The following is a 54,116-nucleotide window of genomic DNA, read 5'->3' as shown; positions in this document are numbered from 1 at the left end:
TGGGGCTATTTCCTTTGGTACAGCTACGCCTACCAGTTCTGCCGTATCAGGGCCGTGTTCCCAGCCCACCCGATATTTAAACCATTGACGGGCAATCATAAAGGGCGCTTTGACTTCGATAGTTACGGTAGCGTGTCTGTACGGGCTGGTGTGCGCTTCCCTGGCCAGGAAGTCCAGCAGCCTTATGTCCGCTTCATTCAGTTGCTGGCTGGCTTTCATAAAGGACGCCCTGGCTGCATTTACGGGGCTAAGGTCGCTACCCATTATGGGGCTGATTCCGATTGTCCCCAGGTTCGTTTCTGCCAGGCTCACGTAGCCCTTGTCCAATACGCTCACTTTCAATTTCCTTCATCCTTTCTTCCAGCAGGGCTAGTATGTTTTTGTGTACTTCCTCTATGCGCTTGGCCCCAATCCCCTTAACCTGTTGCATAGCCTTCGTTACCGTGTCCTGTAGTTCCATGCAAATTCGCATATTTGCGTAATGCGCCCCATCAGTCCAGCCGGTGTTGTATGCTTCCTGGGACACTTGCTGCGCTTGTTGCGGCGTAAGGTGGGTCTTTCTCGCCTGGCGTTCCGCAAGCCGCTTTTCATGGCGGCGCTGCTTACGGCTGCTACTCATGCTTTCACCCCCTCAAAATCGGTGTAATTGTGGCGAAACGCAACAATACGGGCCTGCTTTTACCACGGCATACTGCCTAGAAAATCCTCAATCATTTGCTTTTCGGTTTTGGGTTTACGTGGCAGCGTGATTCCCAGGCGCTTGTAGACGCTGCGGCGGCTTTGGTACTGCGACTGGAATACGCCTACGTTGTAGTCCACATAGTCAAACCATACGGCTTTTTTGTTCGGGTTGTTTGGGTCGGGCCGCATGATTCGGCCTATCTCCTGTTCAACGGCTGCCCCGTTCTTACTGTCGCTTGCGTCCCCACGTTTTGGCATGGCCATATGGCCTACGGTTAGGTGGGGCATGTCCAGGCCTTCACGGGCCAGCTGCGTTGCAAAAAGAATGTCAATCTGTTTCGCCTTTGCCTGGGCCATGATTTCGGCCCTCTGTGCGCTGGTTACTTGCCAGCCAGCCATTTCTTCATCCGTATACTGGGCTACTCGTACTTCCCAACGGCTTAGGCGGTTGTTATACCGGTATTCTTCTGCCAGGGCTTCCCTTACCAGGTGCTTTGCATTGGATTCCGTACCAGCAGCCCGCCAGGTGTATTGCGATATGCCCCCATGTACCACGGCCATTCGTGGCACTACGCCGTACCGTTCCTTGGCAAGCTTTTCTACCAAGTCACGCAGCACGTAGCAGTAGCGTACCGATTCGGTAATGACTATGCTGTGATTCCCTGCGGCGTTGTCCAGGATACTTTCAGCTACCAGCTTGGCCCTCTTTTCATCGGCTATTAGGTCTTTGATAAGGCCCGTGTAGTCCATATCTTCGCCACCGGCGTCTACGTTGTCGTTTTCGTTCCTGTCGCTGGCCGTGTCCTGTGAAAAGTCGGTATAGATAAACCTTACTTCTGGCTTCACCAGGCGGCCCGTTTCGTAAAGCCCGTCCCGCTTGATTTCGTACACCTTCGCCCCTACGCCTTTGTAAAGGTACATATCCATTTTGTCCTTACGGTCAGGCGTGGCCGTTACCCCCAGCATGTTCACTGCTGCAAAGCGTCCCGCTACATCAATGAACGCTGGCGCTGGGAAGTGGTGCGCTTCGTCTATCACTACCGTACCTATCAACGGGTTAAGCGTTTCTATCAGTCTTTCATTTCGCTGCAAGGTCTGAACGGTTGCTACAATCAGCTTACCGCTGCCCCATTCCTGTTTTCCGTCCCCCAGGATTCCGACACGGCCCACGCCTTGTAGCGTTTCGTAGGCCTTTTCTACGCTTTGGTTAAGCAAGTCCACAGTATGAGTCAGCCAAAGGGCCGGCTGCTTCATTTCGTAAATGTAGCGCATTCCCATTACCGTTTTACCGCTGCCCGCCGGTGCTACCAGTACACCGCTGCCGGCTTCTACCGCAGCTGCTACGGCTGGCAGCTGGTCGTCTTTCAACTGGTACTTTGCGTTCCACGGCCCAAAGTCTACCGGCGCTACTTCTGTCTGCCTAGTGACTGTTACCTTTTTCGGGTCGATTCCCAGGCCCCTTAGTATGCCGCTCAATTCGGGCAGGAAGCCCCTGGGCGTTACAATGTCGCCCCTGTCCAGTACGTATAGTTCCAGTTTACGGGGCAGGCCGTACACTGGCTGCCGGCGCTTAATCTTTTCTACCACGGCTGGGTTGTCAAAGGTCAGGGCCTTTGTTACCGCAGCTCGTAACGGGGTTGACGCCCCCCGTATGCGAATGTTGTGGGTTACAAACACTTGAAGCAATCCAGTACCCCCCTTAAATCGAATGTTCTTTCTGCGGCTTCCAGGCGGGGTACGGCTACGGCCCATTTCCCATTCCATGCCTGCCTACCTGGTAACTGCAATTCTCGCAGTTCGTCTAGGCTGATAGATACCCGCCCTTTTTTCTTCATGTATTCCAGGGCGTATACCAGGCGTATTGCGTAGCACTCGTCCAGGTCTTTGTTTGTGTCGTAAAAGCTTACGAATACCAGGCCCACGTTCCGCTTGATAACCTGGTCAAAATCTACCAGGCCCTGTATTTGGTTAGGCCGCAGAAAATCCAGTTGGAAACTACTCTTTTTCGTGCGCTTGTGTTCAGCCAGGATATTGACGCCTTCGGCTATCACCAGTTCGTCAGCTGCCACGCTGTTGCCGCCCCCGTCCTTTAGGCGTATACGCCATAGGTTCGGCAGCAGCCGCCAGCTGCGGCGCATTTCAGCCTGGAAGTCGTCCCCACGATGCTGCGCTTCCTTGTTTTTATTCCGTAGGGCCATCTGCTTCTTGTCCACTAGTAGGCCCACCCACTACCTGCATACTGGGCCTCGTATTTTGCACGACAAGCAGGGCATACTCGATTTGCAAATGCCAGCCCTACAGTAGGGCCTATCGTGGGACATTTCTCGCAGTGTTCCAGGCCGGACTTAATGTAGTCCCAGTCGTAAACCGTAGGTACTTTTACAGACAGGCGGTCTGGCCCCCAAACACATACACTCTGGTCGTATCGGTTGGCCCTGTTGCGAGCGTAAACCACGGCGGTAAAGCCCTCTTTTCCCAGCCTGGCGGCCGTTTCTACGCTTTCGGTTTCGTAAATCGGCTCTATATCCCAGCCATCGGCTACCGCAGCGTCCCGCCAGGCTTTTACTTCTGCCAGGTTCATATTTCCGGCCCCCCTTACCCCTGCTTCGCCATGAAGGTAAGCATGGCTGCCTGCAAATTCGCCTTTGCCTGAATTGCGTCAGATGCCGCCTTCACGGTCTGCCATTTATCGCTTGCCTGGTAGTAGATCACTTCCAATGCGTTAATGTCGGCTTCGACCAGGGCCAGGCTCTTACGCTGTTCCTGGCTGGCCATCTTGCGGTACGCTTCCCTGGCAGTTTCGTTGGTCAGGTACACTTTTTCGCCACCTGGCATTTCGGCGTAGGCGCTTTTTCCTTCGCCCTTGATGTTCATGATGGCCTCCGATTCGGTCAGGTCAACGTCCGTTTTCAGCGTTGTGCGTTGCTTCACCAGGTCGGCCTTGTTGCCGTAGGCTTCTTCACGGGCCTGGCCGGCGTTAATCACGTCCTGGGCCGCAGCGTCAAGCTGCTGTAGGGTCATTTGCAGTTCTTCGGGTTTAAGAATGTTGATATACATGGTCATTTTATTTGCCCCTTTCGGATTCGGTTGAATGGTTTCACTACCAGGAAGTGGCCGCCCGTGAAAGTGTCGTCAAAGGCCTGCTGTATCGTGTACGTGCCACAATTCGGGCAGCTTATCTTACTGGTGAAGTTTGAGTACCAGCGGAAGCCCATAGCTTCCAGCTGGTCGTCTGTTTCGGTTACGTGGCCACAATGCCCGCAAGTGTAGTGCTTCATATCGGCCGTTCTCCGTACCATTTCTCAAGCATTTCTAGCGTTACGCCTTTATCCACCAATGTTTGAATAGCTTTCATTACTTCTTCGTCTTTCAAAATATCGCTATTCATTGCAGCCCCCTCCTAAACTACTTGCTGTTCGATTTTTGCCAGGGCCAGCGCCACTACTTCGGGCGCTATGCTTTCCCGTTTGGCTATCATTTCTACCATCTGTTCCACGTTCACGGCTACCGCTTCGCCATCGTTCCCCTGTATCAAGGCGCTAAACTGTTCCATAGCGTATTGCCGCTTCTGTTCGGCTTCCAGGCCGCTGCGGTCAAGTATTTGGCTGCCAGGCTGGGCGCTTTCCAGGGTGATTGCTTCCAGGTCAAAGCCCTTCTCGTAGTTTTCGGGGTCTACTGTGATAAGGGCCGCCTGTATGGGCCGTTCCATTTCGGTTACACTGGCGCTTAATCGGGTCAGGCTGCCCAGGTTTACAAACGTCCTACCGTCCTGCCGGTGAAATATTCCAAAGCCGGTATGGTCATGGCCGCAGAATACTACGTCTGCTTCCGTTTCTACTTCTTGTACCAGCGTGTAACGGTCAAAGGGCGGCGTATGGTCAAGCAGCATACCGTGGCTTACGTGAATCTTGAATAAGTCGCTGCGTTCCGCTGCTTCCCCTTCGGGGCTGTACCCGTAGCCGGCTACGTCCATCTTGCCGCTGTACGGCGTAAAGGTCAGCTGTACCAGGTCTTTGATTACTACCGCTTCGCTAGGGTCATTGATTACCCGCAGCTGCGGTACGAGCATTTCCAACAAGTGAAGGCTGGTACGGTAGTACGTTTCCAGGTTGTAGCTTGGTAGGTCATGATTGCCGGCTGTCGTAAAAATCGGTACAGGGCTTTGTCTGAACAGGTTGACAAAATCCAATAGTACGGCAATTGATACTTGGTAGCTGTCGAACACATCCCCAGGGCAGATAATTGCGTCTACCTGGTGTACCTGGGCCAGCTTGAAAACTTCCTGCATCTTTCGTTTTAGGGCTAGCGTGTAATCGTCCAGGCGGTTGCGTGGGCTTGTCCCCCTGGCGTGAATGTCGCCTACTTCCAGCAGTTTCACTACCATGTTGCCGGCCCCCCTACGCTTCGTATGCGTAAATATCGCCGGTTTCCTGGTCGATGTTGTAGCCTGGTTCGTAGTCGGCGTCCAGGTTCAATTCCGCTTCAATCTTCGCCCAAAGCGCTTGCTTACGGTCATTTAGGGCCTGTTGCTTCGCTTCAAATTCTGCATCCACATTTTTGTGCGCCGCTTCGTGTGCTTCCGCAGTTTCGTCTACTTCCTGGCCCCATGCTTTGTATTCTTGCAGCAGCGCTTCGCTTACCTTACCTACGTGGCGCTTCTGTTTGTCTTTGCCGCACTTACCGCAAGCGCAGCCGGTTACTTCCACCGTAACCAGGCCAGTGATAGGGTCAATTTGGTGCTTTGCTTCCCTGTCCGTTACGCCCAGTTCGTCATAGGCTGCGTCCCAAAGTTGGCGCTTTTGGTTCATAATGTCGTCATGCTGCGCCTTAAATTCAGCGTCAAACTGCGCTTGCAGTTCGGCCATACGTGCGTCCATACGGGTTTTAAGGTCTTGCTTTGCTTGCTTCCAAGCTACGTAACGCTGGCGCAGCCCTTCGCTTACCGTGCCTACTTCCTTGCGGTCAGCGCCGCCAAAGATACCTTCCAAAATTCCAGCCAATGCTTTAACCATTTTCGTTTACCCCTTTCGTTATGGCCCATTCGGGCAGTTCTATATGATTCTTTTCTTCTTTGCACCTGTAGCAGTAAAGCTTTTTAAGATGGTTGGCAGGCCTTCCTTGGCCTTTTGGCCGCCAGATGGTAAACACGTTCCCACAATCGGGGCAAATAAGGCTGGAAGGCTCTACCCTGCTACTGTGCCGGCGTCTAAACATAAGCTACATGACTTTTTCCGTTCCGCTGGCTTACTTCTATGGACACGTCCCCAATTTCGGCCAGGTCTTTGTTATGCGTAATCAATACAATCTGTCGGCCCAGGTTTTGGCTGTACTGCTTCAAGAAGTACGCCACGTTTGGGGCATATTCAGCGCTTACGTGCTTCCCTACTTCATCCAGGAATAACGGGCCGGTTACGCCGGTCAGTTCCCCGATTGCAAGGCGTAGGGCCAGGCTTACCACGTCAGCTACCCCGCCGCCACGGTCATAGTCAGGCGGTTTCAGCTGCGTTTTTACGCCTTCTGATTCAAGCCAGTATTCTGCTACTGGCTGGCTGCCCTTCACGTCCAGGGCAATTGTAAAACGGTAATCCTTGCCGAATACCACGCTTAGGGCGCTGGTTACGATTTCTTCCATTCGCACTTTGGCCCGCTGCCTTGCGTAATCGCTAGTTTTCTGTAGCAAGATTTGCACTTTATCGTATAAGCCCAGCTGCTTTTCGGCTTCTGCCTTCCGTTCTTGGGCATCTTCCTGTTGTTGCTGCAACAAGTTCCGTTGCCCTTCCATAGCAGCCAGCTTATTTGCCAGCTGCCGCAGGTCAATTTTCACCTTTTGTAATTGGTACATCTTCTTCACCTTCCCCCGTGTCCTTCCAGTCCCAGGGCAGGGTTTTGCCGGTCGCTGTTTCCACCAGGTACAAATGCCCGCCGCCGTAGCCGGTGTGATGATAACGAATGTCTACCCCCGCTGCGTCCAAAAGGGCCGCAATCCTACCGTAGACGTATTTCAGCTTGTCCATTTACTTACACCTGGGGAATCAGCGCTTCGACACGGCCTAGGTCGGTTTCCACTTGGTTTTCCAGCTTCGCAATTTCCTGCTGGATAGTGTCAGGCGTTACCCCTTCGGCAGCCATTTGTTCAATGACTTCTGCCAGCTGCTTTTCCGCAGCAGCCTTTTGTGTTTCGGCCTGTACCTTTGCGTTTTCTGCTCTCCGCAGATTGATTTTCGCCACTTCGATACGGTTTTTAATGTCCATCTATGTTTACCCCTTTCGATTTCCAAAAGTCTAAAGCTTTCTGTTCAGCTACGGCCTGGTCTTTGTGATACCCCAGGCTGTGGTGCTGCCCCTGGTAGTACGGCCTTGCGTTCCACAGCTGGCTTGCCTTATGGAAGGTCACGCCTGGTACGGTGCTTTTCGGCTTGTCACCGGTTACGGTCAAGTCAACTTCTACATGGTGGGGTGTTTCGGGGATCTTCACGAATCGGGTCACGTTGCCTTCTTTGTCTACCAGCTGCAAGTTGCTTTTACGGCAATCTAGCTGGTTCCCGTTTATCCATTCCAGGCGGTTGCCTTTCGGGATTTCGCCCACAATAACCAGGTGAAGGTACTTCTGGCCGCTTGCTTTACCGCTGCGGGCTTTTCCGTTCGATAGCCCCAGGGTGCAAATGTCTTGCAGCTTGTCCAGGTCGTCATAGTCAATAAAAGCCGGTACTACGCCTTCCCTGGTGTTAAGCTGAATCATTACGCTATTTTCAGCTTGACGAATTTCGTAGTAGTTTTTCATCAGCAGCCACCCCCTGTATGCGGCTGGTCACATAACGGGCAAATACCGCCCGCTGCTTCCCAGGCTGCTGCTAGTTCCGCTTCTGCTGCACGTAGGCCGGTTTCCGTATTGTTCAGGTTGACGTTCGCCTGGGCTACCACAAGGTCACGGCTTATTTTGGACTGGCGCAGTTCTTTCAGCCTTGCAATACGGGCCAGCGTGTCGTCCATGCCGGCAAGTAGTTTAGCTGCTTCTTCCAGGCCTTCGGATTTCGCCAGGCGGCGGTTGCAGGCTTCCAGTACCAGCGTTTCGTTTTCGTAGGTGTTCTGCAAAAGGTCTAGCCTTGCCGCTTTTTCCTGCGCCTGTTCCACCTGTGCCAGAATCGTTACGGCTTGATCTACGCCGGCCAATAGCCTAAGCTGATTATCAGCAGTGTTTACTTCCTGTGTATAACGTGTGTATACTGTTGATAATGTTGTTAATTTTTCAACTCTGTTACTTTCCAGGCTGCATAGTTTTGTATCTGCTTCTTGCAGCCCGTGAAACTGTCTTGCATATTTTTCTAGTCTTTCAATTTGTGCGGAAGCCTCGCCTAGCTTTCCGTACAAGCCTAGCAGCGTGTCGTAGCGTTGCTGGGCTTTTTCTATGTTTTCAAGGTCTTTTACAAGGCTGGGTACTGCCGCCAGTTTATCTAATTGGTCGGCGTACTCTGCCAGGGCTGTGTTTGCAGCTGCCAGCTGTATTGTCAACTGTCGTAGTACCTGTTGCCGATTGATTACCTTTTCAATATCGCTTACCAGGTATTCGCAAGCGTCCAGCTGTTCACGCAGCTTGTCCAATCCAATGAACGCGCCCAGCTGTTGGTTGATTCTTTCAATGTCTTTTTCAGCATGGCTGCGTTCCTGTCGGGCGGCGTATGTGTCCTTCGCAATCGCTTTGGCTGCAAGGTCAAGCCGTTCAGTACCCGCCAGCTTCCCTAAAATCTTGGCCCCAGCGCTAGCCGTTTCACTTATCAAGAACGGCGCTTCTAGCTGGTAAGCAAAGTTTAGGGCCGTTTCAAAGTCCCCGAAGCGCTGCTTTACGATTTGCAGCGCTTCTTCCACTTCTACCGGCAATTCCGCTTTTTCAAACGCCTGTTCCATCGTGTTAAGCCGGTAAGACGTTTTGCCTTTTCTTCTATGCTTCGTAACGGCTACGCCGTTCGACAGTTCAATCGTTACTTCTGCTTCGCCTACGGCTTCATTTACGAAGGCTTCCCCTGTCGGTTCACCAAAGGCCACCCAGCGTACCGCCCGTATTACAGCGGTCTTACCGCTGTCGCTTGGGCCGGTGATTACTGTAAGCCCTGGGGAAAGTTCTACGCTGCTGTCGATATGGGACTGGAAGCCTTTCAGCCGTATTACTTGAATACCCGCCATTGTTAGGCCCCCTTACTGCCGTAGCGTTTAAGAGTTTCCCTTGCCAGTTCTTTTTGTGCTGCCTGGCGCACTTCCCAGCCTTTCATTAGCCGGCTTGCGTAAAACATCCTTACCCTCATTCTGTCTCACCCCCTTTCCAGGTGCTTTCAAACCGAAACATTACTTTGTGATTTTGTGGCGAAACGCCACATGTCAGACAAAAAAATACGTCCACTCAAATTTCAGCGTTTCGGCTATCTTCTTAGCAACGTCAGGGCTGGGCTTTCTGCTTCCGCTTTCCACCTGAGCATAGTAAGCCCTACTAATCTGTGCAATGTCTGCAACTTCTTGCTGGGTTAAATTCGCTTTGATTCTTGCATTAACCAGCCAACTACGTTGTGCCACCGTATCCCCCCCCCCAATAATTTTTTAAGTTTGTGTCAGTTAGCAACATCGACAAGTTTGATTATATTGTGACACTACGCCACAAGTCAATACGTGTTGTAACAATCCGAAACAATGAGTTTTTGTGCTATTTTGCCGTTTTTCCGTGAAACTTGTAGCATTTAGCAGCAATTTGCATGAACGTAATACTTGACTAAAATACAGCAAATACTATATTTTTATTACGATTTACCTGTTATAATTGTAGCGGAGAGCAACAACAAAAAGTGACTTCTAAGTGATTGCGCTATTAAATAAAAAAATTTTAAGAAGTGGTGATTTTTCAATGTTGGCTGATAAACTGACGGAATTGCGTAATAAGAGGAAATGGACGCAGCAGGAGATAGCGGACAAATTGGAAATTTCAAGAGCAACATATGCCCAGTATGAGACAGGGAGGAGGACTCCTGATATTGACACACTAAAGAGGGTTGCCAAACTTCATAAAATATCTTTGGATGAGTTACTTGGAAATGAAACTGAATTGACAGCAGACGAGAAAGCCTTTATTGAACACTCGCAAACTCTATCTTTCGAAGAATTGATAGAAAAATATGATCTGACAGTAGACGGAATAAAAGCATCAAAAGACGAAATTTTAGATATGGTTGCGTTTATTAAAGCGAAACGGATTCTTAACCAAAAGTAATAAGAATGGCACCTCTTTGACAACAAAGAAAAGTGCCATTCTTTTGTAAGCCTATTTGGGCTTTTCTTTTTCGTTCGCTTTGTTCGTATCGTTCGTATTGTTCGCTTTATATTCCAACTTTAGTTTCAGTAAGTTTAAGTTGATTTGAAGCCTTTTTCGGGACTCTGTGGTCATTCCCTCTCCCCCTAGAACCAAACGTGTGTTCTTATATTATCTATGCTTTTGCCAACAAATTCAAGTCTACTGTACTACAATATTTTGCCAACGAATTGAATTGGCAGTAAATCGGCCCATGCTGCTAGTTCATTGATGTACTCACCGCCTTTTTGAAAGGAGACTCATATGGCATTCCGACTTGGGGAATGCCTGTTGCTGACACTATTACACAAAAAAAACATAAGCCAAGCAGAATTTGCAAGACGCATGGGGGTATCAAGGCAATATGTAAACCAGCTAATCACTGGTGAAGCAACCATGTCCCTCATTTTTGCTATCAACGCTGCTCATGTGCTTGGTTGTCAGATTACCGATTTGTATAAAATCGTCAGCAACAGGAAAGAGTAGATTCTCTACTCCCTTCCCTGAGTTGGTTGTCAAGCTATAACTTGACACCGAACATTGTACTACTAAAACCCAGCAAATGTTGTCATATTTTGTCGACCCATTTACTGGGAATAAATTACATGCACGATATATAAACTTCAAAAAATTAAAGGGGGGATAAGCCCCCCTTACTTGAAGTCCCCAGCAAGTAAAAAGGCTTAGTACCCCCCAAAGAAAATAAGATACTTATATATTATTCAATTCATATACTTATTATTTATTACTACTACTAGTATTTATTATTAGTAATACTACTATTAGTAGTATTACTTGACCTGGCTGGAAGCCTTACCCCACTGGAAGTCCTCAGCTAGCCGTTCAGCAAGGAAACCAATTCGGCGTACTGCTTCCCGTTACACTTCAAATACAGCTTATGCTCTTTACCAGCATCATCAAGGTACGAAACAATAGCCCTGGAATCATCCTTTTTACGCCCACCAATAGCGCCCCCAACAAGAAGGCCAATCCCTCCCGTAAGCACCCCACCTACGATAGCGCCGGCTACCGCTTTCCCAGCGCTGCGGGTTGACTGTTCGCCAAAGGAAATATCCTCAATTTTCACTTCCAGCTTTGGTTTAAACGGGCTTGTCTGAAAGCATAAATGGTCGGGCGTACTCCCTTTCATAATTACCACGTTCTTGCTATTGATATGCGGGCTGCCTGCTACTACGTCAAGCGTCATCTTCTTGTCGAAAAATCCCACGATAATTCCCCCTCCCAGTGTTTAAGGAAAATTATAGTAAACTATCAAGTGCTTTGGTAGGGGGTAGAGAGAAATACAAATAGGAAAAAGGCCCCCAGGCCGTGTATGGCCCAGGGGCAAGGGATAGTAGGGAAAACAAAATGCCTGGCAGGAGGTACGCCCAACCCGCCAGGCTATTTATTTGGTGTGAAGGTGTTGTAAATACCTACGCCGATAGCAGCGTAAGAAACCAGGTCTACGCCCAGCTGCCATGTTCCCATGTCAGGCGCTACGCCGTACTTGCTCATTACCTGGTAAGCAAAACCCGCAGCTGCGGCCAGAAAATACGGGTTCTTAATACGATCTACGAATGTCGGTTTGTTGTTCATGGTCAGTCCCCCCTTATAGTTTCGTAGCCAGGTTGATAAGCAGCTGCGCTACGTATTTCGGTTCGGGTTTTTTCTGGCTGTTGGCCGCATTGGCCCAGTATTGCGGGCTGTTTATTACGCCCTTCGCCTGCATTACTGCCAGGGCGGTTTCCAGGCAATCTGTTGGCCGGCCAAGCGCTTTTGCCATGTTCTTATATAGGGTCGCCAGGTAAGCAGGATTCGCTTCTTCCTGGCCAGCCGCTACATTTCGCCAGTAGTCAGGTGACTTCATTACTCCCAAAGAAGCAAGCTTCTGCAAGGACGCTTCCAGCGTCATAGCCGGCGCTTGTTTCGGTTCCTTATTGAAGTAATCTACCAGGTACTCCGTTGGTTCAGTATCGCTACCATAGCCGCCGCAAGGCGCTGTACCTTTTCGGCGTACTTCGTAGTGAAGGTGTTCCCCTGTGCTTTTACCTGTACGTCCCTGGTGGCCGATCACCTGGCCCGCTTTTACTTGTTCGCCCAATTTCACAAGGGCATCATGTAAGTGGGCGTACATATGCAGCGCCCCGTACTTGTCCAGGATACCGACAACCAGGCCAAAGCCGCCAAAGCCCGTACCGCTTACGCCGGCGGGTACTTCCTTTGCCCAGGTTACTTTTCCCGCTACAAAGGCTTCAATAGGGGCATTAGGGCCTCCAATTTTCTTTACCAGGTCAATACCTGTATGCTTTTCGGGCTTTCCCGTTATCGGGCTTGTTCGTGGCCCGTAGGGGCTAGTGATCCGATAGGCGTCAAATACGCTCATGGTATCTAATTCCCTTCTTTCGGCGTAGGTTGTGGTTCTTGTGGCGGCTTATTTCTTCGGTGCGGCAACTTGTCCATTACGCTTCCCGCAGTGCGGTCTAAGAAGTACCCGCCCAGGATTGTGAGCATGGCCCAGCTGTATACCTCAAAGAAATTTACGTCTTGGTCGGTCAGGCTACCGTTTCGTAGTTTATCTATCAGAAACCAGGAAACTAGCATATAGGCAGCAGCGAATACTACCGCCAGAAAGTCCGTAATAGTAACGCCGTCCCTGTCGTTCCAGAATCCTTTGAGTTTTCCAGCCTTCAATGTGTAAATCAGCCGTACCAGGGCAGCCAGAATAATGATTCCTGCCAGGGCCGCCCCCAGCTGCCATAGTGTAATGGTCATTTAGCTAGCCCCCTTTTGTTACAATCACGCCGCCTACTACAGCCCCGATTACTAGCAGCAATACTGCCCGTGTTACCCAGGTCAAGTTACCTTCCACTTTTTCCAGGCGCTTGTCCTGGGCGGCTATTTTATCTTCCAGGTTCTTTAGCTGCTGTTCCCTGGCCATATTAAGAGCCTGGGATTCAGTACGTGGTAAGTAAACGGCGTTCAAGCTAGCCAAGGCTGCCATAAGCTGGTCGATACTCGTCTTGATGGCCGGTACTTGTTTCAGTTGTTCTTCCATCCGTGCCAGGCGTTCAATTACCTGGCTGTCGCTTTGTCTGCGGTCTTGTGCGTCCATTGGCTTCGGCCCCCTGCCCATAAAAAATAGCCCCCGCTAGGTACGGGGGCGTTGCTGTGGTCTATGCTGTCGTTTCGGCCTGGGCAGAAGTCAGTACAGGGTTTGGCCGGTAGCCGTAGGCTATCGTTTCGTCATACTCCTTTTGGTTAATCCATCCCTGTGCAAGTGCATCGTCAATTTCGTACAGGTAGAAGTTCGCAGCTGCATACTGTTCTACCGGCGTGTAGTAGTCAGCGGGTACGCCAGGGTAGCCATCACGGGCGGTCAGGCGATTACCGCCAGAAAGGTAAATCTGGCGGGCATATGTCGATGTTCGGAACGCTAATACTGCCATAGTCAATGTTCACCCCCAGGTCAACTTTAAGGCTGCTGTGAGAAATAGTAGTCCATGAACGCTGCCAGGTCGCTGTTCGTCTGCAAAATCAATTCTTCCTTGCGCTGGTTGTCAAATTCCAGTTGCTTAATACGGGCTTCCGCTTCCTGGTGGGCCTTACGTTCAGCTTCCAGGTCAGGCTTCTTGTACTCTTTCATGCCGGTATCCCCCTTGGTTTAATCGTAGCTTACGCCGAAAGCGTCAAATTCGATAGCGCCCAGTTGGTCATTGGCTTCGATTGTTACCCGTAAGTCCAACGCCCACTGTGCTGCTGTCTTGTTTGTATTTGTAAGGCGGTAATAATCCCCGCTAAGGAAGGCCGCCGTACAATCTTCCCAGGTTGGTGAAGCGTCCAGGCCGTTATTGCATACTTCAACTTTTAGAGTAGCCCCTGCTGGTACGGTCATAAATTTGCTGAATACCACACGGTTTACGGGGGCGCTTTGTACGAGTGGGTTTTTCAGTTTAAGGGCAAACACGTTACCGCAGCGTATGCGGGTGTTACCTGTCCAGGCGCTTGCTGTGCCGGTTGTACCATCTTTTGCAGACATTCGCCAGTAATAAGTTGTTCCTTCTACAAGGTCTTGCTGCAAGGTGTACCGTAGCTTCTTACCTTCGATATTCGCAGCAGATACTTTGCCGCCCGCAGGGAATGGCTGCCAGGCTGTACCGTCAAAGTATTCCCAGCCAGTAATATCTACAAGGCTGTCGAATGTAAGAAGGCCCTGGATAAATCCACTATCGGTTGCCAGCTGCAAGCAAAAACTTTGGCTATCGTTTTCCACATCGTCCCCAGCCGTGGCCACGAATACAGGCCGTTTACTTACCCGCAGCATGTCAGGTATCGGGTCAGGCGTAGGCGTTGGGGGTGGTACATTAGTTAGGAAGTACTGGGCCGTAGTGTAGCTGCCGTTATCCATCCCCGTAGCGTCTTGTACTTTCACTTGCCAGTAATACGTTACCCCTGCTACCAGGTTGCCGGCTGGAACATCCCAATAGGGGTTAGCGTTTGCCACTAGGCCGCTGTCGTAAACAGTCACGTTATCGCTAGCCCGTTTGACAAGTACCTGGCTTTTCGCTTGGGCGTGTCCTTCGGGGTCGCTATATGACCAGGATAGGCGTGGCGCTGTATTACTTCCTGCTGGTGCGTCGATTGTACCCAGCGGGCTTGTAGGTGTAGCCGTTGGTGCTTGTGTTGTCTTAAAGTACTGCGCTGCACTAACAGGGCTGGAAGCGTCAGCATTATCCCACACCTGTACCGTGTAGTAGTAATCCGTGTTAGGTTGTAACGTACTTACGGGTACGGCGTAAGTCGTGCTTCCGCTAAGTACTTTCCCTGTATCCTTTACTACGGTGTTATCAGATTTTTTCTTAATGATTACCTGGTAGGCGCTTTGTGTATTTCCTACATCGGGGTCACTAAATGACCACGCAATAGTAGGTGTTAAAGTCTCTACCATAGCTGGGGTAGCGCTTGTCCCTGCTGGTGATAAATTGCCAGGGGTCAGAGGGGCAGCGTTCAGAGCTTCAAGGACGGGACGCCAACCCACGCCCGTGTAGCGACCGGAAGCCGTATTGCCGTACCAGTAGCGGGCAGAATCGTACCCACGGCGCGCACGACTGGCGCTATTTCCCGTATAAGTCTCTTGCGCCCAAGAATACACGCCCATCCAGTTCCAAAACTGATTGTGGGCGCTCGTCTTGTCTGTGCTGTTTAGCGTAGAATCTAAATCCGACGCCGCTGGCGTCGGTATTCCAGCTATTGATTCTTCGTTAGTAATAAATCTGTCCCATTCATTTGCGGTAGGTGTACCGCCGCTGTAAGCGTCTGTACCAGAACGGTAGTTTGAGCCACCCGTTAAAAGCCTTAGTTTATACGGTTGCCCGTCAATCGTGATTGTTTTCCCAAAAACACGATTGTCCCCATTTAGGTCGTCCCAGCTTACGCCTACCAGGATTACACGGTCACATACCAGAAGGGTTTTTGCGCCATCCGTGATTTTGTGCCAGTATAACTGGTTCGCTTCCACTGCATCAGTGTCCCCGATATTCCAGTGGGTCATGGTTAAATCTTCTGAAAAATTTGGTATGTTACCAGTCCCAGCGCCTGTATAGGGTTCCGAATCAGGTCGCCAAGGCAATGTAGGTCTAGGTTTTATTGTAGTTCCCCTTCGTAGCGTTCCGAGTTTTACTAGTCCGTTGTAGGTCGCCAAACTTCCTTTCCCCTTCCACTTTTATATAGCTGTACTTATTGAATACCTTTTTCGCTAGATTATAGCTGTTAGAATGTCGTGCGTGTCCTAACCAGCTGTTGACGGCTTGTTGCACATCTTTCTTTTTAATGATTCCAGCCTTTAATTTCTTGTCCATAGCCTTAATACGGCGTTTCATGGCCCGTTTAGACTGATTTCGTACAAGTTTATGCGTTGTCCAGATTTTGAAACCGTAGGCATTAACCCCTTGTTCCAGGGGGAAGGTGTGTGTCTTTTTGTTCGTGTCTAAGCGTAAGTGTTTCTTTAAAAATTCCCGCATCCTTTTCAGCAGTTCCTGTGCTTCTGCTTTTGTTGGGACAATTGCTATCACATCATCCATGTATCGGATATACCACTTTATTCCTAAGTAGCGTTTGACGAATTGGTCTAACTCATTAAGATAAATGTTTGCAAAGTCTTGTGATGTAACATTACCCAGCGGTAAACCTACTTCTCCTTCTGGTGACGAATCAATGATTTGATCTAGTAGCCATAATGTTTTTGGGCAGTTAATCTTTTTTCGTAATAACCGCTTCAAAATTTTACGATCAATTGAATAGAAAAACTTTGCTACGTCTAGCTTTACTACCCAACCTGTGCCGTGCTTCCATTTGCATAAGCGCATGTAGTGTTGCACTTGTTTTACAGCTTTGTGCGTTCCTCTTCCTTCCAGGCAGGCATAACTATCAGAAATGAATACAGGTTTGTAAACACGTTGTAATACTACGTGTGCGGCAAATTGAACAATTTTATCTGTAATGTACGGGGCGCTTACCCACCGTTCTTTCGGTTCGTACACCTTGAAACGGATATATGGCCCGACACGATATGCACCTGTTTTCAATTTCTGCCACAATGTAACTAGGTTCATTTCTGCATACATCGAGAATAAGATAGCGTCCCGCCTAAACTTGCGAGAACCTTTCTGCGTTTGTTGGTAGCTTTTTTCTAACCCTTTAAAGTCAGTAATTTGGTCATAAAGTGTTGTCATTTCGGCATCCTTTCGGCTTGGCAAAATGGCATTGTTCATGTGTTTACGCTTTGAAAGCGAGGGATTTAGACTCCCTTGAACAAAACAAGGACATGTTGATGAATCCGTAGACGCATCAATCTAAGTAACAAGGCGGGACGCCAACCCACGTTCGTGTTGCGATTGGAAGCCGTATTGTTGTTCCAGTTGCGGGCAGAATTGTACCCACGGTTCGCACGATTGGCGCCCATACAGTCTAAACCCCAAAGATAGCTAGGAGGATTTCATCCATCCTCCTAGCATTCTTCCTATTTCCTCTAACTTTACTTGTAATTCGTAATGTTTACCTTTGCTGATATATTTTTGATTTTTCGCTACTGAAAACAATACAAGCAGTAGTTTAATTTCAGCATCAGCTTCCTCCTGGTGCAATCTTCGTCTACTTTTAATGTTGTTCGCTAAGACTATGTTTCGTAACAAGCGAAAAAATGCTTGTTTTACTTCCAAAGCAAGAGCGTACTTTTCCGCATTTGGAAAGTTGCGGATGATCGGGTACACGTTCTGTAAAAGTACTTCGGCTTTTTTGTACACAAGGAGTTCCTTCATGCTAAATAAACCTTCATATTCACGTTGTCATATTTTGTAGCCCCGTTTAACAGGGTTATATCGTCCAGGTTCAAGAAAGTTTCCGTAAACATACCTGAATTTACGCCGGTGGCCTCTGCTGCTTTATCTGTTTCGTACTGTATTTTCAGTTCCATGAGGTTTATACGTATGTCTTTGACTACTTTAGCGGTATCTTCGGCTATGGTTGTGTCGTTGTCCAAAAGCTGCTGCAAAATGTAGTTAAAGTAATCTGCATGGCCTGGGGTCTGTGTTGTGAAGCCCTTAATTTGCTTGTTTACAGCGTCTTGAATTACGCCGGTAAGAGTGGTTAATACATTTTGGTCAATGGCCATCTACTGTACCCCCTTAACATTCAGCGTCATAGTCAAAATCGAATACTACGCCGCTTTCCATCCCTTTGTTGGTGAAGGTCTTTATGGCTGCCAGTTCCCCGTCTGCGTCCACTATGGCCGCTTCGTTAATGTTTCTGCCCAGCAGCCCGTCTGCGTCAGCGTCTACGCTGATTGTCAACCGGCAAGTAGTTGGGGCTGGGAAGCTTACCACCGCCATCTTTTCAAGCACCTTGTTAAAAAGAGCCGTTTCCGTACCGGTCAGCTGCTTCGGCGTACCGTTTACGTCCGTACCACCAGTTCCCAGCTGGATTTTCACCAGCCTGGGTAAAGTCCCTGTGCCTGCCATAGCTTTTGCTTGCTTTTCCCTGTACTTGTTGGTTTTTACGCTTGCCATCTTGTTTCCCCCTTATTTCGGTCTATCTACTTCCACCCACCGGCCCAGCACTTCGCCAGTCGCCTTGCTGCGCTTTGTAATCGTCAGCGTTTCGGTCTGCCTAGTGTATAGCTTCATGCCATCGGGGTTTTGTCCGTCCATCTTGTAGTACCCGTTTGCATCCCACGCCCCATTCATGTAAAGCGTAGGCGGCGTATTCTTAACCCCATTGACGAAAGGGGCGTCATACTTGCTAAAGTGCGGCGCTTCGCCTGTCACGTTCAGCCGTAGCCCTGTTTTCGGTTTCATCCATTGGTCTTTATGGGTCAGGGTAAAGTGAAAACGGGTTTTGTATCCTGGGGCCATAGCCTGGCGAATCAGCAGCCCCACAATATGCCGCAAGTGGGCCGGCTTCATCACTTCAAAGCTAGAAATAAGGCTGGCCAGGTCTACCAGGTCGTCAATGTCGTGCTGCGTTTTGAAGGCGTAGCGCCCTGGTATGCTGATATATTTAGCGGTCTTGGCCCTGCTGTAAACATTGGCAAGGCCCAGGGCTGCATGTTTCGTGAACGTCCCCAGGCCTTGTATTTTTGCCAGTACCCTTGCCCGCCTGGTTTCCAGGTCGTCCGTTGCCAGGGGAGTTACGGCGTAGTCGTTTTCCCAAAGGTCTATGGCCCAGTCCACCAGCTGAATGTAAAACTGATTGACTAGACTTACCTGGTCGTCCTCTACTTTCTGCAAGTCCGTTGCCCAGGCGTCTTGTATGGCCAGAAAAATTTCCGATTCATGGTAGTATTCGGGTACGCTTGCTACCATGCTGGCCAGGCGTTCGTCTTTGGTCATGTAAACGTCACCGTTCCACGTACTGGGATTTCGTTAATTTCCAGGGTCACGTTGGCCGTACCGCCGTTCACCGTAAGCCCCGTATAGTCTGCCAGGTATGGATTGTTTGAAAGCAAGCCAGCTACCTTGCTGTAAATCACGTACCCGTCAGGCCCTTCTACAAAAGTAAGGCCGGCCAGGTACTTGTCCAGGTCGGCGTTGAATTGTTGTAGCACTTGGTCTACAGTATTGTTTTTGTTCGGCGTAACGTCAGCCGTTACGGTAATGTTTTTCACCACGGCGCTTTCCACCGTGACAATGGCCCCGATTGGCGCAGCGCCGTTACCTTCGCCCGTTTGGTCGGGGTCAATGTAATTTTGCACCGCAGCCACCAGCGCCGGCGTGGCCGGCAGGCCTTCCGTGTCGATGATAATTACCTTTACCGTGCCTTCGCCGTTCCAAAGGGGTACGCATTTTGCTTTCCCTACGCCGGTTACTTCCAGCGCCCAGCTTACGTAGTTTTGCTTGTTCCCGCTACGTATTGGCTTCTGCTTTTTTTCCTTCCACTTGGCCCGCAAGCTTTCATCATCTTCCAGGTCACGGCCCCCAGCCAGGTTTGCCAGCTGCTCGATTTTTTCCACGCCTGGAATCGGCGGGTTTAGAATCCATTCGCTGCCGGCTGGTACGTTCTTATCTGCGCCGGTATCCACACTGGTTACGGCCACGTCCAGCGTACTGTCAGTGGTGAAAGTCGCCTGGGCGTCTACCGTTACCCGTACTGGGTTTTTGTCTTTATCCAGCACAATACTGGTCAATTCGTAGCCCATTGGAATTTCAACGCCGGCCTGGGCCGTAATCCGCAAAATGCCTTTTGAAACGTCAGGCTGTGACCGGTACACGTTGGCTTCTTCACAAATGTAGTCCAGGTATTCTCCTTCGGCAAAAAGCGCAAAAGCGTTTTTTAGGCTGTAATCCTGGTTGATTTGTAGGGCCTTAATTTCGGGCGGTAGCAGCGTGGCCATATCGTAGGTGAAGTCCCCAGGGGCCTTTCGCCATTTCGCCGGTATCGTGCCTACTACCCTGTCCCGTATGCGGGCTTCTTCTTCCTCAAAACGTGGTTTCCAAACTGCGTCAGCCATTTGCTAAACTCACCCCCTGCACTTCTACAGCTAGGTCAAAAATTGTTCGTACCAGGAAATAGGCTACGTCTGCAATTTCTTCCTCACCTTTTTTGTTTGTTACTTTTTCTTTCTTGATTTCGATATTTTCAACGCTCACTATCCAGGGGTCGTATTCCAGGGCTTCTGTAATCGCCCTTTTGATTTCGCTTTTTCGGGTCTGTTCGCTCAGGTCTGCCCTGGTCATTACGTCCGTGATTTCGTGGCCGTAAACGTGATCGTTTTCACTGTATTCATTGTCGGCGTATATCAGGTAGACGCTGCGGGCCGTGTTCATAGCTTTTTGAATGACCATCTTTACGGCTTCGGCCCTAGTCACCGTAACTACTGCACCGTCCAAGTCGGTTACAAACTCGCCTTTATTAAAATCGAAAAGGGGTACATGCAGTTCGTTTTCGTCCATCTTCCCGCCCCCTTAGTACTTGGTCGTGATTGCGTATTTTATAGTCGTGCCTTCTAGGTACGGCACAATGCCCACCTGTATACCGTCTATCAGTGTTACGTGGGCCGGCGTCTTGAAGCCTTCTATGGGTTTAGGGAAGTTCGGTACAATGATTTTGCCGCCAGTGTATGTCCCCAGTACCAGGCCGCCGTTTATCTTTTGCAGTAGCCCCCAGCGCTGGCTTACTCCCTTGTCTACCATCGGGAAGGCTAGCAGTTGGTCGCCTATTCGTAGTGGGTAAAAATCTACCGGCACTTCAAATAGTTCCAGGTCTAGCGCTTTGTCGCTGCCTTCAAAGACGAACGTAATAGGACTGGGTTCGGTAGTTTTCACCGTGACAACCCGTAGCCCTGGCGCTTTCGGTTTCGGCCCACGCATTACAGACAGCAGGCTTACACTTACGTCATGCTTGGCCATCCTACCGTACCCCCTCTATTGTCCGTATCGTTCCATTACCTTTTTCATTTCGTCTGTATAGACGCCTGGCGTACTGGCTTCCTCTTTCTTCTTGCCGCTGCCGCCCTTGTTCTTTTTCTTGCCCTTGCTGCTTGGGTTTTCTGTAGCCTTTTCATACTGTACCTTCGGCACTTCTGGCGCTTCGGTTACGCTCATGCCGATTTGTACCAGGTTGTCTGATTCAAACGTATGGGTAATGTCTTTGATGAAGTAGCCGCCAATGATCTGCGTAAAATCTTCCTCTACGTAAATCACGTCACCGCTGAATAGCTGCGGCATTATGGCGTTAGGGTTTATCCCTTCTACGTTCATGGTTACGTCCAGCTTGGCCAGGTCTTTTAGCATTTGGGCGGCCAGGGCGTCCATCGTCTTTGCCTTGTCCTTGTCCACTTCCTGCATATCCTGGCGGTAGCCGTATTCTTTGCTGGATGCCGTGTCCGTTTTAAGTACAATTTTGCCGGTTTCACGGTTTACCAGCTTGATTCCCGTTACAGTAGCTTCGGCACTTTCGGCGTAGCTGGCTTTGGTCAGGTTAATGCCGGTTTGGAAAGCCCAAGCTTTTTGCGGCAGCTTTCTTTCAAAGAAAATCAATCCCTTTTCGGGGTCGAATCTGTACCAGTACTTTTTGCCAGTCAGCTGATAAAGCCGTGCCAGAATGTCTACGCCTACCTGGTCAGCAGGCGCAGCTTCATAGTGAAGCGTGGGCAGTACCGGCGTACTGTCCATCGGGCCGGCTGCAATTCCCACCTTACCGGCCAGAAATGAAAAAATCCCGTTGCCGGTCATGTTCTTAAACAGCCAGTCGTCTTTATGCCGCTTCATAAAAAATAACGGGTCATAAGCCAATATGCTTATAGTCCCGTCAGAATTAAATTCCCGCTTCATGGCAAAGCCCATAAACCAGCGTTTACCCCCGTACCATAGGTGTGCCTGCTTGCCCAGTGGGACGTTCAACCCGTCAGCCCCCACCAGCTTAATTTCCAGGGTTCGGCAAACTGCGTTCGCCTGGTCGTTAATCTTAGGGGGCGCAGCAAGCAGCTGTTTTAGGCTTTGCCCATTGATTTGTACGTCAAGCCCGTTACTCATACCTTCAATACCTGGCCTGGCTTAATCTTTGCAGGATTCGGGCCAATGGCCTCTTTATTCCTGGTGTAAATATCGTGCCAGTCGGCCACGTCCAGTTTCTTAGCAATTTTGCTAAGGCTGTCACCGGCAACTACCGTGTAGGTACTTGGCTTCGGTTTTGCCGGTGCTGGGGGCCGGCTGTTCGGCGGCTTTTTGCCTTTTGGCGGTACGGTTGGCTTGCCCATTGTGATTTGCTGCGGCTTCACTGTCTTGTATTCGGAAAACGTCACCTGGTAGACTATATCGCCTTCCCAGCCGCCAAAATCCCAATCAAAGCTTTCCAGGAACACGGTTTTGTTAAGCCCTGCTGCTGGGCATACCAGCTGCAAGCTTGTGCCGTTGTCCTTCCAGGTGCTTAATTGGTTACGATAGTCTACCGGTGCTTTCAGCTGTGGCGTTTGTACGTAGGCTTCGTCATACCTGGCAGGGAAGAAAGACGCCCAGCTGATAGAATCCAATTCTACCCCGCTGGGGAATTTCACCGTCCCCAGGTTCACAATGTCTACGCTCAGGCTCTTTTTCTGCCCGTCTTTGTAGTTGATCTTTTCGGGAAGTACAGGGATTTGTAAGTACGTCCCCTTTTCGTTATCCCGCAGCGTAATTTCTACTTTCGTGTTTTGAATCATAGCAGCGCCCCCATTTCAGCGTTGCCCAGTACTTCGTCAGCCTTTTGCAGCCTGTCATGTAGCTTGTGCATGATTTCTTCTACCAGGCTGTCAGCGTCTTTATTACCTACGTCATGCAGTTCTAGCTTGTCGAAAAGCTTCTGAATGGTCACTGTTTTTTGTACGCTGCCGCCCTGGGCCGGTGTTCCAGCAGGGTTAATGTTGGCCGCCCCACTTGCTGCTGGGACGCTTCCCGCTGCGTTTACGTCCGCCTGGAAGCTTGCGCTGCCGGTCAGCTTCGGCGCAGCTGCGAAACTATCAGCCATAGCGTTATGCAGCGTTCCTGCCTTGTTGCCTACGCCCGTGGCCAGGGTCGTCATAATCGCCCCACCGCTGTACGTCAATTCGGAAAGTGGCCCCCGTTTGGCGTCTGAAAATGGCAAGTACTCCCGTACCTTTTCCAGTACGCTTTTAATGGCTGCTACTGGGGCGTCCACCATGCTTTTAATCCCGTCTACCAGGGTTTGAATGATAGCCTTACCGCTATCCCAAAACAGGTTTTTCAAGCCACCAAAGAAGTTTACTATTCCGTCTTTTACGCCGGTAAGCATGTCCAGCATGGCCTGCCATGCGCCTGACCAGTTCCCACTTAACAGGTTAAGGCCAACGCTGAAAATACCAGTGATGATTGACCAGGCTGTTTGTATGATGCCGGCGATTACGCCCCATACACCTTGTACTACGGTCATAATGACGTTAAAGACGTTGACTATAAGCGTCCACAGCCCTTGTAGGGCTGCACCGGCGTAGCCTACAATACCCGCCCAAAGGATTGACCAAAAGGCCATGATGGTACTGCCCCAGGTGTTCCAAAAGCTTAGGATTGCGTTAAAGACGTTCTGTATGCCCGTCCATATTGTATTCAGTACCGGCAATACGGCAGCCAGGATAGCGTTCCAGGTTGCTACCATGTTAGCCCACATTTGCGCTAGGATAGGCTGCACTACGGCCCATATGTTATTCCAGGCTTGTACTGTGTAGCCCCATATTTCGGCTACCTTCGCTTTGAAGTTGTCAAAGCCGCCCAGCAAGTAAATAATGGCCCCAATCAATAGCCCGATACCCACGATGATAAGGCCCAGCGGGTTCAAGGCCATAGCCACGTTTACGGCCCATTGTGCGGCCTGCCACGCTAGGGTAACGGCCCTTACTGTTTTCGTGATTGCTACGTATGCACCCAGGGCGATAACGATACCCTGGATAAACGGCGCTATGGTTGACCAATTGGCGTCTACGTATTCAGCAAAGGCTTTCGCCCACTGGAATACCTGTTTAAGCCCTGCGCCCACCGCCGGAAGCCCCACGTTGGCCGCCCAATCAATTACCGGTTGCAATACCGGCTGGATGGTTTCGGCCAACGTGACTACCCAGCTATACGCATACATGAAGGTATCCCGCAGGATTTTACCGCCTTGCTGTACCTTCGTTACAAAGGCGTCTATACTGCCGTTGCTTTGTAGCCGGTTCAGCCAGTCAAGGAAGCTTCCCAGGCCTTCCTTAGCCTTATCGAAAAGCGGCTGGCCAAGCTTTCGGCCCATAGTCCCCATGAAGTCCGACACGTTGGAAAGCATACCCTTAAAGCTTTTGGATTGCATTTCCATACCGCCCTTAAACCGTTTTTCCATCAGGCTAAAAAGGGCGGCGTTAAATGCTTTTTGGTCGGTAATTTGTCCCTTCGAGTTTATGGGGTTGCTGCCTAAAAGCTTGGCCTGGTCTTGAATCATTTGCTTGGTTATCCCAAACTCTTTCAGCCGTTCCAGTTCACCCGTTTGGGCGTCTGCTACAGCTTCCACGGCTTGCATAAGGTCTTTACCCATGACACTTGCCATATCGCCCACAATGCCCAGGGTTTTGTCTGCCTGGATACCGTAGGCCTGCATACGGGTAGTGGCTTCCACAATCTGCGGAATTTCAAAGGGCGTCTGTGCTGCAAACTTCGTGGCCCATTCCAGCGTTTTTGTGGCCTTTTCCTGGCTGCCCATTACTACGGTCAGGGTGTTCTTGTACTGCTCCATTTGGGCGTTGGAATCTATCAACCAGTTATACGCCTGCTTAAATACAGCAGCGCCCGCTATCGCTGCCATAGCTCCCTGCAAGCTTATGAGTTTGTCCCGCCAGTTACTTGTTGCGTGGGCGTTGGCTTCTACCTGGTGTTCGGCTTCCCTGGCCCTGGCTACGTACTGCCCCAGGCTGTTACGCAGCCGCCCGTTAGCATCTACCCAGTGATCGGTAGCACCGTTGGCCCTTTCCACGCTGCCACGAAACATGTCCGTAGCTTCACGAATGGCCGACATAGGCCGGCTGAACACATCGGCCAATGTCAGCCTGGCCCCCATGACAAATTCCCGCATTTACCGCCTTCCCCCTTTCCTGCCTTTTCGTCTTGCCTTTTCAGCTTCTTTGTTTTCGGCGTCTATTTTCAGCTGCGTAGCTTGATAGATAAACTCTTTTTCCCAGTCAGGAAGGTTGTATATGTCACCAGGTATTACGCCTTTGGTGTTCCATATATAGGCTAGGTACTGCGCTTCCTTACTGGTTTTTAGGAGTTTTTTACCGCTTCTTTAACCTCTTTTTTCGCCTTGTCGGTAAAGCCGCTAGCGTCCTGTACCTTCATGGCAAAGCGGTAAATCTCACCTGGGGAAAGCAGCTTTTGTACGGCTTCGTCTGCCGTGGTTACGCCCAGGTGTGCCAGCAGCTCCTTATTTGCAAAAGTGAAGTCGCTACGGGGATCTTTGTCCACAGCAGCTACGATAATGCGAATCATCATTTTGTCATCGTCCAGGTCAGGGGTCATGCCACCGCTGCCGTTCGGAATCATTCGCATACAATCTTTTTTGATTTGCTTGTTTTCTTCAAAGTCGATAGAAGCAAACGGTACTACGCCCAGCTTTTCGGTTTCAAATTCGTCATACTTCACGCTGGTAAGTTCGTCCTTATTGCGGCCCAAAATGTCCTTCAAAGTCAGGTATGTCACTGTTTTTTGTTCGCTCATTTTGTTTTCCCCCTATGGAAAAGTGAATGGGCCAGCGCAACAACTGGCCCGTTTTTTGGTTGCGTTTCGCAACCATATAGGCATAAAAAATAGGCCTATTTCTATTAGCCAATGGACTTCTTGTATTCGTAGTCGTCAAAGGTAAAATCCAATTCGGTTTCTACCATTTCGCCCAGCTTGTAGTTCATCAAAGGTGCAGCGTCAAAGCTTACGCCTTTGAACATGATAGCTTCTTCCCCGCCGTTGTTCGGGTCTTTCAGCTGGCCTTGGAAGTTGTATTTGGCTGTCGGGTCGTCTGCAATCGCTTTGACCAGGCGGCTGTCCACTTTCAGCAGCGTCATTTTTCCGCTGCCGCTACCGCCAAGTACCCTGTGCTTTTTGAGAAACACGCCAGGTACTTTAATTTCTTCCTTTTCAAACTCTAACGTAGCTTCAAACTCTTGCGCCGTTTGCAGCTGCTTTCCGTCCCCGTCATACAGGAAGCCGTACAGCCCGTTAATGATTTTGCTGTCGTCAAATACGGTACTCATGCCGTTACCCCCTTCCCGTCATTAGAAATTGACGTTGATTTTTTGGTAAATCTTCTCCATGCTGTCCACCGGCTGTACGCCGCTGTCGAAAAAGGCTTCGTCAATTTTCGGATGGAATACCGCAGTGTCCCCGTGATATTGTGGGTCAGGGCGGTAGTAGTACCCAGGCTGGATAACTTCAAGGGCCGCCAACGGTTTGAAGTAGGTTTCTTCCACCGTAGTAGCGTAGGCTTCACGGGCCTGCTGGGTATTGGATTTCGTCTTTTTGTACTCATTCCCGAATTTTTCAAGGTCACGAGCGATTTGGTCAAGCGTGTTATTCACACGGATTTTGCCCATGTCCCTTACTTCATCCGTAGACGGGTTGGTCAAGGTGTTTACGCCTTCGTCAATTACTACAGCGTCCCCTTCCATCGTGAATACCAGCGTACCGGCTTCCTTCGCTGTGACACGTTCCCCAGGCGTAAGCTTCTTGTTCACGCCGGCGTAGTCTACAACTTCGTCTGTCACGGTACGGTTAAGGCCCACGCTTGCTACACGGGCTGCCACGAAAATAGCCATTTCTGCCGCCGTATACCCGTCACACCCATTCCCCACGTTCACAATGCCCCGATGGTTCAGGGCTTTGGATTTCGTGTTAGCTGCGTCCAGGTTTGCCCAGTTGCCACCACGTACCCACGTAATATACGTGCCTTCGGTTCGTACCCGCTTTGTCCAAGTTTCGGCCACGGTCAGAATGGCTTCGTCTGTCACTGCGTCTAGGGCAAAGCTATTAGCCCGTCCGTCAGCTTCCACTTCGGTAAGGAACGCCTGGTATTCATTCACGGTTACAGTGCTGCCGTTGTTCCCACCGGTGAAGTTTGCGCCGGCGTTGTTCGCAGGCAGCTGGTCGCCTTTCTTCACGGCGTCCACGTAGTCTGTTGCGGAAAGCTTGGCTACCAGGTCGGCTACGGTTGCCCCTTCCACGCTGGCCAGCTTCACGCTGTTTTCCACGATTTCGATTACCTTACCAGCTGTCAGGCTATCTTTTACCACGGCCTGGAATGGTCGGTCAGATTCGTATTTCGTGGTCAGTAGGATGGAATCAGCGTTGCTGCTGTCTTTCAGCGTCAGCGTACCTTTCGCAGCTGCGGAAGTTGCCATGCGGTACGCAAGCAGCATGGCCGGCTTGCCCTTAAATGCGTGGGTTGTAATTTTCTTCGCCGTAAGAGTTGTCTTATCGGCATTGTATTTCTTGTCAAACTCACTGCCGTACAATACCGGCTGCAAGCTATTTACAGGCCCCCAGTTGGACGTAAACGGGTACGCTACGATACCCCTAGCGCCCAGGCTTACGGCGTTAATAGCGCTGCGAATCAGCGTATATACGCCAGAAAGCACTTTACTGCTGCCTTCAATGTAAGTACCAGCCATTTACTTTACCCCCTTGTCTTGAAATTGTTTTAGCAGGGCTTCCGCTTCGTCCTTAGACGCTTCGGCTGTCCCATGCAAAGCGCCCGCCATCATTTCGGGGGATACCCCAAACACGGCGGGCGCTGCGTTAATCAATTCTTCTGCTGGGAATTTCTGCGCTTCGCTCTTTGGCTTACTAGCCATCAGCGCTACCCCCTTCCTGGTATGTTACCTTCGTGTATACTGCCGTTGGTGCTGGTGGCACTACCGGCTTCGTGCGGCTGTATGTTACCTGGTACTGTACTTCTATGGGTACGTCCAGGCCTTCTGCTTCCCTAAAGGTCAGCTGTACCGCTTCAAGCTTGCCTGTCTGCTGGCCCGCTTGGTCAAAGACAGGCAGTACGCCTACCCGTTCTTCCAGGTCGCTGAAAAGCTTGTCCTGGAAGTCTAGCAGCTGGCCCAGGTCGTTAGCGTACAGCTTGCCGTACTGCGTAACCTGGTTCACATACAGCCAACGGGTTATATTCCTATCCCTACTTCGGCTGGGTGCTTCCCATAGGATTACGGGGCGGGCTACCTTCGGCGGTGCTGTTTGCAGCCGCATGGAATTAAGGCCGGCAGTAGCCTTTACCCAGCGCTGTATTGCTTCAAGTTCTGCCAGGTAGTTACTTGCCATTGGCTACCCCTTTCTTAGAAAAGCTGCCTATACAGCCTTCTAAACTCAAATTCCACAATTTGCGGCATATCTTCGGCCACGTAGTCCATAGCCTTGTTGAACATATGCGCCCCAGGTATCACTTTGCCGGTCAGTACCATGCCTTCGTTGTGTCCAGGGATATAGTGAAACGTACCGCTTCGCCATTCCCCAGGCACAAAGCGCCCCGCCTCCTGGGTAAAGCCGTCATTTACAAACTGGGCGTAACTCACGGCTGTACCTACGAATACGTAGCTTGTCTGCCCTACCACCAGCTTGAATACGTTGTCTTTGCCGCCTATTTTCATGCTGTTTACCAGGTCGCCGGTACGCCTTGGCGTCAGGTCGTCCAGGTATTCGCTTATGCGGAAAGCTGCGGTTCGTAGGATTCGGTCTTTTGCCTTCTCTACTTCGCCGTTTTCAAGGTTGGCAAGCCAGCGCTGCCACTTTTTCAAGTCGGGTACGTCCAGGCTGCGGCGGCTCATAGGAATTTTACGCCCCGTTCAGCTTGGGCCGTATTCGCATTGTCAAAAGCCCGTTTTGCGGCTGCGAGCATATCCCGTACCGTTTGCAGTGGGTCGGCTTGTTTGTTGCGTACAAACGCCCCTTCTGGCGCTGCCGGTGTAATGTTACCCGTTACGGGGTCTACCTGGTCAGTTTCGGACTTGGCCAGGATTTCAAAGGCCAGGCCTACGGCTGCTTTTACCGTGTCGTCCACTGCCGGCGGTACGCCGCCGATTACCCCCAGGCAAAAGGCGTTAGCCCGCAGTAGGTACGTGTCCACTTCCCCAGCTTCCATATTGGCTGCCTTCGGGTAAAATCGGCCTGTCAGTTCGTCAGCGGTCAGCAGCATAGCCTACACCCCTATTCCTGGGAAGCCGCAGCTTTGCCCTTCTTGGCCGCTACTTCTTCGGCCAGGCCTTCCGCTACCAGGCTGTCAGCGTTCTTTTCGTGCAATTCCAATTCTTCGCCGGCTTCCACTGTCGCCCCATTGAAGGTAACAGGTGCAAGAAGCTTTACTTTTTTCGTATCAGCCATTTTCGTTTACCCCTTTCAAGTGGTCATAGAAAAAGGGGGCCGGTTAGCCCCCACTTACTACGCCAGAATGTTTGTGATACCGATAAGGTCAGGGTTCGTTACTTTCGGGAAGGACGCCGCTACTACTTCCACGATTTCACGCAACGGACGGTTTTCTGTGAACGTGCGGGCAAAAATGCCTGGGTTCATTTGGTTTTCCACCGTTGGGCCAAGCAGCTGTACGCCAATGTCGTTACCTTCGACAAGGAAAATACCTTTCTTGTCAGAAAGCAAGCGCTGGGTAATGCGTACACCGTCATTGTTCACGTCACGGTATGTTACCGTAGCGTCAAACGCTTCAAAACGTGGCATCTGACGGCCAGTTAGGAAGTCGTTCAATTCCTGGATAGTGATAATCTTGTCAGACAAGCCGGTAATAGCCTTGCGTACATCGGCATTGTTCATCACGGTACGCAGCGCTTTAATAGACGTTACGTACACGTCAGGAATACGCCCGTTTTTGTCTACGTACTCTTGCACCCAGGCTTCGTAGTCGGCCAGGATGGTTGCCCCCAATACGTCCCATTTGTTGGCTGCGGTCTTGTTGAATGTTACCCCAAAGTCCACGCCAAACTTGATACCGTCCTTGTCATAGGACATTACGCCGTTACCCAGGGCTTGCCAACGCATCCACTCAATACGGGCGTCAATGTTCTTTTTCACCGTAGCAGCTTTGCCCAGCAATTGCTTTTCGGCAATCTTGCAGCGGCCTTCGTTGCCCTTGTCCATCAATGCGCCCAGTTCTTTCTTGGACACAATGTAAGACTGGCCAATGTCGGCAATTTCCCCGCTTACTCGTCTCAACGGGTCACGGTCAGTCAGTGGCAATTCGGCCCCGCTGTCTACGATGTTGGCCATATCTGCCTGCTGCGTGATTACGGATTCGTTGAAGTCAATGTCGTATGTTTCTTCGATAGGTAAGAAACGGCTGCCGATATACTTAGCTTCTACCGGCACTTGTCTGATAGTTTCGGTGAATACTGGGTTTTGGAAATACTCGCTATATTGTGCCAATCCAGCCATGAAGGTTTACCCCCTTGTTTTTGTCAAAAATAAAAAGCCGCAGCTGCGGCCTGTCAGGTTTTATACGAATCGGATAGCGCCAGCCAGGGCTTTCTTGAATCCGTCTGTAGCATTTTTCAGCATACCAGCGTAAACAACGCCATGCACAAGCACCTGGCCTACGGTTACGTCAGGGTTTGTACCATCGTCTTTAAGCACAAACTGTACGGATTCGTCCAGGATTACCGGCGTATCGTAACCGGCTTTCAGTACGCCGCCTGCATCGTCAGCCGGCACTTTTTCAAACTTGCCTGTAGTAGCGTTACGTGCCAGGCATTGGCCTTCTACCACCAATTCCCCAGCTGCAAACTTGCTACCGTCCAGCGTGATACCGTTGGTGATGTAGCTGTAGTGTGCGCTAGCCTTGATTTCACGGGCTGCGCTCGTAGATTTTCTGCGGATTTGATAATCTGCCATGTAGGTTTACCCCCTTATTTTTGTTCGGGCTTTCTAATGCCCATCAATTCCAGCGCTGCGTTTACTTTCGCCTGGTTTTTATCACCAGGCTTGCTACCGCCTTCGCCAGTTCCACCAGGCGGCTTCCCCTGGAAGGATGATTTTTGGCCGCCTTCGCCACCATCCCCATCACCTTCGCCGTTACCTTCCCCTGGTGCTTTGTTGAACAAATTCGGTTCAGCTTCAGCAATACGCTTGATAGCCTTCACTACGCTTTGTTCTTTGAGTGCGCCGCTTTCATCGTCATACTCCAAAAGGTCGGCGTAGTCAGCGTTCAGCGCTCGTACTACCTGGGCAGGGTTGACGGGGTTGTACTTGTTGGCCACTTTCAGTACGGCTGCTTCCACAGTCAGACGCTTATTGGCTGCTTCCAGGTCGGGAAGCTTGGCCACTTGCTTACGCAGCTGCGCCACTTCCTTTTCCAGTTCGCCAGGGTTTTTGCCTTCCCCCGCCTTCACCAATTCGGCCACTTTTGAAAGCAGCGTCTTGTTGTCGGCGTCAATTTCTACGCCGGCTTCTTTCAGCGCTTTACGTACCATGCTGGTAGCCTTTCGTGCTACGATACGGTCTACGTCTGCCTGGCTGTAAATCGCTTTATCATCGTCACCGGCTGGGTCAAATTCCTGCGCCTGGTCGTGTTCTTCCTGTGAAATTTCCCCATCTTCCAGCAATTCCTTAACTTTGGCCGTGTACTGCTCCTTCGTCAATTTGCCCGCTTTATACGCTGCTTGAAGCTTTTTCAATTCGTTCATGGTTTACCCCTTTCGCAGTTTATAGCCCTGCGGCTGTAAGCTGCCTGGTTTGTCTCGATACCAGTAAACGGTTTTTTGTAGGCCGCCATTCGGCGTATATGAATAAAGCAGCCTGGGCGCAGTACTTCGCCGCCACCCCCTAACGGCTTTTCCTGCCTAAATTCCAGGCTGCTTTATTTTCGTTTTTGGGTAGCGCCGGCCACCCCACGGCCCCGCCTTCGTGTGTGTTCCCTTCCCTTAAATGCAAAAAAGCCCAGGAAGGGCTTTTCTTGTCCCCTTTGGGCTTGCGGCGGGAAGTGGCCAGCTAAATATCTACCCTATTACTCCTTTGGGCAATTCTTCTGCCTGGGGTACGTCACCTTCCAGGCTGTCTATGCTATCCATGACGCTTTGAATGATTACCAGGGCGCTTAGTGGGTCGGCCAGGTGGTTTGTGGTCGTGTACTGACCAATTACGCCGACACTATGCCCTTCCTGGGCGGCAGCTTCGGCCTTAACCATTTGGACTAGGCTTAGGTCGTCAGCTGTCGGGGCTATTAGCTTACCATCCTGCCAGATAATCGCCGCAGGCCTTCCGTGGTATTTGCCTTTCGCTGTGTACTTCATTTTCCTATCAGCACCCCCAGGATAAAGTTGTAGTAGTCTACGTCTTTGGTCAGGTCTACGTCCTCCCTGCCATAGAACAAGCTTTCAATGCCCATACTTAGCAATTCATAGTAGCTGTTTTCCGTATTCCCGTAATCTTTACCCATGTACTTATGCTGGAAGTTGTCAAAACGGGCCTTTTCCTTTTTTCCGTACCCCTGGCCCAGCCACTCCAATTTCTCGCCGGCTGTGCGCCGTTGGTAAAACTGGTATTCCAGCTTTCGTATTTCGGGCCGTAGGTGTTCCATCCTGTGGCCCAATTCATGGATAGCAACCCGTTTCATTCCGTCCCTACTGTCTACGCTTAGGGCCATTTCACCACGGCCATTACTATACCCGCTGTAGTAGCCCCGCTTTACTTTCTTGCCTATCATGGGGTTATTCATAGAATCTACTACCCAGTCACGGGGCAGATAGGCGTAGGCCCGTTCTATGGCGTCCTGTACTTCTTTATTGCTGCCTTTTTCCCATAGCTGTTTATAACCCTGGGGAATCCCCACTGGCCGTACTTGGGCTATGGCATCCCTGGCCGTGTCAGCCCTTGCCTGGTGCTTATCTCGTTTTAGGGATAGTTCCAGCTGGCGCTTTTCCTGCCACTTCTTATACAGGGCGTCCCGTTCAGCTACCGCTTTTTCGTATGCGGCGTCTGCTTCCGCTTCTTTCGCTTCGTCAAACATAGCGTCAAAGGCGGCTTTACGGGTTATGTGTACCTGTTCTTCTGCGGCTTTTATCAGCTGGTCAATATACTGCTTTTCGCTTACTACCTTATCAATTTCGGCCTGCATTTCAGCCATGACACTTTCCAGGTCTTTTTCAATTTGCTGGCGTACCAGGTTGCCCACTTCTACTATGTCTGCTTCCGTGTTTACCCCAGCTGCTAGGTGCTCCTTCACCTGTTCGGCCCAAGTCTTAGGCGGCGGCTCGTTATTGTCCACTACTGGGAGCGGCTTTACGATGTTTGTAGCTGCGCTCGCTGCGGCAATTTCTGTTGTTATCTTGACTATACCACTTTTGCCATTATATGCGCTCATATCTTCGCCACGCCGTAAATATTTGGCGGGGCTATCATTGGCCAGGCGTTCGTCCAGGTCAGGCAATCCCCTTTCCTGGGCATACTCCCGATAGGTGCGGGCCGGTGTGTAAATCCGTTCACCAAAGTTCGTAGGGCTATCCCCGTCCCCCCTGGCGATTCGTTCCCGCTTGCTTACACCCAGGGCGCTTATTACCGGCGTCCACTTGCAACGGCAGTTAGGATGGTTAGGGATACGTTCACCGGCCCGTCCTGGCCATTCGGGTGTATCATACGCCAGGTCATAGACTTTACCGTCATTGGCGGCGTCTTTCGGCGCTGTGCGGCTGTCCAGCGTAGCGTTCCAGCGCTTACCGTCCAAAATGTCGGCGTTTTGCATGTATAAATGGCTGGCCCCCTGGTTGGCCGCCCTGTTCATTTCGGTTCGTGCCAGGCGTACAGCGTTAAAATATCCTTCGCCGGCTACTTCCTGTATTCGGCGGGCTGTTCTGTTCCAGTCCCAACCATTCCCGATAGCTTCTACTATCGTGTTTTCCATTTTGGTAGCTAATAATCCTGCATTGGCCCTTAACCTTTCGCCGTATGTTCTACCATCGGGCAGCCAGGGGTTGATAATGGCCCCTATTACATGGGCTGGTGTAAGGGTTGGCACGTTGATAGCCACCTGTGTAGCTTGTTCCAGGCCGAAAGCATGGAAGTAGTAACTATCGGCGTAAGTGAACGCCAGGTTATTACTTAGCTTCTTCGCTTGTTCTTCTGTTCCTATCAACTTCACAAGCTGCGCCTGTAAACTGGCCAGGCGTTTCATATTCCGCTTCATGTTTCGCAGCTTGTCAGCTTTGATAGGCTGCCTGGTGATAGGTACGCCGTTAGCGTCCTGGATTTCGTTATATATAGCCCGCAGTTCGTCCGTAATGTTACGGCCTATGCGCTGCCATATTGGTAGCAACTGGGCGGCGTAGGCTTTTTCACGGGCCAGTAGGATTTTGTCGTACTGGTCTATGAAGCCTTCCATTTCCCGTTGCATACGGGCAGCTACCAGGGCGTCTACCTTTTCGTTTTTCGGTAGGCGTGGTCGTTTGTCAGCCATACGCTAGCCCCCTACGCCTGGCCGCCGGTATTTCCCCCGCCAGCGTCCCCGTTGTTACTGCCCTGGCCGCCTTCGTTGCCGGTTTGCCCAAACTCGCCGCCAAAGCCCAGGGCGTCCATGTTTGCCTTTAGCGCTTCTTCCTTCTGCTGCTTCATATCGTCAAGCGCTTGCTGCGGGTCGTCAATAAACCATAGCAATTCGTACAGGTATTCGTCAGGTACGATACCGGCCAGCTGCGCTACGATTTGGGCAATTTCGCTAAAGTTCTGCGGCATGTTACGGTTGATTGTCCATAGTACCCAATCTGCGTTATACAGCGGTACGCTACCTGGGGGCTGCGCTGCACCAGTCAGCACGGCGTAGACGTTTTCTACGTTCGCTTCTGCCAGGCGCTTTGCGTTCAGAAGGTCGGTTAGAATTTCTACCAGCTGCTTGATAGAAGCCGCAAAGTACAATTCCTTTTTACCGGCTTTAATGTCCAGGTTTGCGTACTTGATTTTTATTTCAGTGGCCGTAGCGCCGGTCAGGTCGGCAAGCTTCGGCGTAAACGTCATTTCGTGAATCGTTTCCCGCAGCCTGTCCAGGTGATTTTCTACCGCCTGGTCGTCCTGGGTCGGCGCAATAAATTGGGCGTTGCTTTCCTTGCTCTTTAACGCAATCGCCCTGGCCTTCCGCATTTTGATTACTTCGTTTTCGTCCACGTCCACCCCAGCCAGCAAAAGGTACTGGTCTAGCAAACGGTCTACCGTATTCGACTTGTCACTCATAACGGCGGCGTAGTTTTCCAGTAGGGTAAGCACCCCGTTCCCCAGGTCACTTGTACCGGCCCGCTGGTTGCGCTTGCTGTACCTGGCCGGCGTCCCGTTCACGTAAATGCTTACTGGAATACGGCCCGCCTTGTGTTCAATCGGGTTGCCGGTTATCGCTTCTTCCTGGTCAAGCGTATAGCCCTGGCCCGTTTCATCCGACAAGAAGTACGTAATATACCGGCTGTCGTACAGTTCCACTTTGGTACGGGTTACGGCCTGGTCGCTACCGGCTGCAATTGTTTCCACCTGGTAGTAGCGAATGACCAGCTGCAAGCGTCCCCTGGTATCGTATACCGGCACGATTTCCTGTACGGGAAATTCTTCATAGTCAATTTCGCCGTTTTCATCCACCCAGGCGATAATGCCACTGTAATAAGCAATACTGCCCTGGCGCAGCTGTTCCGCAAGCACACGCTGGGCGTTTCCCCCACGCAACAGCGCCAGTAATTCCTTTCGATAAGCTTCTAGCAGCGCTTCGGGTACTTTTTCGTCCCCTGGGTCAAAGGCCCATACAATAGGCTTACCCAGCATGTAGTCAACCACTGTATCAATAATCAGCTGGGCGTAGTTGACTTGAAGCTTGTTGTTCACATCATCCCCACGGCTTCTATCCCGTTCGTCAATGGATTGTAAAAACCCATCATACGCCGCCTGGAAGGTTTCTACCTGGGCTTCTTCCATCCAGTGTTTATGCTTGTCCAATAGATTGCGTAGCCAACTGCCGTTTTCCGTAATCCAGGCCTGGGCATCGGCTGCCGTGGCCGGCTTGTCCTGGTGCAGCTGCGCTAATGTTTTCGGTACGGTGTTCATAACGGCCATTCACGCCTATCCCCTTTCGCCTGTAAATTCGTAAATGCTAGGATTCCAGGCCGTTATTGCGTTGGGCCTGTCCTTGTCAATGAAAAAGCCAGGATACCGCAGTAAATAGCGGTAGGCCCTGGCTCGTCTTTCGTCTGACCAATATATTTGCAATTCATCACGTTTGCCCATGTAGCCCACTACAAAGGCTCGTATATAAGCAAGGGCCTGGCTTAACGCTGCCAGGCTCCCGTCCCCCGTGCTTCTGTTATGGTCTTTTTGGCTCCACCCATGATACCACCGGTTCGCCTGGCGCTTGGTCTTGCCTATGTGAATGGCCACGTCCCACACATAGCGAATATCACCCCAGGCTTTTATTTCTTCCTTGGTGTCGCCTTTTACTCGCTTTCTGCGGAAGAATACCGTAAGCCATTGGCCGTTTTTCATCGGCTGCCGTATGCGCCAGGCTGTCGGGCGGCCTACTATGCTGTACCCGTCTGCTTCACGTTCCCATACTCGCATAGCAGCACCCCCTTACATAGCCTGTTCACGGTCAAAGGCCTTCGCTTTGCGGGCCTGCGGGTCTTGCAGCATGAATACTGCCCGCATAAGCAGGAAAAATGCTATGGCCAGGTCGTCATGCGGTACGTGGCCTTCCCTGCGGGGCTTTGCGTTTGCCGGTACGTGGAAGTTAATGCTTTGCTGCTTTTTCGCTACCCGTACCAGGTTTTCAAGCTGCCATACCATTTCGTCCCATAGTTCGGCCTGCTGCGGGTCGTTTACGGGCCGATCAGGAATCTTCACCTGGTCAGCCTGCACAAAGTTGTAAGCCAGGTAGCCCAGCTTGCTTTTGTTCTCATCCCCAGCAGCTTTGAATTTGTACGCTTCTATTACGGCGTTGGGCAGCTGTTCGATTAACCAGTAGGCCAGGGCTTCCCCTATCCCTGTAGCATCGGCCACCCCGCCGATTATGCGCCAGTTTTTCAGAATGGCTAGGATTTGTTCACGCTGCTTGCTGTGTGCCTTGCCCACCCATTGGTAAATGCACACGGGGTATACCGTCCCGTCTTTCAGCAGTTCGCCAATAATAAGGCTTGTGGCGTCCCTGGTGTGCTGTCCTACGTTTTCTTCTGTCGTGGTAGGCTGTTCTTCCTGGCCGGCCACGTCCAGGGCAAACACGTAGGTACTGCCCTGCTTGGGGACTTGCTGCATCTTGAAGCCGCCCTGCTTCATACGGGTTATGTGCTCGGGGTCGAAAAAGCGCCCGATACTGTCTATGAAATTCAAAAGCAGCTGCGTTTGTACCGCTATGTGATTGATACCCAGGCGGGCCACCTGGTTTTCAAACCATTTTGCGTAGTTTTCGTTACCGCTGGCGATTACCGCCGGTGCGTCAATCTTATAGACCAGTTGCGGCCTGTACCCTAGCTGGGCTTCCAGGCGCTTTTCCATTTCGTAGGCCTGCTGTACGCCCTGGTAGATAAAGCTTTCTTTCGTCCAGGCTACGCCCCATAGTACCGTTGTGGCGTTGTTGAAGGCCCCCATAGGCTGGGCGTCACGTTCCCACTTGTCTCTATCAATGTCCTGCGCTTCGTCCCCTTCCAGCAGCGTGAAAGCTGTCTGTGAAGCTACGTTTGCGTTGGGGTTGATAGACAGGAAGGCTATTTTGTTGCTGTCCCTGGGCGTCCCTATATGGTATTTGTACCCATCGGACTTGCGCCAGATATTCCGTGTCACTACACTACCGGCCAGGCCGCCGCTGTCAGGTGTGTCGGCCCCTTCCAGCCTGTCCATACTCGCCTGCACCTGGGGCTTATGAACGGGTGCGAATTTCACGCCGCTTACCCGTTTGCCGTAGTACCAGCCGTAAAGAAGGATATACTGCTGGATAAAGGCGCTGATTTCGTTTTTCCCAGCCTGGCGGGTAATCATTACGACAAAATACCAGCCCAGGCCGTTCAAGGCGCTGTAAAGGATAGCGTCAGCTACCCGCAGCTGGTAGTCAAATGGGTCATTCCTACGCAATATACGCCAGGCTTCCCGTAGGTTCTCACGCTTGAATAAATCCCCCAGGTCGTTGATTGTATTGTAGGGTACGCCCTGCTTTGCAGCTGCTACCGTTTTGGGTATGGCCACAACGGTAGGTGCGCCGCTTATTGGGTCAATATCGTCCACATAATCAAACTGCGTATCATACAACTTTTCGGCCAACGCACCCACCCCCTTTATGCAGAGTTTATGCAAAATAGGTTGACATAATAATTCCTATCGGACACAGACAAAACGCAAAAAACCCTGATATATCAGCATTTGTACGTTGCGGTGATTTTCAATCTTTATGCAACGAATATACAAAACGCATAATATCAAGGTTTTTCGTGGTTTCACCTAAATTATTTCCCGTTATTTATGCAGCGTTTATGCAATCAATTTTCTGCTTCCCTGTGCTGCGCTTGACCGCCCCATGAAGCTTCGGCTGCTTGTTGGGAAGCTGTACGTAGTTCCTGGTTGATTTGGTTTACCAGGTTGTCTGTGTCGCCGGTCGTCAGCTGGGCATGTATTCGTACAAGGCGGCCCAATTCGTTCAATGCCCTAAGCAGCGCCCTGTCCTCTATCGTACCAGCGTGATACTTGCCAAGTTCGTTGCCATCTTTGAAATACACAATTGTAGCAGCGTCCCCGCCGCCCTGTTTACGCAGCTTAAACCGGCGCAAGTAGGTAACAATCTTGGCCTTTAGGGTAAAGATTTCATCCAGCAGCGTTACCTTTTCGTCAGCCCTCAAAGATTCGTATATTTCCCGTTCGTCCTCATCCAGCACGGCGCTATAAAGGCCGTGTTTCCTGGCGTTCTGGCTGCTACGGGCTTTACCTTCTTCTGTTTTCGGGCCAGTGTTCAAGCCCCCACAATACTTGCAGCGGCCATAGCCTACGTGGTCAGTACCGGCCCCCGCCAGGCTGCGGCAATTCGTGGAACGGTTTTTCTTTGGCGCAGCCCCGCAACACAAAACTAGCCGCCCGTTCCGCTGCTCTACAAAATTCTTGGCGTCTGCCTTTGGGTGCAGCTGCCGTTTTATATTCATATCGTAGGGGTCAGGTGTAGCGGCTGGCGTATTCGGTTTTTCGTTTTTTGCCATTTCGCTTTTCCCCTTCCCGTGCTTCGGCGTAGTGAAGTTATTTTTATGGATTTTGATTCGTGAAAAAAGGGCGCAGCGCTTCGGAAAGCGCCCGCCCTTAAAATCATTTCCAATATCTAGCAACAAATCTATTATGTCCTGTGGACATAATACTAGCAGATTACCATAATTTTATGCTTTGATAGTCGATTTTGTCAAGCACCTCTTTTCCCAGCAGTGATTGCTTCCACCAGGTTTTTAACCGGCAGAAGGCCCCCGTTTACAAACTGGTAGATTTCCTCGACTGCCTGATCGCATCGGTTATAGTAAACTTCCTTGCTGATTCCCAGCGTGTCCAGTACCTGCTTCCTGGGCAGCTTATGTACCCAGCGGGCTTTGCAGCAGGCCTTTGTCAACGGGCTTAGGCTTTCTATTGCCTGTTCCAGCATAACCCGATTCAGAAAACCCGCCTTAATTCCGTCTGCCGATTTTGGGCCGCTGTTTCCAGGCAGGGCTTCCGGGGGCCTGTCCCCAGCAATCATGTACTCGTATGTTTCCAGCCAGGCCTTTACTACCTTCTTGCTAATGAATCCTTCAAATCTCGCCATGCCCTGCCATCCCCTTTGTTAGAAAATGCAAGACTTCCAGGCTAAGAAGGCTTCCCCCATAGTATCTATAAATAGATACTATTAAAAATAAATAATAGATAGATATAAATAATAATTGTTATTAGATATAGATAATATATAATAGTGTATTTTTCTTTAGGGGGTTGTTTTCTTTTCTCACCTGGAAGTCTTTTAATGTTCGGGGGGCGTTACCCCCCTTTCAAATTGCGAATTTTATATATCACTCTTTGGCTGGAGTCTTTCGTCTGTCGTCCCCTAGAAGGCATATGACGGGTTTTGTTTTTCCAGTTCAATCCGCCGATGCATAGCCGCCTTATACGCCATTAAACGAGCATGGCGGTGTTTGTGCGCTTTCGGTCGGGGCTTAGACGGATGAATGGCTCCGTACTGCGCTACCTTTCGTGTGTAATACTGAATTAGCTGGACAGTGGTTTTCATTTGATTGCTCCTTTCACTCTTGTATAAAGCCCTGCGTACAGGGGCCATCCTTCAATCGTTTCCGTAGTTAATGCTTCTTTGATTGTTATCTGTTCGTACACGTCCCCGTTGCGTACCTCAATTAGGGATTTTTCGTCCAACTCTATTACCTCCCCGCTATCACGTAGCAAGCCTACCATTTCGCCCTCCACAACCAGTTGGCCGGTTGTATAGCCACTTGCAATGTCGATAGTCTTTTTAATGTGTTCTGACAGGAAAATCATAGGCGTCACCTCAATTAGTTAATTAAGGCACATTCGTTGATCCCGACGTATCCATCATCGCCAATATGACGGCATTGGAGTGCGGTTTGACAATATCTTCCCATGTTTTAAAGCGCAAATCGTCATTGGTGATGCCCAGCTGGAAGTTTTTGTGGCCGGCCAAGGCATTGCGCCGAATCGCCGCCATCAAGGTGCGTTTCTTGTCGATATTGCCCATCAAACCTTTTTTGCGCACATCGTTGAAACGGGTTTCTTCCACGATAATTTCCTGCTCGTCTTTTGGCTGCAGATTCGGCAGCTCCAACTCGGCAAACAGCATTTCCTCCAATTCCTCGACCGTGATTTCCGCCTCGTAGTAGTCGATCCCCGGCTGATCTCCGGCACCCGCCCCTTTTCCCGGGCCTTGCGCGGCATCACCGTCCTTGGCGATCACATCGCCTACTTTGCTGTCTCCTTTGCCTTGCCCGGCATGTTTGCCTTTTTGAAAATTGTAGCGAAACCGATATTCGTCCAACGAGCGGATCGGAATTTTCACGACATCCCGCCCGTTTGACAAAATAATATTTTCCTCGCTGACCAGATCGGGCAAATTCTTTTTTATGGCTTCCTTGACCTTTTCCTGGTGACGGTTCTGGTCCTGGTGTCCTTTGCGGTGCAAGGACCAGTCTTCCTTGGAAACGACAAACGATGACGAGTCTTGCATGGAACCACCTCCAGCGTTTCTCTCTTGGATGAGGCTGCCCGGTTTCTCGATGGTTAGCGGTTCAACAGACTGCCGACATAGCGAAGAAGCTCATTTGCGCAAATCGGGCAGTAGTGATGCTCCTCAATTAACCGTCTGGTCACTTCGTTAATTTTCTTCAGCTGATGCTCATCAGGCGTTTTGTTCGAGGTCGTAATTTTGACCACATCTTTCAAGTCGGCGAACAGCTTCCGCTCGATCGCTTCCCGCAGACGATCATGTGTGCTGTAATCGAAGCGTTTCCCTTTGCGCGCGTATGCCGAAATCCGAATCAAAATCTCTTCGCGGAACGCCCGTTTGGCATTTTCCGAAATACCGATCTGTTCCTCAATGGAGCGCATCAGCCGTTCATCCGGGTCCATCTCCTCGCCGGTGATCGGATCGCGCATTTTGTTCATGTTGCAATACGCTTCCACGTTATCCAGGTAATTGTCCATCATCGTCTTGGCCGACTCTTCATAGCTGTAAACAAACGCTTTTTGCACTTCTTTTTTGGCCAGCTCGTCATATTCCTTGCGGGCGATGGAAATAAAATTCAGGTAACGTTCGCGCTGTTCTTTTGTAATCGACGGATGTTGATCCAGCCCTTCCTTCAAGGCGCGCAAAATATCCAGAGCATTGATGCATTCGGTGTCGCGACGAATCAGAGCGCTGGAAATGCGGTTGATCACATAGCGCGGATCGATCCCCGACATTCCTTCATCCGGATGTTCGTTGCGCAGTTCTTCCAAATCGGCTCCTTTAAACCCTTCCACCGATTCGCCATCATACAGGCGCATTTTTTTCAGCAGGTCGGCTCCCTGTTTTTTCGATTCCTTCAAACGGGTCAAAATAGAGAAAATGGCGGATGCCCGCAACGCATGCGGAGCGATATGAACATGGCTCAGGTCGGATTGTTTGATCAGTTTGGCATATATTTTTTCCTCATCGCTGACGCGCAGATTGTACGGCACCGGCATGACGATAATCCGCGATTGCAGCGCTTCGTTTTTCTTGTTGGCGATAAACGACTTGTATTCCGCTTCGTTGGTGTGCGCGATGATCAATTCATCAGCGGAGATCAATGCAAACCGGCCCGCTTTGAAATTGCCTTCCTGGGTCAGCGAAAGCAAATGCCACAGAAACTTCTCATCGCATTTCAACATTTCCTGAAATTCCATCAGACCGCGGTTGGCCTTGTTGAGCTCCCCATCAAAGCGATAGGCCCGCGGGTCTGATTCCGAACCATAGGTGGTAATCGTGGAAAAATCAATGCTTCCGGTGAGATCGGCGATATCCTGCGATTTTGGATCAGACGGGCTGAATGTCCCGATCCCGACACGCTGCGCTTCCGAAAAGATCACCCGTTTAACCGGGAAGTCCTCAATCCGTCCGCCAAATTCGGTTTCCAACCGCATCCGGTTGTAAGGAGTCAATTCCCCTTCAATCTTGACACCCAACTCGGCTTCAATTTCCGGACGCAACTCCCGCGGGATCAGATGGAGAGGTTCCTCCTGCATCGGGCAGCCATCCAAAGCATAGACGGCGCCTTCATCCGTTTTGGTGAAATCCTCCAGGCCTCTTTTCAGCATCGTGACAATGGTGGACTTTCCGCCGCTAACCGGCCCCATCAACAGCAAAATCCGTTTGCGCACTTCCAAACGTCGCGCTGCCGAATGAAAATATTCCTCGACCAGCCGTTCAATCGCCCGGTCCAGTCCGTATATTTCTTTGCTGAAAAATTTGTACGATCTGCTGCCATCCTCATTCTCTTCAATTCCAGCGCTTTTGATCATATTGTAGACACGAGAATGGGCTGTTTGCGCAATTGTCGGATTTTTCCGAACAAGTTCCAGATATTCTGCAAACGTGCCTCTCCACGTCAATTTTTCTTCTCGGGCCCGGTGTTCTGCGATACGCCTTAAAATATCCATGCACGCCACTCCTCCTTTTGAGCCACATCACTTCGAACAACAATGTACTTCCATATATATGAGTTTAGACAGTCAGGCATTCGTATTTTGCCAAACAAATGAGACGGGAAGTGCAAACTGTCTTTGTTTATTTTTATGCGTTCCCGACAAACCTGTTCAAGCAGATCACGAAAAACTGCCGGAAGCCGGCTATGGACGAGGTCTAACCGCCTGTCTGTTTCGCCATGCGTGAAACATTTTCAAAATGGAAACGCTACGCTATAATGGGAGGAGAATGGAAGTGAAAGGAGATGTCCCGATGGGCACAGTTATCGTAGCAGTTGTCTTTGCAGCCTTTCTGTTTTTTATTTTGACTGCCGGGTATAACGAAGATAAAACCTGGAACCTCTAAGCAACTTAGGGGTACGCCGGATCGGACGTATCCAGACTCCCATGAATCCCCACCCGCATCCTTCCCGGGCGAGCGGGTGGTCATCAGCGAACGGACGCATCCTTGAATAAAAAAAGCAGGTTCCTAATCGGAGCCTGCTTTTCGTTTTCCATCATTTTGGGTTGCTTGGTCCGGACTCGGCCGAATTAATTCGCTCAAGCAAAAATACCGCTGCGTTGCGAAATCGCCCGGTACAGCTCTTCCAGCGTTCCGCTCTGGTCGACGCGATATTGCGGTTCTCCGCGGTCTTCCAGATAATTGGTCACCAGGAACGTTTTCATCCCCGTTTGCCCTGCCACCATATCTTCCTGCATGTGATTGCCGACCATGATGCACGCATCCGGCTGCACTTGCAGCTTTTGGCAAATCTCCAGAAAATACTTCGGATTGGGCTTGGTAAAATGTGACTCTTCATAGACGGTCACCAGTTCAAAATCTTCCGGGGCCAGTTCAATCCAGGCCAGTCGACTGTGAATCGCGTCGCGCGGAAATACCGGGTTGGTGGCAACGGCAACGCGGAATCCTTGCTGCTTGGCCGCTTCCACGATTTTTTTCCCCCAAGGCGAAGGGTAGGTCAGATGGGAAAGCGTCGGAAAGACTTCTCGATAAAAGGTATCAAACAATGGCCACACCTGTTCTTTGCTTACACCGGTTTTTTGCAAAAAATGCTCCATAAATACTCGCTCGTTCGTCTTGTCAGGATCATCGTTGAGGATCATCGCCTTCGTTGCCTCCAAAATCACCTGAACCAATTGCTTGGCGTCAAATCGATCGCCTACATAACGCCCTAATTCCTGCAGATACGCTTTAATAAATGGGTCGGTTCGCATTTCCAGCAACGTTCCGTCCAAGTCGAACAAGATGGTCGTGGCTTTGGCCATTGTTATGCCCCTTTCTATTTCTTCTCTTGAAGCAAGGTTGCGCGGCGATGGGTCAAACAGTTGCATTTGCTTTGATCCGCGTCGATATCCAGCAGCGAATCGATCAGGATGTTTCCGATCGTTTTTGATTCCTGATAGAAAATATCGCTCAAATCTTTATGATCCCAATCTTTGATGATGCCTTCTGCATAGTTGACGACCATGTAGACCCCGGCGTAGCAAGCGCCGATTTGCCGTGCGAGATACACTTCCGGCGCGATGCTTTGCCCAACCATATCGGCATGCCAGGTCCGGAACATTTGCACTTCCGCCGGACTTTCAAAATGCCGTCCGTCAGTATTTACATAAATACCGCGTTTGAACACGTGTCTGCCTTGATGGGCAACATGTTTTTTCGAATTTTTGTACAAGGCGTCCGCTTGCGTCGGGCAAATCGCTTCCCGCATCACCAACAGGTACGGTCCGCCCAGTTCGACGTCGGTCCGCATCGAGTTGTCAATGTAATCGTTCGGAATCACCAGATCGCGCAGTTCGAGCAAATGGTTGATGCTGCCGACACCGCCCTCAACAAATATTTTTTTCACACCTGCCTGCTGCAATACCCAAAAAAGCTGCTGGCTGGCAACACCGCGTTTTACAACATTCGGGCGCCATCCGTGCATTTTGCAGGTCAAAAATTGCTTTCCGCCGGCTTGCACCAATTTAAAAGCCGGGCTTGTCCCGTAAGGTGTCTCGAACTCCATATCGGTGGAAATGACCTCGACATCGTTTCGCTCAAGATCTTCGGGAAAATTGATGGAAAAAGTGCTGGAACCTCCAATGATCGCAAAATCGACAGCAGGAATAGCTGAAGCCTGAAGAACTGTCATTACTCAATACCCCTTTCATCATTAACTCAAGCCGGGAAATCCAATTTGGCGATAGGCCTCAAACACCACGATCGCCGCGCAATTGGACAAATTGATCGACCGGGTAGCACCGCTCATCGGAATCCGAATCAAGTTCTCCCGGTACTTCTCGGTCAACTCTCTGGGCAAGCCGCTCGTCTCTTTGCCTAAAATAATATAATCGCCGTCCTGATAGGTAACATCCGTATATAACTTCTCGCCCCACGTTTCGACAAAGTAAAAGCGGCCGGCTTGTTCACCCTGCTCGCTGGCAAAATGATCAAAACTGTCATAATGGCGGATGGTAACCGCATGCCAATAATCCAATCCAGCCCGTTTCAAATAGCGATCCTCCGTGGAAAATCCGAGCGGATGAATCAAATGCAAGTGGGCTCCGGTCGCTGCGCAGGTGCGCGCAATGTTACCCGTATTGGCTGGAATCAGCGGTTCGTGCAAAACAATATGTAACGGCATGTCCATTATCCCTTTCTGCTTTATCAACTTTTATTATACAAATTGGCGAATCGCTTTACCACCTTCTGGACAAACTTCAGCGCATTCACCGCATAGGCAAATAGCCTCCGTTACAGCGGAGGCCAGAAAACGAGCGGGCAGCCGTGCGGAACCGGCTTACGCTCTGATGTGAAAAAAGCCGTACTGAATGCGCGGTGTATAAGCGGAAGAATCCCGATACTCCCAGTAGCGCATCCGGCTGTTCGTCGTATGGGCGTTCACCAATGGCATGTTGTCGGCATCTTTTGCCACGACAATCGTGTTGTGCTGCCACTTGCCATCGCCGTTGAAATCGTAACAAATGACGTCGCCGACGGATAACTGGTCGGCACTGCTCTTCCGCTCCGCATAAAACGGCGCTTTGCCGGAAGCCAGCAACAAATACAGGCTATGCGCTACTGCCCAGCTGAAGCTCCAGTTGGCATTCCTGCCGCCCCGATACCACCAGCCTTTGCTGCGGCTGCCGGAAAACATCATCTCGATTCCGCCAGCATACAGACATTGCGAAACAAAATTGGTGCAATCGACATCAAAGTGGCGAAAAGCCGGGTTATACGAATTCCAATATTGTTCCGCATAAGCAACGGCCTGCTGACGGTTGTAGCGAGAGCGATGCCCCGGCCGCGGTCGCTGCATCGCTTCCACTTCCTGCGGGAGCGGAGTCCCCTCATCCGCTTTCCCCGGCTGGCTTAGCTCCAGTTGCTCTGGCTCTTTTACATCTTGCGGCTGGATATCGTGCTGTTGGGCACCCTGCTCAAAAAACCAGTCCCAGGGCTGCTGGAATACCCAATGATCATTGTCGTCCCTTCTCATGGTAACGGTTTGCAAGCGATGATATTCCTGACGGTAAGGCTGGCCCTTTTGGCGATACTCCAGCCGATGCCACAGTGAGAGGGCAACCTCCAGTTCACGTTCACTATGGTAAACTACTTGCTGCGGCACGGCCTTGGTCAAAGCTTTAACCGGCCTTGCCTGCCGCTTCGCCAACTGCTCCTGACTCCGTTGCCACCGTTGCTTTTCTACCATCCAATCCGTTGAGGTCAGAAAATATGGCGCGAGACGTTCCACTTGTCCGTCCACATGCGTTTTGTTCATCTCATCCAAATAAGCACGCAAGGCATCCTTCCACGATTGATTCACAGCTGCTTCCCCCGTTACTTCTGTCCGCGAGACAGTTTTCTTGAGTAAGCATATGAAGCAGATCATCGGTACATTCCTGTTTTTCGGCCCACCCTGTACCGGAATCTCCCGCTACAAGCGGCCAGCTCCCGCTTGTCGCCCGCCTTCTGCCCAGTCGCCTTCTGCCCAGTCAGTTATTGAGAATACTCTCTTCCAATACAGCATGCTTGTCGCCATATTTTTTGATGATATGCTGTTCTCCCCAGGAACAGAGCGAGTCCAGAATGTTTTTAAGGCTCCAGCCATACTCGCTCAGTTGATACTCCACCTTGGGGGGAACCTGATTGTAAATGATGCGTTCAATAATGCCATCCTGTTCCAACTCGCGCAGTTGCTGCGTCAGCATTTTTTGCGTGATTCCCGGCATCAGTCGTTTTAATTCGCTTGTCCGTTTTTTGCCATGCGTTAAATGACAAAGAATCACACATTTCCATTTTCCGCCAATGACTTCCAATGTTGCCTCTACGGAGATATTGTATTTTTTCATCGAATTTTCCCCCTGTATCCTCACAGGCACTTTTTAGTACCTATGTAACTTAAAAGTGCCTATAGCACAAAAAAGTGCGTACTTTTCCTAAATATCGATATAGACCATAATAACATTTGCCGGCCGGACCAGACCAGCCTTGCTCAAGCTGGTTGCTAACAGATTGGATAGGATTAGTAAAGGAGGACAATATGAGTTTGAATCAAAAACAAAGCATGTGGGCACTTTTGGCGTTGGCAATAAGCGCTTTTGCCATCGGCACGACCGAATTTATCAGCGTCGGCTTGCTGCCGCTGATTGCCCAAAACCTGGAAATTCCTGTAACTACAGCCGGCTTGACGGTTTCGTTATATGCTCTCGGCGTTACCTTTGGCGCACCTGTCTTGACTTCGTTGACCTCAAGGATGGGACGCAAAACTTTATTGCTATGGATTATGCTCGTCTTTATTGCCGGCAATTTGCTGGCGGCATCGGCCACAACGATCTCCGTCCTGCTGGCGGCCCGCGTTATCTCCGCGTTCTCGCACGGGGTGTTCATGTCGATCGGCTCAACGATAGCCGCCGATTTGGTTCCGGAACATCGCCGCGCGAGCGCAATATCCATCATGTTTTCCGGATTAACCGTCGCCACCGTCACCGGGGTGCCGTTGGGAACGTTTATCGGACAACAGCTGGGGTGGAGAACAGCGTTCCTCGCTATTGCCATCGTAGGGATTATTGCCCTGATCGCGACAAGCATCCTCATCCCCGTAGGCCTTAGGAAAGGCGTTCGTTCGTCCATCCGCGATCAATTCAAGTTGATTACCAATGGCCGGTTGCTGCTCGTTTTTCTCATTACGGCCTTGGGCTATGGCGGAACTTTTGCCGTCTTTACGTATTTATCTCCCTTACTGTCGACCATTACCGGTTTTTCGCAGGGAGCCGTTACGGTTATTTTGCTTGTTTACGGTATCACGATTGCAATCGGAAACGTGATAGGCGGAAAAGTGGCCAACCGCAATCCGATCGTCGCCCTTTTTTATATGTTTCTTTTCCAAGCGATCGTGCTCATCATCTTGTCGTTCACCGCTTCGTTGAAAGTGGTCGGCTTGCTCACCATTCTTTTGATGGGGCTGCTGCACTTTATGAATGTACCGGGATTGCAAGTCTATGTCGTCATGTTGGCGGAGCGCTTTGTTCCGGGAGCGGTTGATGTGGCATCCGCCATCAATATCGCGGCTTTCAATGCCGGAATCGCCATCGGTTCCTACTGTGGAGGGGTGATTACGGATTCGATCGGCTTGATTCATACCGGTTGGATCGGAGGTTTGATGGTTCTCGGTGCCGTGCTTCTGACGAGTTGGAGTATGGCGCTGGCACGTAACGAGCAAAAGCGCACGGCCTGAGCAAACCACGGCATTACTTTTCAACGTGGTTCTGGCGTTAATGGACGGAACATCTGCCGCAACTTCGCAACAGAACAGCCACATGCTGTCTTTACAACAAATTAGCTGATGTTAGGGAGGAAACAGACGATGATAAAAAATTTACAGGATACCACAACTTTGTACAATGGAGTACACATGCCCTGGATGGGATTGGGTGTGTTTAAGGTGGATGAAGGGCCCGAACTTGAACATGCTGTAAAAACAGCGATTAAACATGGCTATCGCAGTATTGACACCGCCGCAATCTACGGAAATGAAGCGGGTGTCGGCAGAGGAATTCGCCAGGGTCTTAAAGAAGCGGGCATTTCCCGCGAAGAGCTGTTTGTCACATCAAAAGTGTGGAATTCCGACCTGGGGTATGAAGCCACGTTAACCGCTTACGAACTAAGTTTGCAGAAATTGACTCTTGATTATCTTGATTTGTACCTGATCCATTGGCCGGTAGCCGGCAAATTTACCGAGGCCTGGCGAGCGCTGGAGACGCTTTACAAAGAAGGGCGCGTCAAAGCGATTGGCGTCAGCAACTTCCAGATTCACCATCTCCAAGAGCTGATGAATATGGCGGAGATCAAACCGATGGTTAATCAGGTTGAATTTCATCCACGCCTGATCCAAACCGAACTGCGCGCATTTTGCCGGGAGCAAAACATCCAGCTCGAAGCATGGTCTCCACTGATGCAGGGGCAATTGTTGGACAATCCGCTCTTGCAACAAATTGCCGCAAAGTATCATAAATCAGTTGCCCAGATCATTCTTCGCTGGGACTTGCAAAATGGAGTTGTCACGATTCCCAAATCGACAAAAGAACAGCGAATCATCGAAAATGCCGACGTGTTCGATTTTCAGCTGACAACAGAAGATATGCAGCAGATCGAGCGCTTGAATCAAGATCTTCGCGTCGGTCCAGACCCGGACAATTTCGACTTTTAATGTTATATGAAAAAGGATATAGTCTTTCTCCTATATCCTTTTTCCTTTTTACCCGATTTGACTGGTCGGTAAAATACCTTCCAGCGACAGCAAATATTCTTTGATGGCCAACCCGCCGCCATATCCGACCAAGCTGCCATTTGCACCGATGACACGGTGGCAGGGAATGATAATGGAGATTGGGTTTTTATTGTTCGCTCCACCAACCGCCCGGACTGCTGTTTCCTTCCCCATTGCCACGGCAATTTGTTTATAGGAACGGGTCTGCCCGTATGGAATCCGGGACAGCTGGTTCCAAACCTGTTTTTGAAAGACCGTTCCATACAGATCGATCGGCAACTCGAATATTTGCCGCTGGCCGGCAAAATACTCGGCTAACTGCTCTGCAACCGGCTGATTCATCTGTTCATTCAGTTCGATGTTGACGCTTCCCATGTATTTTTTGCTCCATGTCAGCAAACCAGGCAGGCGTTGCTGTTCGGTTCCAAATTCTACAAGGCAAACGCCCTTCACAGTTGAGGCCAAAAACAACGGTCCGATTGGCGATGACACGGAGCAGTAGCCAATAACAGTCGAATCCAAATTTACACCCATGCTTGTCCCTCCCCCGGCTTACTTGGCTGATTGCCAGAAAGCGAGTCCTTTGTCGATTTCAGCAAGCACTTCGGCCGATTCTTCCTTGTTCTTCGCATTTTCCAGCGCTGCTTTTGCCTCATCTCCGCCAATTTTCCCCAAAGCCCAGGCGGCGGTGCCGCGAATGACCGGACGCGGGTCATCATGCAGCAATTTGCTCAAATCCGGTACAGCCGTTTTATCTTTGAAGTGAGCCAAGGCAATAATCGCATTTCGTTGGATTGGCTTTTTGCCACGCCAGGAGGCTGAAGAAGTCCCGAACTTTTCTTTGAATTCCTTGTTGCCCATCGTTAACAGAGGGATCAACAAAGGCTTGACTACTTCCGGATCGGGCTGAAGCTCCGGATGATGGTTGAAATGTTTCCCTTTGTTTTTTGGACAAACCATTTGGCAAGTGTCGCAGCCATAAAGCCGGTTGCCGATTTTCGCCCGGTACTCATCCGGAATGAAGCCTTTGGTTTGGGTCAAAAAGGAGATGCATTTTTGCGCATTCAACTGCCCTCCCTGAACCAAGGCGCCTGTCGGACAGGAATCCACACAGAGGCTGCAGTCTCCGCATCCTTCATCGATCGGTGTATCCGGCGGAAGCGGCAAATTGGTCAAAAGCTCGCCCAAATACACCCATGAGCCAAATTCCGGTGTAATAATCATGCAGTTTTTCCCTGAAAAGCCAATTCCCGCCCGCTCGGCAACCGCCCGGTCGGACAGCGCCCCAGTATCGACCATGGATTCCACGCGTGCGTTTGGCTCTAATTGGTAAATATACTCGGTCAGTTTTTGCAATTTGTCACGCAGTACTTGATGATAATCCATTCCCCAGGCAGAACGGCTTAATAACCCGCGATACGCTCCTGGCACGGATTTCGGCGCATTTTCCAGCTTGGAGGGATAGGCGATGGCAATGGCAATCAGCGATTGTGCTCCCTCCAACAGCAGTTCCGGTTGTGTTCTTTTATCCAAATCGGGCTCCTCAAAACCCGATTCATAGCCTTTTTCCCGATGTTCAATCAAACGTTGCTTTAACTCAACAAACGGTTCCGCTGAAGCGAACCCGATTTTGTCAATTCCGATCTTGTGCGCATACTCAATGATTGCTTGTTTGGTTTGCGACCAATAGTTTGAACTGTTCACGTTTGTTTGATCGCCCCCGTAGCCAATTCATCGCAGCGATTGTTCCATTCATTATCGGCGTGGCCTTTTACTTTGGAGAACTGCACCTGATGCACTTGGGTCAGTTCCAACAGTTTTTTCCATAGATCCTGATTTTCCACCGGCTGATTTTTGCTGTTTTTCCAGCCGTTTTTCAGCCAACCTTTGTACCATCCTTGCTGAAAACAATTTACCAGATATGCACTGTCGCTATACAATGTCACCTTGCATGGCTCTTTCAACACCGCTAAAGCCTCGATAGCAGCTTGAAGCTCCATTCGATTATTCGTCGTATTGTCCGCTGAGCCGGACATTTCTTTCATATGTTCGCCATACATCAATACAGCTCCCCATCCTCCTGGTCCCGGATTTCCGGAACAAGCACCGTCTGTATAAATGGTTACCTCTCTCATTGGATGGCCCCCTCTCTGAACTCACTGTTATTGTAACGAAAGAAAACGGCTTTACGCAAAACATATCGCGCCGAACCGGGATAAATTCCCTTGCTTCCAATTGCTGTGTTATACTAAGCGCATGAACGCGTACGGAAAGGGGTTTTGTGAAATGCAGGTCAATATTGCACAAGACGTAACTCAGCTTCTCCCTGATGCAAGCCTGGGGGTGATTTTTTATAAAGACTCACATGTTACTCCTTCCCCCAAACTGCTGCAAGGGAGGATAAATTATTTTGTCGAGTTGTTAAGATTGGAACATGATCGGACGGGCATAAGCGAAATCACGTCGATTCAAAACTGGAGAACCGCGTTTAAAAAAGTCGGGATCGATCCTTCCCGCTATCGTCCGTCTGCGGAATCTTTGATTCGGCGGTTGCTGCAAGGTAATCCTTTTTTCTGGATTAATTCAGCGGTGGATGTTAACAATTTCTTATCCATCTACCACGCTCTGCCTTATGGGATCTATGATGCCGACAAGCTGCATGGCCCGATCGTTTTCCGCATAGGCACAAGTGCCGATCATTATATCGGTTTAAATGGAAGGGAAATGAATATGAACGGTAAGTTGCTGCTGGCTGACGCAACGGGCGCATTTGGCAGTCCCATCGTTGATTCTCAACGAACAGCTGTTACGGAAGAAACAAAAAATTTCATGCAAATCATTTATGTTCCGCAGGTCCCGTCTCCTCCAACAAGTGAAGAAATCATCGGAAGCACCGTTCAAATGTTTACTGAAATCAATGGCGGAGAAGTAGTCAGCCAAACATGGGTGACAGGCTGACCTATGAAAAAATGCGTTTTTTCACTTAAAAGCGAAAAAACGCATTTATTAATTCGGTTATGGTGCCGGTAGAGGGACTTGAACCCCCACGGTTTCCCTCACGATTTTGAGTCGCGCGCGTCTGCCAATTCCGCCATACCGGCAATTCCTTAAACAGATCAAATGGAGGAGGCACCCGGATTCGAACCGGGGCATAAGAGTTTTGCAGACTCGTGCCTTACCACTTGGCTATGCCTCCAAAAACAGAAATGGAGCGGACGACGGGTCTCGAACCCGCGACCTTCGCCTTGGCAAGGCGACGCTCTACCAATTGAGCTACGTCCGCAGAAATGGCTGGGGTGCTAGGATTCGAACCTAGGCATGACGGAGTCAAAGTCCGTTGCCTTACCGCTTGGCTACACCCCAACAAGTATACATTTAATGGGGCGATCGATGGGAATCGAACCCACGAATGTCGGAGCCACAATCCGATGCGTTAACCACTTCGCCACGACCGCCATGTATAAGTTTTTGGCAGGGGCAGTAGGAATTGAACCCACACCAAAGGTTTTGGAGACCTTTGTTCTACCATTAAACTATGCCCCTAAGAGAGTTAAATGGTGGCTCGGGACGGAATCGAACCGCCGACACGAGGATTTTCAGTCCTCTGCTCTACCGACTGAGCTACCGAGCCAAACAATATTTACATTTCCGCCATTTTTGAGAAGTAATGGCGGAGCTGACGGGACTCGAACCCGCGACCTCCGGTGTGACAGACCGGCGTGAACTCCAGCTTCACCACAGCTCCATGAGTAAAATATTTGGTTGCGGGAGCAGGATTTGAACCTGCGACCTTCGGGTTATGAGCCCGACGAGCTACCGAGCTGCTCCATCCCGCGACGATATGGTGGAGGCTGACGGGATCGAACCGCCGACCCTCTGCTTGTAAGGCAGATGCTCTCCCAGCTGAGCTAAGCCTCCACAACACCCCACAAAGTGTTGACCACCCATGTTGTAAATTCTTTTACTTTGTGGGGACCCCATTCAATATGGTGACCCGTAGGGGATTCGAACCCCTGTATGACAGCGTGAAAGGCTGCTGTGTTAAACCGCTTCACCAACGGGCCAAAATGGCGGATGGAGTGGGATTTGAACCCACGAGACGAGTTATCCCCGCCTACACGATTTCCAATCGTGCTCCTTCGGCCTCTCGGACATCCATCC

Annotated in this window: 64 protein-coding genes, 12 tRNA genes and 1 pseudogene (1 of these 77 running past the window's edge); 5 read left to right on the top strand and 72 right to left on the bottom strand. The window is 50.5% G+C overall.

Annotation, left to right across the window (positions count from 1 at the left end; all coding sequences use genetic code 11):
- The 13 genes from JOD01_RS13995 to JOD01_RS13935 form a co-directional block, all read right to left on the bottom strand.
- Positions 1-219: the 5' end (the start) of an FAD-dependent thymidylate synthase gene (locus JOD01_RS13995; RefSeq protein WP_239565458.1), read on the bottom strand. Its footprint begins 510 nt before the window's first position; only the first 219 of its 729 coding nucleotides appear in the window; it begins with the start codon at positions 217-219; the stop codon falls past the left edge of the window.
- Positions 220-256: 37 nt separating this feature from the next.
- Entirely contained in the window at positions 257-619 is a 363-nt protein-coding gene (locus JOD01_RS13990) for a hypothetical protein (protein WP_204518941.1), read from the bottom strand.
- Between the two features lie 59 nt (positions 620-678).
- Positions 679-2,367 (bottom strand): DEAD/DEAH box helicase, encoded by a 1,689-nt coding sequence (locus JOD01_RS13985; protein ID WP_204518940.1) that lies wholly within the window; start codon positions 2,365-2,367, stop codon positions 679-681.
- Positions 2,349-2,894, bottom strand: coding sequence for a Holliday junction resolvase RecU (locus JOD01_RS13980; RefSeq protein ID WP_007785657.1), 546 nt, complete (start codon positions 2,892-2,894; stop codon positions 2,349-2,351). The genes JOD01_RS13985 and JOD01_RS13980 overlap by 19 nt, the downstream gene beginning before the upstream one ends.
- A 382-nt stretch (positions 2,895-3,276) precedes the next feature.
- Positions 3,277-3,744 carry a hypothetical protein gene (locus tag JOD01_RS13975; RefSeq protein WP_204518939.1) on the bottom strand — a complete coding sequence of 156 codons (468 nt, stop codon included), beginning with the start codon at positions 3,742-3,744 and terminating at the stop codon, positions 3,277-3,279.
- A gap of 337 nt (positions 3,745-4,081) precedes the next feature.
- On the bottom strand, positions 4,082-5,065 hold the full coding sequence (locus JOD01_RS13970; RefSeq protein WP_007785646.1) for a metallophosphoesterase family protein: 984 nt from the start codon (positions 5,063-5,065) through the stop codon (positions 4,082-4,084).
- A 13-nt stretch (positions 5,066-5,078) separates the two neighbouring features.
- The gene (locus JOD01_RS13965; protein WP_204518938.1) at positions 5,079-5,693 is read right to left on the bottom strand and encodes a hypothetical protein; all 615 of its coding nucleotides are present in this window, start codon (positions 5,691-5,693) and stop codon (positions 5,079-5,081) included.
- A gap of 194 nt (positions 5,694-5,887) precedes the next feature.
- Positions 5,888-6,523 (bottom strand): AAA family ATPase, encoded by a 636-nt coding sequence (locus JOD01_RS13960; protein WP_204518937.1) that lies wholly within the window; start codon positions 6,521-6,523, stop codon positions 5,888-5,890.
- The gene (locus JOD01_RS13955) at positions 6,495-6,695 is read right to left on the bottom strand and encodes a hypothetical protein (RefSeq protein ID WP_204518936.1); all 201 of its coding nucleotides are present in this window, start codon (positions 6,693-6,695) and stop codon (positions 6,495-6,497) included. Before JOD01_RS13955 ends, JOD01_RS13960 begins: the two co-directional genes overlap by 29 nt.
- Before the next feature lie 4 nt (positions 6,696-6,699).
- Positions 6,700-6,933, bottom strand: coding sequence for a hypothetical protein (locus JOD01_RS13950; RefSeq protein WP_204518935.1), 234 nt, complete (start codon positions 6,931-6,933; stop codon positions 6,700-6,702).
- Entirely contained in the window at positions 6,923-7,462 is a 540-nt protein-coding gene (locus JOD01_RS13945) for an HNH endonuclease family protein (RefSeq protein WP_204518934.1), read from the bottom strand. The genes JOD01_RS13950 and JOD01_RS13945 overlap by 11 nt, the downstream gene beginning before the upstream one ends.
- Positions 7,462-8,859 (bottom strand): AAA family ATPase, encoded by a 1,398-nt coding sequence (locus JOD01_RS13940; protein ID WP_204518933.1) that lies wholly within the window; start codon positions 8,857-8,859, stop codon positions 7,462-7,464. Before JOD01_RS13940 ends, JOD01_RS13945 begins: the two co-directional genes overlap by 1 nt.
- Before the next feature lie 192 nt (positions 8,860-9,051).
- Positions 9,052-9,243 (bottom strand): helix-turn-helix domain-containing protein, encoded by a 192-nt coding sequence (locus JOD01_RS13935; RefSeq protein WP_007785632.1) that lies wholly within the window; start codon positions 9,241-9,243, stop codon positions 9,052-9,054.
- 277 nt (positions 9,244-9,520) lie between these two features.
- Between JOD01_RS13935 and JOD01_RS13930 the strand changes: the two genes are divergently transcribed.
- Both JOD01_RS13930 and JOD01_RS13925 read left to right on the top strand, forming a co-directional pair.
- Complete coding sequence (locus JOD01_RS13930) at positions 9,521-9,931, top strand: helix-turn-helix domain-containing protein (RefSeq protein ID WP_204518932.1); 411 nt, start codon at positions 9,521-9,523, stop codon at positions 9,929-9,931.
- Positions 9,932-10,273: 342 nt separating this feature from the next.
- Complete coding sequence (locus tag JOD01_RS13925; protein ID WP_204518931.1) at positions 10,274-10,495, top strand: helix-turn-helix transcriptional regulator; 222 nt, start codon at positions 10,274-10,276, stop codon at positions 10,493-10,495.
- 349 nt (positions 10,496-10,844) lie between these two features.
- On the opposite strand, the gene JOD01_RS13920 is transcribed toward JOD01_RS13925, so the two are convergent.
- From JOD01_RS13920 to JOD01_RS13705, 44 genes and pseudogenes are all read right to left on the bottom strand, one after another.
- Positions 10,845-11,237, bottom strand: a complete 393-nt coding sequence (locus tag JOD01_RS13920) for a hypothetical protein (protein ID WP_204518930.1) — start codon at positions 11,235-11,237, stop codon at positions 10,845-10,847.
- Between the two features lie 173 nt (positions 11,238-11,410).
- Positions 11,411-11,605, bottom strand: a complete 195-nt coding sequence (locus tag JOD01_RS13915) for a hypothetical protein (RefSeq protein WP_204518929.1) — start codon at positions 11,603-11,605, stop codon at positions 11,411-11,413.
- 13 nt (positions 11,606-11,618) lie between these two features.
- Entirely contained in the window at positions 11,619-12,392 is a 774-nt protein-coding gene (locus JOD01_RS19885) for a M23 family metallopeptidase (RefSeq protein WP_204518928.1), read from the bottom strand.
- 5 nt (positions 12,393-12,397) lie between these two features.
- Positions 12,398-12,781 carry a hypothetical protein gene (locus JOD01_RS13905; RefSeq protein ID WP_204518927.1) on the bottom strand — a complete coding sequence of 128 codons (384 nt, stop codon included), beginning with the start codon at positions 12,779-12,781 and terminating at the stop codon, positions 12,398-12,400.
- Positions 12,782-12,785: 4 nt separating this feature from the next.
- Positions 12,786-13,142 carry a hypothetical protein gene (locus tag JOD01_RS13900; protein ID WP_204518926.1) on the bottom strand — a complete coding sequence of 119 codons (357 nt, stop codon included), beginning with the start codon at positions 13,140-13,142 and terminating at the stop codon, positions 12,786-12,788.
- Positions 13,143-13,182: 40 nt separating this feature from the next.
- The gene (locus tag JOD01_RS13895) at positions 13,183-13,455 is read right to left on the bottom strand and encodes a hypothetical protein (RefSeq protein WP_204518925.1); all 273 of its coding nucleotides are present in this window, start codon (positions 13,453-13,455) and stop codon (positions 13,183-13,185) included.
- 26 nt (positions 13,456-13,481) lie between these two features.
- On the bottom strand, positions 13,482-13,652 hold the full coding sequence (locus tag JOD01_RS13890; RefSeq protein WP_204518924.1) for a hypothetical protein: 171 nt from the start codon (positions 13,650-13,652) through the stop codon (positions 13,482-13,484).
- Between the two features lie 18 nt (positions 13,653-13,670).
- On the bottom strand, positions 13,671-15,557 hold the full coding sequence (locus JOD01_RS13885) for a glycoside hydrolase family 78 protein (protein WP_204518923.1): 1,887 nt from the start codon (positions 15,555-15,557) through the stop codon (positions 13,671-13,673).
- Positions 15,558-15,642: 85 nt separating this feature from the next.
- A complete protein-coding gene (locus tag JOD01_RS13880) occupies positions 15,643-16,776 on the bottom strand; it encodes a reverse transcriptase domain-containing protein (RefSeq protein WP_239565457.1) in 1,134 nt (377 codons plus the stop codon).
- Positions 16,777-16,989: 213 nt separating this feature from the next.
- On the bottom strand, positions 16,990-17,322 hold the full coding sequence (gene avd / locus JOD01_RS13875) for a diversity-generating retroelement protein Avd (RefSeq protein ID WP_007779875.1): 333 nt from the start codon (positions 17,320-17,322) through the stop codon (positions 16,990-16,992).
- Positions 17,319-17,675 (bottom strand): hypothetical protein, encoded by a 357-nt coding sequence (locus JOD01_RS13870; RefSeq protein WP_204518922.1) that lies wholly within the window; start codon positions 17,673-17,675, stop codon positions 17,319-17,321. The genes avd and JOD01_RS13870 overlap by 4 nt, the downstream gene beginning before the upstream one ends.
- Before the next feature lie 13 nt (positions 17,676-17,688).
- Positions 17,689-18,069 (bottom strand): hypothetical protein, encoded by a 381-nt coding sequence (locus JOD01_RS13865; RefSeq protein ID WP_204518921.1) that lies wholly within the window; start codon positions 18,067-18,069, stop codon positions 17,689-17,691.
- A 12-nt stretch (positions 18,070-18,081) separates the two neighbouring features.
- Positions 18,082-18,891, bottom strand: a complete 810-nt coding sequence (locus JOD01_RS13860) for a putative phage tail protein (protein ID WP_204518920.1) — start codon at positions 18,889-18,891, stop codon at positions 18,082-18,084.
- On the bottom strand, positions 18,888-20,009 hold the full coding sequence (locus tag JOD01_RS13855) for a baseplate J/gp47 family protein (protein ID WP_204518919.1): 1,122 nt from the start codon (positions 20,007-20,009) through the stop codon (positions 18,888-18,890). The genes JOD01_RS13860 and JOD01_RS13855 overlap by 4 nt, the downstream gene beginning before the upstream one ends.
- Complete coding sequence (locus JOD01_RS13850; protein ID WP_204518918.1) at positions 20,002-20,451, bottom strand: DUF2634 domain-containing protein; 450 nt, start codon at positions 20,449-20,451, stop codon at positions 20,002-20,004. The genes JOD01_RS13855 and JOD01_RS13850 overlap by 8 nt, the downstream gene beginning before the upstream one ends.
- A gap of 12 nt (positions 20,452-20,463) precedes the next feature.
- Entirely contained in the window at positions 20,464-20,907 is a 444-nt protein-coding gene (locus JOD01_RS13845) for a hypothetical protein (RefSeq protein WP_204518917.1), read from the bottom strand.
- 15 nt (positions 20,908-20,922) lie between these two features.
- A complete protein-coding gene (locus tag JOD01_RS13840; protein ID WP_204518916.1) occupies positions 20,923-22,032 on the bottom strand; it encodes an XkdQ/YqbQ family protein in 1,110 nt (369 codons plus the stop codon).
- Positions 22,029-22,697 (bottom strand): LysM peptidoglycan-binding domain-containing protein, encoded by a 669-nt coding sequence (locus JOD01_RS13835; RefSeq protein WP_204518915.1) that lies wholly within the window; start codon positions 22,695-22,697, stop codon positions 22,029-22,031. Before JOD01_RS13835 ends, JOD01_RS13840 begins: the two co-directional genes overlap by 4 nt.
- The gene (locus JOD01_RS13830; protein ID WP_204518914.1) at positions 22,694-25,087 is read right to left on the bottom strand and encodes a hypothetical protein; all 2,394 of its coding nucleotides are present in this window, start codon (positions 25,085-25,087) and stop codon (positions 22,694-22,696) included. The genes JOD01_RS13835 and JOD01_RS13830 overlap by 4 nt, the downstream gene beginning before the upstream one ends.
- A 188-nt stretch (positions 25,088-25,275) precedes the next feature.
- Complete coding sequence (locus tag JOD01_RS13825; RefSeq protein ID WP_204518913.1) at positions 25,276-25,728, bottom strand: phage tail assembly chaperone; 453 nt, start codon at positions 25,726-25,728, stop codon at positions 25,276-25,278.
- A 104-nt stretch (positions 25,729-25,832) separates the two neighbouring features.
- Positions 25,833-26,258 carry a phage tail tube protein gene (locus JOD01_RS13820; protein WP_204518912.1) on the bottom strand — a complete coding sequence of 142 codons (426 nt, stop codon included), beginning with the start codon at positions 26,256-26,258 and terminating at the stop codon, positions 25,833-25,835.
- A gap of 21 nt (positions 26,259-26,279) precedes the next feature.
- On the bottom strand, positions 26,280-27,671 hold the full coding sequence (locus JOD01_RS13815; RefSeq protein ID WP_204518911.1) for a phage tail sheath subtilisin-like domain-containing protein: 1,392 nt from the start codon (positions 27,669-27,671) through the stop codon (positions 26,280-26,282).
- Complete coding sequence (locus JOD01_RS13810; RefSeq protein ID WP_204518910.1) at positions 27,672-27,854, bottom strand: YqzN/YkzM domain-containing protein; 183 nt, start codon at positions 27,852-27,854, stop codon at positions 27,672-27,674.
- A complete protein-coding gene (locus JOD01_RS13805) occupies positions 27,847-28,326 on the bottom strand; it encodes a hypothetical protein (RefSeq protein WP_204518909.1) in 480 nt (159 codons plus the stop codon). The genes JOD01_RS13810 and JOD01_RS13805 overlap by 8 nt, the downstream gene beginning before the upstream one ends.
- A 14-nt stretch (positions 28,327-28,340) precedes the next feature.
- The gene (locus JOD01_RS13800) at positions 28,341-28,829 is read right to left on the bottom strand and encodes an HK97 gp10 family phage protein (protein ID WP_204518908.1); all 489 of its coding nucleotides are present in this window, start codon (positions 28,827-28,829) and stop codon (positions 28,341-28,343) included.
- Positions 28,826-29,197: a hypothetical protein gene (locus JOD01_RS13795; RefSeq protein ID WP_204518907.1), complete on the bottom strand. Its 372-nt coding sequence runs from the start codon at positions 29,195-29,197 to the stop codon at positions 28,826-28,828. Before JOD01_RS13795 ends, JOD01_RS13800 begins: the two co-directional genes overlap by 4 nt.
- Positions 29,198-29,208: 11 nt before the next feature.
- A complete protein-coding gene (locus JOD01_RS13790; protein ID WP_204518906.1) occupies positions 29,209-29,382 on the bottom strand; it encodes a DUF7210 family protein in 174 nt (57 codons plus the stop codon).
- 57 nt (positions 29,383-29,439) lie between these two features.
- Positions 29,440-30,444: a major capsid protein gene (locus tag JOD01_RS13785; RefSeq protein ID WP_204518905.1), complete on the bottom strand. Its 1,005-nt coding sequence runs from the start codon at positions 30,442-30,444 to the stop codon at positions 29,440-29,442.
- A 60-nt stretch (positions 30,445-30,504) separates the two neighbouring features.
- The gene (locus tag JOD01_RS13780) at positions 30,505-30,900 is read right to left on the bottom strand and encodes a hypothetical protein (RefSeq protein WP_204518904.1); all 396 of its coding nucleotides are present in this window, start codon (positions 30,898-30,900) and stop codon (positions 30,505-30,507) included.
- A gap of 14 nt (positions 30,901-30,914) precedes the next feature.
- A complete protein-coding gene (locus tag JOD01_RS13775) occupies positions 30,915-31,691 on the bottom strand; it encodes an SHOCT domain-containing protein (RefSeq protein ID WP_204518903.1) in 777 nt (258 codons plus the stop codon).
- A gap of 602 nt (positions 31,692-32,293) precedes the next feature.
- Positions 32,294-34,456 (bottom strand): minor capsid protein, encoded by a 2,163-nt coding sequence (locus tag JOD01_RS13770; protein WP_204518902.1) that lies wholly within the window; start codon positions 34,454-34,456, stop codon positions 32,294-32,296.
- A gap of 11 nt (positions 34,457-34,467) precedes the next feature.
- The gene (locus JOD01_RS13765) at positions 34,468-36,084 is read right to left on the bottom strand and encodes a phage portal protein (protein WP_204518901.1); all 1,617 of its coding nucleotides are present in this window, start codon (positions 36,082-36,084) and stop codon (positions 34,468-34,470) included.
- Between the two features lie 6 nt (positions 36,085-36,090).
- A complete protein-coding gene (locus JOD01_RS13760; RefSeq protein ID WP_204518900.1) occupies positions 36,091-36,585 on the bottom strand; it encodes a hypothetical protein in 495 nt (164 codons plus the stop codon).
- 12 nt (positions 36,586-36,597) lie between these two features.
- Positions 36,598-38,283 carry a terminase gene (locus JOD01_RS13755; RefSeq protein ID WP_338028562.1) on the bottom strand — a complete coding sequence of 562 codons (1,686 nt, stop codon included), beginning with the start codon at positions 38,281-38,283 and terminating at the stop codon, positions 36,598-36,600.
- Between the two features lie 206 nt (positions 38,284-38,489).
- On the bottom strand, positions 38,490-39,197 hold the full coding sequence (locus JOD01_RS13750) for a hypothetical protein (protein WP_204518898.1): 708 nt from the start codon (positions 39,195-39,197) through the stop codon (positions 38,490-38,492).
- Positions 39,198-39,391: 194 nt separating this feature from the next.
- Positions 39,392-39,784: a hypothetical protein gene (locus JOD01_RS13745; protein WP_204518897.1), complete on the bottom strand. Its 393-nt coding sequence runs from the start codon at positions 39,782-39,784 to the stop codon at positions 39,392-39,394.
- A gap of 455 nt (positions 39,785-40,239) precedes the next feature.
- Positions 40,240-40,506, bottom strand: coding sequence for a hypothetical protein (locus JOD01_RS13740; RefSeq protein WP_204518896.1), 267 nt, complete (start codon positions 40,504-40,506; stop codon positions 40,240-40,242).
- Between the two features lie 28 nt (positions 40,507-40,534).
- Positions 40,535-41,209, bottom strand: a pseudogene (locus tag JOD01_RS13735) (DUF444 family protein); the annotation flags it as partial.
- Positions 41,210-41,262: 53 nt separating this feature from the next.
- Complete coding sequence (locus JOD01_RS13730; RefSeq protein ID WP_204518895.1) at positions 41,263-43,161, bottom strand: PrkA family serine protein kinase; 1,899 nt, start codon at positions 43,159-43,161, stop codon at positions 41,263-41,265.
- A gap of 585 nt (positions 43,162-43,746) precedes the next feature.
- Positions 43,747-44,472 carry an HAD family hydrolase gene (locus JOD01_RS13725; protein WP_204518894.1) on the bottom strand — a complete coding sequence of 242 codons (726 nt, stop codon included), beginning with the start codon at positions 44,470-44,472 and terminating at the stop codon, positions 43,747-43,749.
- A gap of 14 nt (positions 44,473-44,486) precedes the next feature.
- Complete coding sequence (locus tag JOD01_RS13720; RefSeq protein WP_204518893.1) at positions 44,487-45,341, bottom strand: MTAP family purine nucleoside phosphorylase; 855 nt, start codon at positions 45,339-45,341, stop codon at positions 44,487-44,489.
- Between the two features lie 21 nt (positions 45,342-45,362).
- A complete protein-coding gene (gene trmL / locus JOD01_RS13715) occupies positions 45,363-45,833 on the bottom strand; it encodes a tRNA (uridine(34)/cytosine(34)/5-carboxymethylaminomethyluridine(34)-2'-O)-methyltransferase TrmL (RefSeq protein WP_204518892.1) in 471 nt (156 codons plus the stop codon).
- A 156-nt stretch (positions 45,834-45,989) separates the two neighbouring features.
- Positions 45,990-47,012: an amidase domain-containing protein gene (locus JOD01_RS13710; RefSeq protein WP_338028561.1), complete on the bottom strand. Its 1,023-nt coding sequence runs from the start codon at positions 47,010-47,012 to the stop codon at positions 45,990-45,992.
- Positions 47,013-47,181: 169 nt separating this feature from the next.
- A complete protein-coding gene (locus tag JOD01_RS13705; protein ID WP_204518891.1) occupies positions 47,182-47,538 on the bottom strand; it encodes a winged helix-turn-helix transcriptional regulator in 357 nt (118 codons plus the stop codon).
- A gap of 191 nt (positions 47,539-47,729) precedes the next feature.
- Between JOD01_RS13705 and JOD01_RS13700 the strand changes: the two genes are divergently transcribed.
- Entirely contained in the window at positions 47,730-48,923 is a 1,194-nt protein-coding gene (locus tag JOD01_RS13700; RefSeq protein ID WP_204518890.1) for an MFS transporter, read from the top strand.
- A gap of 129 nt (positions 48,924-49,052) precedes the next feature.
- The gene (locus JOD01_RS13695; protein WP_204518889.1) at positions 49,053-49,895 is read left to right on the top strand and encodes an aldo/keto reductase; all 843 of its coding nucleotides are present in this window, start codon (positions 49,053-49,055) and stop codon (positions 49,893-49,895) included.
- Between the two features lie 48 nt (positions 49,896-49,943).
- On the opposite strand, the gene JOD01_RS13690 is transcribed toward JOD01_RS13695, so the two are convergent.
- Genes JOD01_RS13690 through rnhA form a run of 3 tightly spaced genes read right to left on the bottom strand, consistent with a single transcriptional unit; the run spans position 49,944 to position 52,090 of the window.
- Positions 49,944-50,489, bottom strand: coding sequence for a methylated-DNA--[protein]-cysteine S-methyltransferase (locus JOD01_RS13690; protein WP_204518888.1), 546 nt, complete (start codon positions 50,487-50,489; stop codon positions 49,944-49,946).
- A gap of 18 nt (positions 50,490-50,507) precedes the next feature.
- Positions 50,508-51,659, bottom strand: coding sequence for a tRNA epoxyqueuosine(34) reductase QueG (gene queG / locus JOD01_RS13685; protein WP_204518887.1), 1,152 nt, complete (start codon positions 51,657-51,659; stop codon positions 50,508-50,510).
- Positions 51,656-52,090 (bottom strand): ribonuclease HI, encoded by a 435-nt coding sequence (rnhA, locus tag JOD01_RS13680; protein ID WP_204518886.1) that lies wholly within the window; start codon positions 52,088-52,090, stop codon positions 51,656-51,658. The genes queG and rnhA overlap by 4 nt, the downstream gene beginning before the upstream one ends.
- A gap of 151 nt (positions 52,091-52,241) precedes the next feature.
- Between rnhA and JOD01_RS13675 the strand changes: the two genes are divergently transcribed.
- Complete coding sequence (locus JOD01_RS13675; RefSeq protein WP_204518885.1) at positions 52,242-52,913, top strand: B3/B4 domain-containing protein; 672 nt, start codon at positions 52,242-52,244, stop codon at positions 52,911-52,913.
- 60 nt (positions 52,914-52,973) lie between these two features.
- On the opposite strand, the gene JOD01_RS13670 is transcribed toward JOD01_RS13675, so the two are convergent.
- From JOD01_RS13670 to JOD01_RS13615, 12 genes are all read right to left on the bottom strand, one after another.
- A tRNA-Leu gene (locus JOD01_RS13670) sits at positions 52,974-53,056 on the bottom strand.
- Positions 53,057-53,076: 20 nt separating this feature from the next.
- Positions 53,077-53,151, bottom strand: a tRNA-Cys gene (locus tag JOD01_RS13665).
- An 11-nt stretch (positions 53,152-53,162) separates the two neighbouring features.
- Positions 53,163-53,238, bottom strand: a tRNA-Gly gene (locus JOD01_RS13660).
- Positions 53,239-53,243: 5 nt separating this feature from the next.
- Positions 53,244-53,318: transfer RNA gene (locus JOD01_RS13655), tRNA-Gln, on the bottom strand.
- A gap of 16 nt (positions 53,319-53,334) precedes the next feature.
- Positions 53,335-53,410: transfer RNA gene (locus tag JOD01_RS13650), tRNA-His, on the bottom strand.
- 14 nt (positions 53,411-53,424) lie between these two features.
- Positions 53,425-53,498: transfer RNA gene (locus tag JOD01_RS13645), tRNA-Trp, on the bottom strand.
- A gap of 12 nt (positions 53,499-53,510) precedes the next feature.
- Positions 53,511-53,586: transfer RNA gene (locus JOD01_RS13640), tRNA-Phe, on the bottom strand.
- A 37-nt stretch (positions 53,587-53,623) separates the two neighbouring features.
- A tRNA-Asp gene (locus JOD01_RS13635) sits at positions 53,624-53,700 on the bottom strand.
- A gap of 14 nt (positions 53,701-53,714) precedes the next feature.
- A tRNA-Met gene (locus tag JOD01_RS13630) sits at positions 53,715-53,791 on the bottom strand.
- A 6-nt stretch (positions 53,792-53,797) separates the two neighbouring features.
- A tRNA-Val gene (locus JOD01_RS13625) sits at positions 53,798-53,873 on the bottom strand.
- Between the two features lie 69 nt (positions 53,874-53,942).
- Positions 53,943-54,019 (bottom strand) — tRNA-Glu (locus JOD01_RS13620).
- A 4-nt stretch (positions 54,020-54,023) separates the two neighbouring features.
- Positions 54,024-54,116: transfer RNA gene (locus tag JOD01_RS13615), tRNA-Ser, on the bottom strand.

It is taken from the genome of Brevibacillus fulvus (assembly GCF_016908525.1).
GTDB classification, from domain to species: Bacteria; Bacillota; Bacilli; order Brevibacillales; family Brevibacillaceae; genus Brevibacillus_G; species Brevibacillus_G fulvus.
Note: the sequence above shows the minus strand (reverse complement) of the source record. Positions and strands in the feature narration are given on the sequence as shown.

What these genes read in the sequence shown, in the direction of transcription:
- JOD01_RS13990 (WP_204518941.1), bottom strand. Translation starts at nt 619, where the DNA reads ATGAGTAGCAGCCGTAAGCAGCGCCGCCATGAAAAGCGGCTTGCGGAA.
- JOD01_RS13800 (WP_204518908.1), bottom strand. Translation starts at nt 28,829, where the DNA reads ATGAGCCGCCGCAGCCTGGACGTACCCGACTTGAAAAAGTGGCAGCGC.
- JOD01_RS13845 (WP_204518917.1), bottom strand. Translation starts at nt 20,907, where the DNA reads ATGGCCAAGCATGACGTAAGTGTAAGCCTGCTGTCTGTAATGCGTGGG.
- JOD01_RS13675 (WP_204518885.1), top strand. Translation starts at nt 52,242, where the DNA reads ATGCAGGTCAATATTGCACAAGACGTAACTCAGCTTCTCCCTGATGCA.
- JOD01_RS13780 (WP_204518904.1), bottom strand. Translation starts at nt 30,900, where the DNA reads ATGGCAGATTATCAAATCCGCAGAAAATCTACGAGCGCAGCCCGTGAA.
- JOD01_RS13900 (WP_204518926.1), bottom strand. Translation starts at nt 13,142, where the DNA reads ATGGGCAGGGGGCCGAAGCCAATGGACGCACAAGACCGCAGACAAAGC.
- trmL (WP_204518892.1), bottom strand. Translation starts at nt 45,833, where the DNA reads ATGCCGTTACATATTGTTTTGCACGAACCGCTGATTCCAGCCAATACG.
- JOD01_RS13805 (WP_204518909.1), bottom strand. Translation starts at nt 28,326, where the DNA reads ATGGCAAGTAACTACCTGGCAGAACTTGAAGCAATACAGCGCTGGGTA.
- JOD01_RS13880 (WP_239565457.1), bottom strand. Translation starts at nt 16,776, where the DNA reads ATGAACAATGCCATTTTGCCAAGCCGAAAGGATGCCGAAATGACAACA.
- JOD01_RS13825 (WP_204518913.1), bottom strand. Translation starts at nt 25,728, where the DNA reads ATGAGCGAACAAAAAACAGTGACATACCTGACTTTGAAGGACATTTTG.
- JOD01_RS13965 (WP_204518938.1), bottom strand. Translation starts at nt 5,693, where the DNA reads ATGGTTAAAGCATTGGCTGGAATTTTGGAAGGTATCTTTGGCGGCGCT.
- JOD01_RS13740 (WP_204518896.1), bottom strand. Translation starts at nt 40,506, where the DNA reads ATGATTTTCCTGTCAGAACACATTAAAAAGACTATCGACATTGCAAGT.
- JOD01_RS13855 (WP_204518919.1), bottom strand. Translation starts at nt 20,009, where the DNA reads ATGGCTGACGCAGTTTGGAAACCACGTTTTGAGGAAGAAGAAGCCCGC.
- JOD01_RS13865 (WP_204518921.1), bottom strand. Translation starts at nt 18,069, where the DNA reads ATGGCAAGCGTAAAAACCAACAAGTACAGGGAAAAGCAAGCAAAAGCT.
- JOD01_RS13810 (WP_204518910.1), bottom strand. Translation starts at nt 27,854, where the DNA reads ATGGCTAGTAAGCCAAAGAGCGAAGCGCAGAAATTCCCAGCAGAAGAA.
- JOD01_RS13870 (WP_204518922.1), bottom strand. Translation starts at nt 17,675, where the DNA reads ATGGCCATTGACCAAAATGTATTAACCACTCTTACCGGCGTAATTCAA.
- JOD01_RS13785 (WP_204518905.1), bottom strand. Translation starts at nt 30,444, where the DNA reads ATGGCTGGATTGGCACAATATAGCGAGTATTTCCAAAACCCAGTATTC.
- JOD01_RS13725 (WP_204518894.1), bottom strand. Translation starts at nt 44,472, where the DNA reads ATGGCCAAAGCCACGACCATCTTGTTCGACTTGGACGGAACGTTGCTG.
- JOD01_RS13815 (WP_204518911.1), bottom strand. Translation starts at nt 27,671, where the DNA reads ATGGCTGGTACTTACATTGAAGGCAGCAGTAAAGTGCTTTCTGGCGTA.
- JOD01_RS13955 (WP_204518936.1), bottom strand. Translation starts at nt 6,695, where the DNA reads ATGGACAAGCTGAAATACGTCTACGGTAGGATTGCGGCCCTTTTGGAC.
- JOD01_RS13820 (WP_204518912.1), bottom strand. Translation starts at nt 26,258, where the DNA reads ATGAGTACCGTATTTGACGACAGCAAAATCATTAACGGGCTGTACGGC.
- JOD01_RS13890 (WP_204518924.1), bottom strand. Translation starts at nt 13,652, where the DNA reads ATGAAAGAGTACAAGAAGCCTGACCTGGAAGCTGAACGTAAGGCCCAC.
- JOD01_RS13695 (WP_204518889.1), top strand. Translation starts at nt 49,053, where the DNA reads ATGATAAAAAATTTACAGGATACCACAACTTTGTACAATGGAGTACAC.
- JOD01_RS13830 (WP_204518914.1), bottom strand. Translation starts at nt 25,087, where the DNA reads ATGCGGGAATTTGTCATGGGGGCCAGGCTGACATTGGCCGATGTGTTC.
- JOD01_RS13835 (WP_204518915.1), bottom strand. Translation starts at nt 22,697, where the DNA reads ATGATTCAAAACACGAAAGTAGAAATTACGCTGCGGGATAACGAAAAG.
- JOD01_RS13745 (WP_204518897.1), bottom strand. Translation starts at nt 39,784, where the DNA reads ATGGCGAGATTTGAAGGATTCATTAGCAAGAAGGTAGTAAAGGCCTGG.
- JOD01_RS13700 (WP_204518890.1), top strand. Translation starts at nt 47,730, where the DNA reads ATGAGTTTGAATCAAAAACAAAGCATGTGGGCACTTTTGGCGTTGGCA.
- avd (WP_007779875.1), bottom strand. Translation starts at nt 17,322, where the DNA reads ATGAAGGAACTCCTTGTGTACAAAAAAGCCGAAGTACTTTTACAGAAC.
- JOD01_RS13940 (WP_204518933.1), bottom strand. Translation starts at nt 8,859, where the DNA reads ATGGCGGGTATTCAAGTAATACGGCTGAAAGGCTTCCAGTCCCATATC.
- JOD01_RS13975 (WP_204518939.1), bottom strand. Translation starts at nt 3,744, where the DNA reads ATGACCATGTATATCAACATTCTTAAACCCGAAGAACTGCAAATGACC.
- JOD01_RS13840 (WP_204518916.1), bottom strand. Translation starts at nt 22,032, where the DNA reads ATGAGTAACGGGCTTGACGTACAAATCAATGGGCAAAGCCTAAAACAG.
- JOD01_RS13760 (WP_204518900.1), bottom strand. Translation starts at nt 36,585, where the DNA reads ATGCGAGTATGGGAACGTGAAGCAGACGGGTACAGCATAGTAGGCCGC.
- JOD01_RS13765 (WP_204518901.1), bottom strand. Translation starts at nt 36,084, where the DNA reads ATGGCCGTTATGAACACCGTACCGAAAACATTAGCGCAGCTGCACCAG.
- JOD01_RS13770 (WP_204518902.1), bottom strand. Translation starts at nt 34,456, where the DNA reads ATGGCTGACAAACGACCACGCCTACCGAAAAACGAAAAGGTAGACGCC.
- JOD01_RS13915 (WP_204518929.1), bottom strand. Translation starts at nt 11,605, where the DNA reads ATGAACAACAAACCGACATTCGTAGATCGTATTAAGAACCCGTATTTT.
- JOD01_RS13905 (WP_204518927.1), bottom strand. Translation starts at nt 12,781, where the DNA reads ATGACCATTACACTATGGCAGCTGGGGGCGGCCCTGGCAGGAATCATT.
- JOD01_RS13970 (WP_007785646.1), bottom strand. Translation starts at nt 5,065, where the DNA reads ATGGTAGTGAAACTGCTGGAAGTAGGCGACATTCACGCCAGGGGGACA.
- JOD01_RS13950 (WP_204518935.1), bottom strand. Translation starts at nt 6,933, where the DNA reads ATGGACATTAAAAACCGTATCGAAGTGGCGAAAATCAATCTGCGGAGA.
- JOD01_RS13705 (WP_204518891.1), bottom strand. Translation starts at nt 47,538, where the DNA reads ATGAAAAAATACAATATCTCCGTAGAGGCAACATTGGAAGTCATTGGC.
- JOD01_RS13895 (WP_204518925.1), bottom strand. Translation starts at nt 13,455, where the DNA reads ATGGCAGTATTAGCGTTCCGAACATCGACATATGCCCGCCAGATTTAC.
- JOD01_RS13795 (WP_204518907.1), bottom strand. Translation starts at nt 29,197, where the DNA reads ATGCTGCTGACCGCTGACGAACTGACAGGCCGATTTTACCCGAAGGCA.
- JOD01_RS13750 (WP_204518898.1), bottom strand. Translation starts at nt 39,197, where the DNA reads ATGGCAAAAAACGAAAAACCGAATACGCCAGCCGCTACACCTGACCCC.
- JOD01_RS13850 (WP_204518918.1), bottom strand. Translation starts at nt 20,451, where the DNA reads ATGGACGAAAACGAACTGCATGTACCCCTTTTCGATTTTAATAAAGGC.
- rnhA (WP_204518886.1), bottom strand. Translation starts at nt 52,090, where the DNA reads ATGAGAGAGGTAACCATTTATACAGACGGTGCTTGTTCCGGAAATCCG.
- JOD01_RS13730 (WP_204518895.1), bottom strand. Translation starts at nt 43,161, where the DNA reads ATGGATATTTTAAGGCGTATCGCAGAACACCGGGCCCGAGAAGAAAAA.
- JOD01_RS13885 (WP_204518923.1), bottom strand. Translation starts at nt 15,557, where the DNA reads ATGACCCACTGGAATATCGGGGACACTGATGCAGTGGAAGCGAACCAG.
- JOD01_RS13945 (WP_204518934.1), bottom strand. Translation starts at nt 7,462, where the DNA reads ATGAAAAACTACTACGAAATTCGTCAAGCTGAAAATAGCGTAATGATT.
- JOD01_RS13860 (WP_204518920.1), bottom strand. Translation starts at nt 18,891, where the DNA reads ATGACCAAAGACGAACGCCTGGCCAGCATGGTAGCAAGCGTACCCGAA.
- JOD01_RS13925 (WP_204518931.1), top strand. Translation starts at nt 10,274, where the DNA reads ATGGCATTCCGACTTGGGGAATGCCTGTTGCTGACACTATTACACAAA.
- JOD01_RS13690 (WP_204518888.1), bottom strand. Translation starts at nt 50,489, where the DNA reads ATGGGTGTAAATTTGGATTCGACTGTTATTGGCTACTGCTCCGTGTCA.
- JOD01_RS13720 (WP_204518893.1), bottom strand. Translation starts at nt 45,341, where the DNA reads ATGACAGTTCTTCAGGCTTCAGCTATTCCTGCTGTCGATTTTGCGATC.
- JOD01_RS13960 (WP_204518937.1), bottom strand. Translation starts at nt 6,523, where the DNA reads ATGTACCAATTACAAAAGGTGAAAATTGACCTGCGGCAGCTGGCAAAT.
- JOD01_RS13775 (WP_204518903.1), bottom strand. Translation starts at nt 31,691, where the DNA reads ATGAACGAATTGAAAAAGCTTCAAGCAGCGTATAAAGCGGGCAAATTG.
- JOD01_RS13790 (WP_204518906.1), bottom strand. Translation starts at nt 29,382, where the DNA reads ATGGCTGATACGAAAAAAGTAAAGCTTCTTGCACCTGTTACCTTCAAT.
- JOD01_RS19885 (WP_204518928.1), bottom strand. Translation starts at nt 12,392, where the DNA reads ATGAGCGTATTTGACGCCTATCGGATCACTAGCCCCTACGGGCCACGA.